This window comes from Winogradskyella haliclonae, from assembly GCF_014635865.1.
GTDB classification, from domain to species: Bacteria; Bacteroidota; Bacteroidia; order Flavobacteriales; family Flavobacteriaceae; genus Winogradskyella; species Winogradskyella haliclonae.
Genome location: NZ_BMDQ01000001.1, coordinates 749001 through 806671, shown reverse-complemented (window position 1 = coordinate 806671; position 57671 = coordinate 749001). Strand labels below are relative to the sequence as shown.

The 57671-nt window shown below is 34.6% G+C and carries 48 protein-coding genes, 1 tRNA gene and 1 pseudogene (2 of these 50 cut by a window edge); 30 read left to right on the top strand and 20 right to left on the bottom strand.

All coding sequences use genetic code 11. From position 1 onward, the window contains the following. From IEV10_RS03640 to IEV10_RS03560, 18 genes and pseudogenes are all read left to right on the top strand, one after another. On the top strand, nt 1-4796 hold the 3' portion of the coding sequence (locus IEV10_RS03640; RefSeq protein WP_188373331.1) for an HYR domain-containing protein. 1018 nt of this gene lie to the left of the window's left edge; 4796 of the gene's 5814 nt are visible here — the last part of the coding sequence; the start codon falls outside the window, past its left edge; its stop codon occupies nt 4794-4796. Nucleotides 4797-4824: 28 nt separating this feature from the next. Continuing rightward, entirely contained in the window at nt 4825-5604 is a 780-nt protein-coding gene (locus IEV10_RS03635; protein WP_188373330.1) for a T9SS type A sorting domain-containing protein, read from the top strand. 332 nt (nt 5605-5936) lie between these two features. Further along, on the top strand, nt 5937-6893 hold the full coding sequence (locus tag IEV10_RS03630) for a polysaccharide lyase family 7 protein (RefSeq protein ID WP_188373329.1): 957 nt from the start codon (nt 5937-5939) through the stop codon (nt 6891-6893). 13 nt (nt 6894-6906) lie between these two features. Then, the gene (locus IEV10_RS03625) at nt 6907-8847 is read left to right on the top strand and encodes a T9SS type A sorting domain-containing protein (protein ID WP_188373328.1); all 1941 of its coding nucleotides are present in this window, start codon (nt 6907-6909) and stop codon (nt 8845-8847) included. Between the two features lie 105 nt (nt 8848-8952). Then, a pseudogene (locus IEV10_RS14445) lies at nt 8953-9945 on the top strand (polysaccharide lyase family 7 protein); the annotation flags it as partial. Nucleotides 9946-9975: 30 nt separating this feature from the next. Further along, the gene (locus tag IEV10_RS14440; protein WP_371862931.1) at nt 9976-10965 is read left to right on the top strand and encodes a polysaccharide lyase family 7 protein; all 990 of its coding nucleotides are present in this window, start codon (nt 9976-9978) and stop codon (nt 10963-10965) included. Between the two features lie 45 nt (nt 10966-11010). Next, nucleotides 11011-11385 (top strand): cupin domain-containing protein, encoded by a 375-nt coding sequence (locus IEV10_RS03615; RefSeq protein ID WP_188373326.1) that lies wholly within the window; start codon nt 11011-11013, stop codon nt 11383-11385. A gap of 339 nt (nt 11386-11724) precedes the next feature. After that, nucleotides 11725-14940, top strand: coding sequence for a SusC/RagA family TonB-linked outer membrane protein (locus tag IEV10_RS03610; protein WP_188373325.1), 3216 nt, complete (start codon nt 11725-11727; stop codon nt 14938-14940). A gap of 6 nt (nt 14941-14946) precedes the next feature. Further along, on the top strand, nt 14947-16536 hold the full coding sequence (locus IEV10_RS03605) for a RagB/SusD family nutrient uptake outer membrane protein (RefSeq protein ID WP_188373324.1): 1590 nt from the start codon (nt 14947-14949) through the stop codon (nt 16534-16536). Nucleotides 16537-16548: 12 nt separating this feature from the next. Next, nucleotides 16549-17769, top strand: coding sequence for a PKD domain-containing protein (locus IEV10_RS03600; protein ID WP_188373323.1), 1221 nt, complete (start codon nt 16549-16551; stop codon nt 17767-17769). An 11-nt stretch (nt 17770-17780) separates the two neighbouring features. Continuing rightward, entirely contained in the window at nt 17781-19313 is a 1533-nt protein-coding gene (locus IEV10_RS03595; RefSeq protein ID WP_188373322.1) for a PKD domain-containing protein, read from the top strand. A 14-nt stretch (nt 19314-19327) separates the two neighbouring features. After that, nucleotides 19328-20269 carry a polysaccharide lyase family 7 protein gene (locus IEV10_RS03590; RefSeq protein ID WP_188373321.1) on the top strand — a complete coding sequence of 314 codons (942 nt, stop codon included), beginning with the start codon at nt 19328-19330 and terminating at the stop codon, nt 20267-20269. A 63-nt stretch (nt 20270-20332) separates the two neighbouring features. Beyond that, on the top strand, nt 20333-21034 hold the full coding sequence (locus IEV10_RS03585) for a FadR/GntR family transcriptional regulator (RefSeq protein WP_188373320.1): 702 nt from the start codon (nt 20333-20335) through the stop codon (nt 21032-21034). Nucleotides 21035-21065: 31 nt separating this feature from the next. Then, complete coding sequence (locus IEV10_RS03580) at nt 21066-22367, top strand: MFS transporter (protein WP_188373319.1); 1302 nt, start codon at nt 21066-21068, stop codon at nt 22365-22367. Nucleotides 22368-22405: 38 nt separating this feature from the next. Beyond that, complete coding sequence (locus IEV10_RS03575; protein WP_188373318.1) at nt 22406-23161, top strand: SDR family NAD(P)-dependent oxidoreductase; 756 nt, start codon at nt 22406-22408, stop codon at nt 23159-23161. Between the two features lie 5 nt (nt 23162-23166). Beyond that, nucleotides 23167-24189: a sugar kinase gene (locus IEV10_RS03570; RefSeq protein WP_188373317.1), complete on the top strand. Its 1023-nt coding sequence runs from the start codon at nt 23167-23169 to the stop codon at nt 24187-24189. Nucleotides 24190-24198: 9 nt separating this feature from the next. Beyond that, on the top strand, nt 24199-24867 hold the full coding sequence (locus IEV10_RS03565; RefSeq protein ID WP_188373316.1) for a bifunctional 4-hydroxy-2-oxoglutarate aldolase/2-dehydro-3-deoxy-phosphogluconate aldolase: 669 nt from the start codon (nt 24199-24201) through the stop codon (nt 24865-24867). Between the two features lie 68 nt (nt 24868-24935). Then, complete coding sequence (locus tag IEV10_RS03560; protein ID WP_229719579.1) at nt 24936-25769, top strand: DMT family transporter; 834 nt, start codon at nt 24936-24938, stop codon at nt 25767-25769. 78 nt (nt 25770-25847) lie between these two features. On the opposite strand, the gene IEV10_RS03555 is transcribed toward IEV10_RS03560, so the two are convergent. Then, a tRNA-Asn gene (locus IEV10_RS03555) sits at nt 25848-25921 on the bottom strand. A gap of 95 nt (nt 25922-26016) precedes the next feature. Next, nucleotides 26017-27357, bottom strand: coding sequence for an RIP metalloprotease RseP (gene rseP, locus IEV10_RS03550; protein WP_188373315.1), 1341 nt, complete (start codon nt 27355-27357; stop codon nt 26017-26019). A gap of 191 nt (nt 27358-27548) precedes the next feature. On the opposite strand from rseP, the gene IEV10_RS03545 reads away from it, so the two are divergent. The 5 genes from IEV10_RS03545 to IEV10_RS03525 all read left to right on the top strand — a co-directional run bounded on the left by IEV10_RS03545 (nt 27549) and on the right by IEV10_RS03525 (nt 30947). Further along, nucleotides 27549-28229 carry an SCO family protein gene (locus IEV10_RS03545; RefSeq protein WP_188373314.1) on the top strand — a complete coding sequence of 227 codons (681 nt, stop codon included), beginning with the start codon at nt 27549-27551 and terminating at the stop codon, nt 28227-28229. An 80-nt stretch (nt 28230-28309) separates the two neighbouring features. After that, on the top strand, nt 28310-28537 hold the full coding sequence (locus IEV10_RS03540) for a FeoA family protein (protein ID WP_188373313.1): 228 nt from the start codon (nt 28310-28312) through the stop codon (nt 28535-28537). After that, a complete protein-coding gene (gene feoB / locus IEV10_RS03535; RefSeq protein ID WP_188373312.1) occupies nt 28530-30644 on the top strand; it encodes a ferrous iron transport protein B in 2115 nt (704 codons plus the stop codon). Before IEV10_RS03540 ends, feoB begins: the two co-directional genes overlap by 8 nt. Nucleotides 30645-30652: 8 nt before the next feature. Further along, a complete protein-coding gene (locus IEV10_RS03530; protein ID WP_188373311.1) occupies nt 30653-30820 on the top strand; it encodes a hypothetical protein in 168 nt (55 codons plus the stop codon). Then, nucleotides 30810-30947 (top strand): FeoB-associated Cys-rich membrane protein, encoded by a 138-nt coding sequence (locus tag IEV10_RS03525; protein ID WP_188373310.1) that lies wholly within the window; start codon nt 30810-30812, stop codon nt 30945-30947. Before IEV10_RS03530 ends, IEV10_RS03525 begins: the two co-directional genes overlap by 11 nt. A gap of 180 nt (nt 30948-31127) precedes the next feature. Here the strand turns inward: IEV10_RS03525 and IEV10_RS03520 are convergent, their stop codons facing one another. From IEV10_RS03520 to IEV10_RS03500, 5 genes are all read right to left on the bottom strand, one after another. After that, nucleotides 31128-31388, bottom strand: coding sequence for a hypothetical protein (locus IEV10_RS03520; protein ID WP_188373309.1), 261 nt, complete (start codon nt 31386-31388; stop codon nt 31128-31130). A 91-nt stretch (nt 31389-31479) separates the two neighbouring features. Further along, on the bottom strand, nt 31480-32301 hold the full coding sequence (locus IEV10_RS03515; protein ID WP_188373308.1) for a ZIP family metal transporter: 822 nt from the start codon (nt 32299-32301) through the stop codon (nt 31480-31482). A gap of 3 nt (nt 32302-32304) precedes the next feature. Beyond that, nucleotides 32305-32964, bottom strand: coding sequence for a metal-dependent transcriptional regulator (locus IEV10_RS03510; protein WP_188373307.1), 660 nt, complete (start codon nt 32962-32964; stop codon nt 32305-32307). Continuing rightward, the gene (locus tag IEV10_RS03505; RefSeq protein WP_188373306.1) at nt 32964-33434 is read right to left on the bottom strand and encodes a thioredoxin family protein; all 471 of its coding nucleotides are present in this window, start codon (nt 33432-33434) and stop codon (nt 32964-32966) included. The genes IEV10_RS03510 and IEV10_RS03505 overlap by 1 nt, the downstream gene beginning before the upstream one ends. Further along, on the bottom strand, nt 33435-35780 hold the full coding sequence (locus IEV10_RS03500) for a TonB-dependent receptor (protein ID WP_188373305.1): 2346 nt from the start codon (nt 35778-35780) through the stop codon (nt 33435-33437). 131 nt (nt 35781-35911) lie between these two features. Between IEV10_RS03500 and IEV10_RS03495 the strand changes: the two genes are divergently transcribed. Beyond that, nucleotides 35912-36061: a hypothetical protein gene (locus tag IEV10_RS03495; protein WP_188373304.1), complete on the top strand. Its 150-nt coding sequence runs from the start codon at nt 35912-35914 to the stop codon at nt 36059-36061. 1 nt (nt 36062) lies between these two features. On the opposite strand, the gene IEV10_RS03490 is transcribed toward IEV10_RS03495, so the two are convergent. Continuing rightward, on the bottom strand, nt 36063-36854 hold the full coding sequence (locus IEV10_RS03490) for a TerB family tellurite resistance protein (protein WP_188373303.1): 792 nt from the start codon (nt 36852-36854) through the stop codon (nt 36063-36065). Between the two features lie 116 nt (nt 36855-36970). Between IEV10_RS03490 and IEV10_RS03485 the strand changes: the two genes are divergently transcribed. From IEV10_RS03485 to IEV10_RS03475, 3 genes are all read left to right on the top strand, one after another. Next, a complete protein-coding gene (locus tag IEV10_RS03485) occupies nt 36971-37381 on the top strand; it encodes a BrxA/BrxB family bacilliredoxin (protein WP_188373302.1) in 411 nt (136 codons plus the stop codon). A gap of 64 nt (nt 37382-37445) precedes the next feature. After that, complete coding sequence (locus IEV10_RS03480) at nt 37446-38177, top strand: lysophospholipid acyltransferase family protein (RefSeq protein ID WP_188373301.1); 732 nt, start codon at nt 37446-37448, stop codon at nt 38175-38177. Nucleotides 38178-38179: 2 nt separating this feature from the next. Next, nucleotides 38180-38830, top strand: coding sequence for an HD domain-containing protein (locus IEV10_RS03475; protein ID WP_188373300.1), 651 nt, complete (start codon nt 38180-38182; stop codon nt 38828-38830). A 2-nt stretch (nt 38831-38832) separates the two neighbouring features. Here IEV10_RS03475 and IEV10_RS03470 read toward each other — a convergent pair whose 3' ends face one another. Further along, nucleotides 38833-39006, bottom strand: coding sequence for a hypothetical protein (locus IEV10_RS03470; protein WP_188373299.1), 174 nt, complete (start codon nt 39004-39006; stop codon nt 38833-38835). Nucleotides 39007-39017: 11 nt separating this feature from the next. Continuing rightward, entirely contained in the window at nt 39018-39890 is an 873-nt protein-coding gene (locus IEV10_RS03465; RefSeq protein WP_188373298.1) for an AraC family transcriptional regulator, read from the bottom strand. 257 nt (nt 39891-40147) lie between these two features. Between IEV10_RS03465 and IEV10_RS14380 the strand changes: the two genes are divergently transcribed. Next, on the top strand, nt 40148-40279 hold the full coding sequence (locus IEV10_RS14380) for a hypothetical protein (protein WP_262890098.1): 132 nt from the start codon (nt 40148-40150) through the stop codon (nt 40277-40279). On the opposite strand, the gene IEV10_RS03460 is transcribed toward IEV10_RS14380, so the two are convergent. The 10 genes from IEV10_RS03460 to IEV10_RS03415 form a co-directional block, all read right to left on the bottom strand. Then, on the bottom strand, nt 40276-43644 hold the full coding sequence (locus tag IEV10_RS03460; RefSeq protein ID WP_188373297.1) for a VCBS repeat-containing protein: 3369 nt from the start codon (nt 43642-43644) through the stop codon (nt 40276-40278). The two genes, IEV10_RS14380 and IEV10_RS03460, sit on opposite strands and share 4 nt — an antisense overlap. 4 nt (nt 43645-43648) lie before the next feature. After that, nucleotides 43649-44959, bottom strand: a complete 1311-nt coding sequence (locus tag IEV10_RS03455; protein ID WP_188373296.1) for a vanadium-dependent haloperoxidase — start codon at nt 44957-44959, stop codon at nt 43649-43651. Between the two features lie 69 nt (nt 44960-45028). Beyond that, entirely contained in the window at nt 45029-46102 is a 1074-nt protein-coding gene (locus tag IEV10_RS03450; RefSeq protein WP_188373295.1) for a PA0069 family radical SAM protein, read from the bottom strand. Nucleotides 46103-46217: 115 nt separating this feature from the next. Next, nucleotides 46218-47000, bottom strand: coding sequence for an enoyl-CoA hydratase/isomerase family protein (locus IEV10_RS03445; protein WP_188373294.1), 783 nt, complete (start codon nt 46998-47000; stop codon nt 46218-46220). 9 nt (nt 47001-47009) lie between these two features. Further along, nucleotides 47010-48464, bottom strand: a complete 1455-nt coding sequence (locus IEV10_RS03440) for a sensor histidine kinase (RefSeq protein ID WP_188373293.1) — start codon at nt 48462-48464, stop codon at nt 47010-47012. A gap of 43 nt (nt 48465-48507) precedes the next feature. Further along, nucleotides 48508-49071, bottom strand: a complete 564-nt coding sequence (locus tag IEV10_RS03435) for a CopD family protein (RefSeq protein ID WP_188373292.1) — start codon at nt 49069-49071, stop codon at nt 48508-48510. Then, on the bottom strand, nt 49071-52157 hold the full coding sequence (locus IEV10_RS03430; protein ID WP_188373291.1) for a WD40/YVTN/BNR-like repeat-containing protein: 3087 nt from the start codon (nt 52155-52157) through the stop codon (nt 49071-49073). Before IEV10_RS03430 ends, IEV10_RS03435 begins: the two co-directional genes overlap by 1 nt. Nucleotides 52158-52214: 57 nt before the next feature. Continuing rightward, nucleotides 52215-53561 (bottom strand): MATE family efflux transporter, encoded by a 1347-nt coding sequence (locus IEV10_RS03425; RefSeq protein WP_188373290.1) that lies wholly within the window; start codon nt 53559-53561, stop codon nt 52215-52217. Then, nucleotides 53561-54601 carry a ferrochelatase gene (hemH, locus tag IEV10_RS03420; RefSeq protein ID WP_188373289.1) on the bottom strand — a complete coding sequence of 347 codons (1041 nt, stop codon included), beginning with the start codon at nt 54599-54601 and terminating at the stop codon, nt 53561-53563. The genes IEV10_RS03425 and hemH overlap by 1 nt, the downstream gene beginning before the upstream one ends. A gap of 97 nt (nt 54602-54698) precedes the next feature. Further along, nucleotides 54699-55598, bottom strand: a complete 900-nt coding sequence (locus IEV10_RS03415; protein WP_188373288.1) for a helix-turn-helix transcriptional regulator — start codon at nt 55596-55598, stop codon at nt 54699-54701. A 199-nt stretch (nt 55599-55797) separates the two neighbouring features. On the opposite strand from IEV10_RS03415, the gene hemA reads away from it, so the two are divergent. Both hemA and hemC read left to right on the top strand, forming a co-directional pair. Continuing rightward, nucleotides 55798-57045, top strand: a complete 1248-nt coding sequence (gene hemA / locus IEV10_RS03410) for a glutamyl-tRNA reductase (RefSeq protein ID WP_188374181.1) — start codon at nt 55798-55800, stop codon at nt 57043-57045. Next, nucleotides 57038-57671, top strand: the start of a protein-coding gene (gene hemC / locus IEV10_RS03405) for a hydroxymethylbilane synthase (RefSeq protein ID WP_188373287.1). It continues 944 nt past the right edge of the window; 634 of the gene's 1578 nt are visible here — the first part of the coding sequence; its start codon is at nt 57038-57040; the stop codon falls past the right edge of the window. The genes hemA and hemC overlap by 8 nt, the downstream gene beginning before the upstream one ends.

The following is a 57671-nucleotide window of genomic DNA, read 5'->3' as shown; positions in this document are numbered from 1 at the left end:
TGACCATTCTCGATATCGAGACCCTTGATGATTTACAATTAACGATCGCTAATGATGGCACTACACTTTCTGTTAGTGGTTTATTAAGTCCAAATGTCATAGGTGCTACTCTACTCCCTGATGGAACTACGGTAACCGTACCTATAGCTGATATCACTTCGGGTATTACCATTGCAGGTATTGATGGGCAGGATAACGATGTTTCTTTTGCCAATGCACTCACCTTAAACGGAGCGGGTAATGATATTAACATAGGTGATTTTCAAATTAATACACAAAACTTCCCAATCACTGTAGGAGGAACCTTTGAAGTTACTGAATCTGAAGGTGTTCTCACAGGAGATACGACCATTAATGGGGCGATAGATTTTGATATAAATGGAAATTTTGCACCCAATGTAACGGGAGATACCGAAGCCAACTTTGATCAATTGATAGTCAATGGTACCGTGAATATAAGTAACGGTAATTTTACACCACAAGGAGGATTTACAGCGATACCCAATGAAGCTGAAATCATACTCATCAATAATGATGGTACTGATGCTATAAATGGAACGTTTAATGGATTGCCTGAAGGGAGTACGGTGACATTTGGTGACTATGAGGGTGTCTTAAGTTATGTAGGAGGGGATGGAAATGACCTGTCGCTTTTTAGAGATGCTACCCCACCAGTAATTAGTTGTCCAGATGACGTAACCATTGATTGTGCCGATGGCGCTGTAAGTGTATTCTCTACGGCTAGTACCGACACACCTATTAACATTACAGATAATAATAGCTTCTCTAGTACATTAAATGTAAGTAATCTCATTGATGACGCAGATGTATTAGATATTACCGTTGATTTAGCGATTGATCATACATGGACAGGAGATTTAACGATTAATCTAATCGCTCCTGGAGGTGAATCTGTAAATTTAATAGCAGATGGCCTAGCAGAATCTAGTGACTTAAGTTCAAGTTCCCCGATCACTTTTAGTGATGCAGCTGCTGTAGATGGCAATCTAATGGGGGAAGATACTGTGGGTAATGATGGGGTGATTTGTCAGGATGATGGTATTTGTGAATATCGTCCGATGGCAGGAACAGAAAATGCACAAGAACAGGATGTTTTTAAAGATTTTATAGATGAAATCATTACCAATGGAAGTCCGTTTGAAGGAAATTGGATCCTACAAGTCGCAGATAACGCACAAGGAGATGACGGCTTCTTAGGTTCGTGGCAAATCAATATTCAAGCCACCGATTCTACGGTAGATGGTACCGTAGATACAAATCCTTCTGAAACGGGAACAGCAACGGCAACAGATAATGCAGGGGCAGTAACGGTCACCTTTGATGATGTGGTGGTAGATGGCTGTGGGGTTTCAGAAGTAATTACACGAACGTGGACCGCGACCGATGAAATAGGAAATGAAAGTACCTGTGTACAAACCATTACCGTTACAGATACCAGGGCACCAGAACTCATTTCATGCCCAGAAGATATTGTCTTTGAACTGGCAGATGGAGATACCGAAGCCATGATTACCTACAATCTTCCAGAGGCTGTCGATATTTGCGGGGATGCTACGATTACACAAACAGCAGGACTTGCTTCCGGAGAACTGTTCCCGGAAGGGGTAACGACAAACACCTTCTCGATAACAGATGCCTGTGGCAATGAAGTGATTTGTGAATTTACAGTAACAGTTGCCACCCAAGAAACTTTAGTAAGTCTGGATGCTGGTGTGTTGACTATTGAAGACGTGGGATCCAACTCTGACGATAACATTACCTTATCTGATGATGGGACTACCTTAACCATAAGCAATCTAACATCTCCAATAGATACATCGGGTGCTGTTACAGAAATTTCAGATACTTCCGTAACCATTGCTTTAGCCGATATAACGAATGGAATCGTAATAACTACCGATGGGGGCACCAATACTGTGACCGTTGCAGCCTCTACAGCGACTGCAATTGATATTCAAGGAGACAATACTGCAACCATAGCACTAGATGCCATTGACACAGGTAGTTTAACGATTTCAGGTTTTACAGAAATTACAGATGTAGGTAGCCAAATTATAGTAACTGGAACTACCTCACTTACAAGTTCGGGACAAATTGCTATCAATGATGGAGAAGGAAGCCATGAATTTGATGGTACTGTTACACTAAGTGCGACCAGAGTTACCCTTTCCGCAGGAGCAGACCTTACGATGGGTGAAGTGACTATTTCAGCTAATGATCCGTTACAAAATTTCTTAATTGCTAATCCAGGAACCCTAACACTAGACGGTAACATAACGATTACTGACATCAACACCAATCTCTTTTTAGCGGGGAGTGGCGGTATTGACCAACAGAGTGGTATTATCAATAAAGGATTTTTAATACTACAAGGAAATGGTACGCCAAGTGCCACACTAGATCAACCCAATACGGTAGATGCTATAGCCGTAAGAAATCCATTTGTTACTACTGCAAGTGCCTTAGCAAATCTTTCGTTTACCAATGCAACGGATACCTTTTTAGCCGACATTTACGTAGATGAGTTTACCCTAACAGCACCGAAATTTGATTTGGAGCCTGGTTTTACAGAGATTGTCAAAAATGGTACAGGAGAGAGTAACTTCAATGCAGATATGGAGGTCATTTCAAGTAGTAACGGAACGGTTCTTTTTAATCACAATGCAGGAACCATTAATTTTAATGGAGAAAACAATAATCTTAATGGGAGAATGACCTATAACGGTGCGACTGGTACCGTGACTAACTTCAACAGTGATGTCACTGATTTACCAGTAGGAGGACCTGGTAAAAGCTTCACTTTTGGATTCCTAAATAATACGACCGGTACTATAGATATTGGAGATTTATCGGTAGATATCTTAAATGAAGCCAATTTCTTTGGTGTCAACACACTTATGACCGGTTTTCCATTCCTAAACGGTGGCCCTACAACCATTTCTGATAATGCAACGATTACTCCGGGTGGAGGTACTTTTGGTCTGAGATATAATTTTGAAGATCTTATCATGAATACGGGAGCTACGTTTGCCCCTTATATCGTTGGAGATAGTACATTTGATTTTGACTCGTTAGAAGCAGAGAATGTAACGTTAAATGACGCCAATTTAGCACCCACAGGTGGGTTTATAGCACAAACAGCTGGCGAACTCATTATCGTTAATAATACAGGTGCAAATCCGGTATTGGGTATCTTTAATGGATTCCCAGAAGGAGCATCTATATCTTTTGGAAATTACAATGGAATTATCAGTTATGTAGGTGGGGATGGAAATGATATTACCCTCTCTCCTGATCCTGACAACCTGACAACAGTTTTAATTAGTGAATATCAACCACTATTCTCTCCTTCAAGTAATCCACAAACTATTGAGATTTTTGGGGCTGCTGGAAGCGTATTTGAAGGTACCTTTGTCGTGATAGAAGGTGATTTTGATAATGACCCAGGACCAGGTACTGTCGTAAGTGCTGACACCTTTTCAGGTACATTTGATGCCAATGGTTTATTAACCACTACCATTCCTAATATAAATAACCCTTCTCATACAGTAGTCTTAACTACTTCATTTACTGGTACTGTAGATTCTGGAAATGATGATGGAACTGATATTGATACGGATAATGACGGAGTAGCCGATGACCTATCTGCCTTTGGGTTAATTCTCGATGCGATAGGTGTAGGTGATGGAGGTATTTGTTGCCCAGTAGATAGATTATACGGAACTGATTTTGGAGGCATCGATCTACCAAGCATTGGTGGTATTCCTGGGTCTATCTTTAGAGATGCTAGTAATGGGGATTTCTTCCAAATATCTGATACATCTGGTAACATCTTTGATAATACAGGTGCTACAGTTGGCGCATCGATTTTTGATATAACCCCTACCTTAAATGGTACCTTTGGAAACATTAATCCTGCTACTATTATAGTTTTAGATATTCAAGTCTATTTACAAGGAGCAAGTTTAAATCCAAACATTGGTCAAGAAAGCTTGATGCGAGATGATTTAAGAGTAGCAGGATTATTACCAACGACAAGTCCTTATGGAGATGGATTAACTGCCACTTTTCCTAATGGAGAGCCTAATAATAACATAGTGGATTGGGTTTGGGTTGAGTTGAGAGATGCAACAGACAATACTTTAGTTGTTGATGCACAATCGGCTTTATTACAACGCGATGGTGATGTTGTAAAAACCGATGGGACAAATGGTTTAAATTTTGCTATACCATCTGATAATTACTATGTAGTTGTGAAACATCGTAATCATTTAGGAATAATGAGCACTACTCCAATAGCATTGAATAGTAGCCCAACAACAGTTGACTTCACAGATGCCGTTAACCCAATTACTTTTGGTACAGGTGCCCAGACAACAATAGGTATGCCAACTGGTGTCTTAGGCATGTGGGCTGGCGATACAGATGGTGATGGTGAGATTAGTTTTGCTAATGATGGTAATAGTATTCTTTTCGAAGTACTATTCGACCCAGCTAATACTTCCTTTAGTTCATTGTTTACAGGCGCAGATGATTATTATGATGGCGATATGGACCTTAATAGTAATGCCTCTTTTCAAGATGACTTAAACAATCTATTATTTAATGTATTGTTCCATCCATCTAATAGTTCATTTAGCTCATTGTTCACATTTAGTGAGCAACTACCTACAGTAAGCACTATCAGAATATTAGATACAGAGGTTCTTGAGCGCCGAGCTTATATGCAAGAGATGCTTCAGGAAGTACAAAAACTAATAGAAAACAACAATTAATAACCTACACTTTATAAAGACAATAATCATGAAACAATTATATAAATTACCAATAGTATTAAGCTTATTATTTACAGTGACAATAAGCTCACAAAATATTCAATACGATTTACGCTGTAGTGGCGATGGAAGTAGTTACGAGATTTATGTTAGCAGAGATGCCAATACAAGTTTTCCATTTGCTTTAGGAAGTTCAACAATTACTTTAATATTACCAACAGGTAGTTCACGAACTATAGCATTTACAAGTGAGTCAGTAGCTACATATAGTCAGCAACCAGCTATTATAGATGGTAATAGTTCAGGGAATGATTTTTATCCCTTTACTAGCTCAGGAGGTGCGCAAACAACATTAACAGCAGATACTCCGGTATTATGGTTGACTTTGACTCCATCAGATGGTACTAATCAAGATGCAAGATTGTTTATTAATGGTACAGACCCGAGTGATTTAGGAGGTGTAAATGCATCTAATACATTTACAACTATTTCAGCATCAGGAATAGTAAATGAGTATTCTAGTAATGTAAGTGATGTTGTGGTAAACTGTTCAAGTTTATCAACAGATGATTTTGATAAGATATCAAATGAGTTATCCATTTATCCAAATCCATTCACAGATACTCTTCTTATAGAATCGAATGTAGATATAGAAAACGTAGAAATATATGACGTAAAAGGGAAAAGAGTATTTAACAATAACAATGGAAAAAGAGAAATATCAGTAGGCCATTTACAAAAGGGCTTGTATTTAATGAAGGTATACTACCAAGGTGGAATAAAAACAAAACGAGTCATAAAAAAATAATAATTAACTCTTAATCGGTTTAGTTTATAGGCCACTAGATTTTAATTAAAATACAACTGTTGTACTAATCTTAGGGGGAATTATAGCAATAGTTAGATAGACTTCCATATTTTTTTCATAATTTATTATAGGAGTCATTGTAGTTAGAACCCATAGTCAAAACTATGGGTTCTGTTTTTTTGCTCCCCTTCATACCATAACCTCGAGCCAAATAAATGAATTAATAGATTCTCTAAAAGAGAACATCATCCTAAACTCTTAGTAATGCAAAATTTGTCTATTAAATAAATATTGCTATTTTTGGTAAACCAATCTGGTAAACCAATTTTAAAATGAAACAATATTATTACAACCTAAAATATTTGATATTGGCATTTATGTCAGTGATAATAGTAAGTTGTTCTGATAAAAATGAAGAAACCATAACCCCTAATGGTAGTGATACTAACCCTGAAAATCCTGATGGTAATGATGTTTCTTCAAATAATGATAACAATGAAGTGTATGCCGATATAGATTTTTCTAACTGGAAAGTTACATTACCAGTTGATGAAAACAATAATGGTAAGCCAGATGAATATCAGCCTGAAGCACTTAAAAATTATGGTTATCAGACTTTAGAGCCGGTTATGCCTTTTATGTATGATGATACTGATGACAGCTCCTTAATATTCTATACCTATCCAGAATCCTCTACAACAAATAGCTCTTATTCCAGAACCGAACTGAGAGAACTCATAAATCCTAGCAATTCAAAAGAAAATTGGACACTTTTAGAAGGTGGAGAAATGACTGGGCGTTTAAAAGTTAAAGAGGTCTCAGAAAATAATAGTTCAAATTATGATTATCATAGGATTATAGTCATGCAAATACATGGTATTATTTCTGAAGAAGATGTTAATACCAATAGCTTTAACAGCAATAACGGTCCACCACTTATAAAGATATACTGGGTAGACGGTTATGTCTGGTGCCATAAAAAGTCATTAGTAGATGAAAACACCACAGGCAATGACTTGATACAGCCATATTCTAGTTCTAATAATCTATGGACTGATGATAAAGATAATTTAGGATATGTAGGTTATGATGCTTTTGATTTTAGAATTACTGCTTCAGATGCAAAAATTGAGGTACAACTAAACGACGATATTCCTATCATATATCAAGATATTAGTTTAGATAAATGGCGATATGAAAACTATTTTAAAGCAGGAAACTATTTAATCACAACAGATGCTAATGCATTTTCTTATGTAAAATACTATAATTTAAGTCTAACTCATTAAAAAATAATTAACTATGGAAATTTCTACACAACGCCTTTTTATTACATTTATATTGATGGCGATAGGCCTTCAATTAACTGCTGCCACAGTTACATGGGATGGAGGTGGAGATGGCACCAGCTGGACAGATCCTTTAAACTGGGACACTGATGCCTTACCAACAGCAGCTGATGATGTTGACCTAAATGGAGCTACAGTTGTTTTATCTGCAAATACGACTGTGCAACGCGTATTGGTTGACGGAAACTTAACGATTAATATAGGTATCACTTTGACGATTAGTGGATTTTCTGGAGGCGATGATGGTTTAGAAGTTCAATCTTCAGCAACAGTTAATAATAACGGTACGATAGCAATTTCAAATATCGATATTACTAGTACAGATGCAGACGCGCTTTATAATAGAGGAACATTTACCAATAATGGCACTATTACAGTAGATGGGTCAGGTCAACATGGTATTTACCTTCAAGGTGGGACTTTTACCAATGCAGTAGGAGGCTCTATAACTGTTACAAATTATGGTCAATTTGATTCAGGAGGAGATGGTATCTATGCAGATGATACTGGAGGTACGATTTCTACATTAAATAATAATGGTACTATTACTGTCACTATGACTGGCGCCGATGACGGCATTTATATCAATGATGGTTCTGTAATTAATAATGCATCAATGATTACAATTGGTGGAGCATTAGGTGATAATGGAATTCGTATTGATGATGCTGGCACTTTTAATAATAACACTGGTGGTACATTAACCATTAATAGTACTCCTGATGATCAATTATTCCTCGATTTAACAGGGACATTTAGTAATACAGGATTAGTTAATTTGAACAATGCCGCTGATGTTGGATTATATGTTACAGACGATGGTGTATTCACAAATAATAATGCTGGAATAGTTAATGTTGACGGAGCTTCTAATTTTGCTATTCAAATTGATGCAAATGGAAATACTGCGAATATAGTTAATGTTGGCACTATCAATGTAATTGGCGGAAGTAATGATGGTGTTAGATTGCAAGAAAATGGCACATTTAATAATAATACAGGTGGTTTGTTAAGTATTACTAATGCTGGTGATGAAGGTATTCAAATAGATGACACAGCAACTCCCGTTAGTACATTTAACAATAGTGGATCAATTATTATTACAAGTTCTACAGACCATGCAATGGAAAACTTTGGAACATTTAATAATTTGACAGGGGGTTCATATCAAGCTTTAAATAGTACTGATGATGGCATAAGGATGAGAAATACTGCTGTTATTACTAATGATGGTGTAATTGACATAAGTGGTTCGGGTAGTGATGATATTGAAACTGAAGATCAAGTCTTTACAAATACGGCTAACGCTATTTATGCTATAGGGAATCCTATTGGTCAGATGGAAATAAGAGATAATTTCGATATGGGACCTGCAACGATTACGTTCGATATTACTGGTACAACTGCGGTTACCGAACATGACCAAATAGAAAATTTTTCATCACCTACAGCTTTAACTATTACTGGTGCAACTGCAAACTTAAACTGGGGCAGTTATATCCCGAGTGTTGGAGATACATTTAAGATAATAGATGGTTCTGGTCTTGTAACAGGCACATTTAGTACAGTTACAACTACAAATTCAGATATTGTAACAACTATAAATTATTCTGCTGATGAGGTAGAAGTTGAAGTTATTGATGTTTTGTCTATTAATCAAAATGTTTTAAATAATACGGTTGTGCATCCAAACCCAACTAAAGATATTTTAAATATCCAGACAAATTATGTCGCAATAAACTCGATTAGTATTTACGATATGTTAGGAAAAGAGGTGCTGTTTACTAAAGACGTTAATAACAGTATTGATATCTCTAATCTTAAAAGTGGTATTTATTTAATTAAAATAACAACAAACGAGGCTAGTGTCACTAAAAAAATAGTGAAAGAATAATATTCAAATACTTAAAAAGGCATCAACTTACAACTGTGAATTGATGCCTTTTTGTTTAGCTTTAAACTTTCAGTCAAAATCTATTTGATTAATAATTTATAGTCTATGAATTTTAAAAAATCTAAATCAATTTTTATCTATTGTTTTTTATTAGGTGCTATTTTATCCTTTAACAGTTGTGCTGAAAATAAAAAGCAAAAACCAAATGATATCATTCCTTTTTTTCAGCATTGGAATTTAATCTTGGGTGATGGCTCAAATGTAGGACAAGCAATAGACTATAATAATAAAGATTTCTTTTACACTAAGCATGATGAGAATCAAGACTGGGTGGTTTTTAAGACACCCAATGCAGGAAATACCCATGGCACATCTAATAATACCCGAACGGAATTAGCACAATTAAAAAAGTGGTCTCCAATGACTAAGGCCTCAATGGATGCTACCCTTAAGGTAATGAACGTAGCTACTACTGGCGATGCACGTGTTGCTTCGACTTTTTCAGTGGTTGTTGGTCAAATCCATAGTGCAGACGGACATGAGAACGAGCCTCTAAAGATATTTTATAAAAAATTTCCAGGTCATACTAAAGGTTCTGTTTTTTGGAATTACGAAATCAATACAAAAGGTAATGATAATTCCGGACGGTGGGATTACTCCTATCCTATTTGGGGCTATGATTTTTCTGTTGTTGGTAACGATAAAAACAACTACCCACCAGAACCAGAAGATGGGATTGCTCTAGGTGAAGAATTCAGTTATAAAGTTGAAGTAAATAAAGGAATAATGACACTAACATTTACTAGTGAAGGTCATCAAACAAAAACATTTACTAAAAACCTCATATCCTCAGAATATGCAGAACGTTCAAATATGCCAGAACAAGTTGAAAATTTATTTGTTCCAATAGGACAAGATGGTATTGAACGTGAAAAAGCCTACTTGGGTGAAGGCCTATTTTTTAAGCTGGGTTCTTACAATCAAACCAACGGAAAAGATCCTAAAGTTAATAAAGTTTGGTGTTCAGGTGCTGAAACTCATGATGGCGATATCCAAAAACAATATGCTGATGGCAACTATGCGGAGGTTTGGTTTAAATCAGCAGGTATTACTATTAGTGATGATGCCATCTCTAATGAAGGTTACTTTCGAGCCAATGACGGTTTAAGTACAAAAACAGTATACCCAAGTGAAGTAATTCCTTTTATGGATAAATTTAAAATGTTAATGGGTGATGGAACCAATGTTGATAATCTAGTTGAGTTTGAAGATAAAGATTTTTTCTACACCGTCATTGATGGCACAAGGCGTTGGGTAGTTTATAAAACACCTAACTCCGGTGTGACTTCAAAAAATTCTAGTAACACAAGAACAGAGTTACATGAAAAAAGAGAATGGACACCTGAAGAAGGTGGAAAACTAACCGGTACGTGTAAGGTTATGCAAGTCTCCGTTTCCGGTAATGCCAGAGTTGCTGCATCTTACTCTGTAGTTGTTGGGCAGATTCATAGTGGAGCAGGTCATGAAAATGAGCCTTTAAAAATATTCTATAAGAAATTCCCAGGTCAAACAAAAGGATCTGTTTTTTGGAATTATGAAATTAATACTGAAGGCGAAGACAATTCTGGAAGGTGGGATTATTCAAGTGCTGTATGGGGTCATGATATGTCTGTTGTTGGAAAAGGTAAAAATGATTTTCCTTCAGAACCTGAAGATGGTATCGAGCTTGGTGAAGAATTTAGTTACGAAGTAAATGTGTATAAAGGTATTATGTATTTAACGTTTAAAAGTGAAGGTCATGAAACTAAAACATTTACTAAAAACTTGATTAAATCAGAATATGTAAATGAGTCAGATATACCTAATCAAACTAAAAAATTGTTTGTACCAATTGGTCAAGACGGAACAGAAAGGACAATAGCTTACAGTGGTGAACTTGGTTATTTTAAGCAAGGTGCTTACAACCAAACGAATGGTAAAGATCCTGAAAAGAACATGGTTTGGTGTGCAGGTGCAGAAACTTATGGAGGTGACATTATTAAGCAATATAAAAATGGTTGTTACGCAGAAGTTTGGTTTAGAGAAGCAACTGTAGGGCCTGGAACACCTCAAAAATAGTTAATAGACAAGAGTTATAATTTATAAAGAAGAGAATATATAATTATGAAACGATTTAGCGAAAAGTATATCATAACAAAAGACATAGAATGGGAAAACCTTGGTGGAGGTGTGTCAAGAAAGTTTTTGGGTTACGATAACCAAATCATGATGGTAAGAGTCAAGTTTAACAAAGGGGCATTGGGTGCACCTCATCAACATTTTCATACACAAGCAACCTTTTGCGTTTCAGGCAAGTTTGAATTTGAAATTGATGGCCAAAAAAAGATTGTAGAAGCAGGAGATGGTGTATATATAGAACCTAACTTAATACATAGTGCAGTTTGTCTAGAAGAGGGTGAGTTAATTGACACTTTTAGTCCAGTAAGAGAGGACTTTTTAAGTGGCGACAAGGTCTCTTATTTTGGAGATAAAGACTGATAGTAACAATCTGAAATATCTGTTAAAGTAGAATTTTACATCCTATTTTGAAGAATAATCATTATTTCTTAATTTTTTTAACAGAATAATATTTATAAACACTTGTTTTTAACAAAAGATTACATATATTTGGTTTACCAGATTGGTAAACCAATTTTAATATAACAAAAAAGATAAGCAAAAGCCTATCTTTTTAATCATACTTCTTTTGGAAGGGAAGTTAACTACTTTAAAAGCAATTATACTTAAAAATACAAAATCTTAAATTTCTAGTATAATAAGGTTTTTAAAAAATTGGTTAAAAGTGAATAATTTAAGATTAACTAAAAAAATCAATTTATGAGATTGAAAATCAAATGTATAGCAGTACTATTGCTACTATTCAACTCAGTAATCTACGCACAAAACACTTATGAAATTAAAGGTAAGGTTACTTCTGCAGTAGATAAAATGCCAATACCTGGCGTAAACATTCTTATTTTAAATACAACTAGAGGAACTTCAACAGATTTTGATGGAAACTTCTCTATTAAAGTAAGTAATGACGAGATATTACAGTTTTCTTTTCTTGGATATAAAACCCAAACACTTATAGTAAATGGTCAAAAACAACTATCAATTGTTTTAGAAGAAGACAGCAATGCTCTAGATGAGATTGTACTTATAGGTTATGGTGATCAAAAAGAAAAAAATGTAACAAGTGCCCTAACTAAAGTCTCTAGTAAAGATATAAAAGACCTTTCGGTTTCTCGTGTTGAAGATGCACTTCGAGGTAAAGTAGCTGGCTTAAGGATACAAACCGTAGCGTCCGAAGCTGGTGGTGATCCAAAAATAACATTGAGAGGTGTTGGCTCAATAACAGGCTCTTCTGCACCTTTAATAGTCATAGACGGAATAGTCATAGGTACAGATCCAGATATATTAGGCTCAATAGATAATAATAATGTTGAATCTATTAGTGTATTAAAAGATGCCTCGTCAGTATCTATATATGGTTCCCGAGGTGCAAACGGTGTAATTTTAATTACCTTAAAAGAAGGTGTGTCAGGTAAAACATCATTTTCGTTTAATACGTTTACAGGCTTCAGATATACTAAAAATAATGACAATTTTAATACATCCATTTCTGACGAAAGAACAAGGTTAAATGGCTTACAAAGCGTTGTTGACCAAATTTCGCCTAGCAGCCCCAATTTTACTAGAGTTACAAACGATTATAATGTAGCTTATGCAGAGCTTGAGGCAATGGAATTTATTGCATCTCTTGGTGATGGTGAAAAAAATTGGCAAGATGAAATTTTTACAGGAGGTATTATACAAAATCATTCTTTTTTAGCAACAGGAGGTACTGAGTTAACAAAATACTCTGCATCCGTTGGATATCTTAATGATGAGGGTGTCGCACTAAAGGATAATTTTCAAAAGATTAACGCTAGAATTAAGATAGATAGTAAGTCAAAAAATAGAAAAATAAAGTTTGGAGGTAACTTACGTGCTAATTTTAATGACCAAGTTAGATTACCTTCTAGGTTTACAGATCCTCTAAGACAATACGGACATATACCTCTTTTTTTAAATGCAAATCATCTTAATTACATTACTCAGGGAAGTCCAGGTGATGCTGGTTCGCAATTTGAAAATATAGGTGTTGGTAGTTATGGATTTTCTAGAGCTTTTGATCATGTTTTTTTAGTCGACCCTGATAATCCACGGTCTATATTAAGAGATCCAGCTACTGGGTTACCTGTAGCAAGCCCACTCCAATCTGGAGGTTTGACCCTATCAACTACAAGAAACGTTCATCCACTAGTACATTTCTTAGAACGATCTAGAGTGAAAAAGCAATTTACCCTAAACGCAGCCGCTTATATCGATTTTAAATTAGCAAAAGGACTTACATTCAGACAGACATTATCGGGTGTTTTTAGACATACCAAAAATAACGATGCAGATTTCTTTTTTGGACAAGAAAATAGAGAGCAAGAAGCATTTAGAAACGAAAGACGAAGTGAAAGAAATCAATTTATTGTTGAGTCCCTTTTGAGATATAATAAATCCTTTGGAAAACACAATGTCAATTCATTACTTGGTTTTGAGTTTACCCAACGAGATTTTTTCTATCAAGAATCTGAAGCAGTAGGATTTACAGACGACTTTAACACCAATATTGCACTTGCTGATAACGGAACCACATTTACGGATAATGCCAGTGAAAAATTAGTATCTTATTTTGCAAGATTGGAGTACAATTACGATGAAAAATATCTTTTGCAGGTTACTGCACGTACAGATGGTAGTACCAGATTTGGGCCAAATAATAGATTTGGTTTTTTCCCTTCAGCATCAGCAGGGTGGATTTTATCTAACGAAGAGTTTTTATCATCAAGCGACTTTATATCGTTCTTAAAATTAAGAGCCAGTTACGGTATTTCAGGAGCTAATGAAATATCCAATAATATATTTGAATCTTTATACAGGTTTGAACAAACATTTAATACAATTGGTTACAACGGGGAGCCTGGTGTTAAACCAGTAGCTTTAGGTAATTCAAATCTTGGTTGGGAAAAATTAATAGAATTTAATCCAGGCGTAGATGTGACATTTGGTAGGGGTCTTTTAAGTTTATCTTTAGACTATTACAGAAGAACTAGTGAAGATTTAATTTTATTTGCACCAATAGCAGGAGTTTATGGGGTTGACAATTTATTGCAAAATCTTGGTAAAGTAAAAAATGAAGGTTTTGAAATTGAATTAAATTCTAGACTATATTCAAGTGAAAAAGTTAGATGGTCAGCTTCTGGACAATTCTCTTTAAATAGAAATGAAGTTCTTAGTTTAGGTAGCAATGAGCAAATCATCTCACGTATAGACCAAGACACTAGACCTACAGAGTTTATAGCAAGAGTAGGGCAACCAATAACATCTTTTTATGGTTGGGTATATGATAGAGAAGTACCTTTAGAATGGGTTGATAATCCTTTTAATAGATTTAACAATGATTTTGCAAGAGTATATGTTAAAGACTTAAACGGAGATGGAATTATTGATGATGAAGATAGAACAGAATTAGGTAATCCTTACCCAGATTTTACTTGGGGATTCAATTCAAATTTAACATTTCATAACTTTGATTTTTCTGTTCAGTTAGAAGGGTCTCATGGTGCTGAAGTAAGGGTTGCAGACCTAGATCAATTGTTTTACGCAAGTGAATCTGCTGCAAATCCAGTTTCTAACTTCCCAGATTTTGATTTAACTGTGCATAGAAGATTTACCGATGATCATATTCAAGATGCTTCTTATGTGACAGTAAGGAATATGATTTTAGGCTACACATTCCCAGAATCATTAACAAATAGCTTAAATATTGATAAGCTAAGAGTCTATGCTACTGGAGAAAATTTATTTTATTTTACTGCATCAGATTATGAAGGTTTTAATCCGGAAGCAGCAGGACAAACGTCTAATAATGCAAATACTGCTCTAACAGCAGGTTATCAAAGAGGTGATGGCCCAATAGTACGAACAATTTCACTAGGACTTAACTTACAATTCTAATTAATTATGAAAAGGATATATATAAATTTAATAGTAGTTTGTTTTTCTATTTCAGCTTTATTTACAAGTTGTGAAGAAGAACTAGATCTTACCAATCCAACTGCACTATCTTTAGAAGAGTTGTTGCAAACACAGAATGGTTTCGAATTATTAGCTAACGGTATTCTAGATTCTTATCAAAAAGTTCCTGCAAATGAGTTTTTATTAATTGAGTTAAGATCAGACAATTCAAGAGCAAATACAGAAAACGGAAATTTTCCAGAAATTGCCAGATATAATGTTGATCCAAATAATGGTGACGTAGCAACGTATTATTCAAACAATATGGCTACAATTTTTAGAGCTAATACAATTATAGATAATCGTTTTTTAGCTCCTGATGATTTACAATATACTGTTGGAGAAGCTTATTTCATGAGAGCATTATGCCACTTTAATTTAGTAAGGGCATATCAAAATGTACCTTATATAGACAAGGTTTTGGACCCTAATACTGATGAGGCTAGAGATTATCCTCAATTGCCAGAAGCTGAAGTATACGAAAAAATCATTGATGATTTCAGGACTTCAATTGCCTTTTTAAATGGCGCAGAACAAAATAGATATAGACCAACTGAAGGTGCTGCAATATGTCTAGCCGCTAAAGCTTATTTGAGTCAGCCAAATCCAAATTACGGTGAGGCAGAATTACTTTTGGCATCTGTAGTTGAAAATAATGGTTCTTTTGGTTATGATTTACTTTTTACAGAAAGAGATAATGCAGAGGACTTAACAGGAGATAATATAGTTACTGATAGAGAATACTTTGCTAATTTGGCTTTAGATTTTGGTAACATATTTGGTAACGACATACCTATAGAATTTAATGAAACCGACGGCGAAACTGTTTTAGTTGGCGAATGGTCAAATAATCCAGGACTTGAAATAAATGACGAAATTATTTTCTCTATCGCTTACGATTTAGTTAGTAGTGATAATTACTCGACAAGCGATAGTGGTTTAGATGATCAGGTAGAGACAGATTCTGAATCTTTTAGTTTTGCTATGACGCTTCAAGGGCCTTCAAACGGTGTTAATATAGCTACACTAGACCTTTTAAGTATCATGACTCCAGAATTGCAACCAGTTAGGTTTCCAGTTACTTTTAGATCAATTACCTATAACCCAGCTGAGATAACAAATGATACTTACACTTCAAAATTCCCAACTGATGGAGAAATCGGAGATAACGATTGGATTATTTTAAGATATGCAGACGTACTATTACTATACGCCGAAGCAATTTTAGCAGGAGGTGAGACTACCACAGACCAAAGAGCTATTGATGCTTATAATCAGGTAAGAGCTAGAGCTGGATTAGAAGAAGCATTTGGTATTTTATCTAAACAAGAACTTCTTGACGAACGCAGAGTTGAGCTAGTTTACGAAAACCAACGTCTATATGATTTAATTCGATTTGGAGAAGCAGATAATGTATTACAACAATTTTCAAATGAAAATAGTCTAAGTTATACAGCTGATAGAAAATACCTTCCTTTTCCACAAAGAGAAATAGATAATTTACCTGGTTTTTATACTCAAAATAACGGCTATTAAAATAAAATAATTATGAAAAAAAATATATCACACCTTAAACTATCTTTATTAGGCGTTATAATTATGCTGGTATCTTGTGTAAGTGACGACTTAGCAGATGTAGGAGATTTACAAGATATTACTGGTCCAACGCCTTTTTATAATTTCTCCGAGATTACTTTTGCTGAATTTGATTGTGAAGAAAATGAGTTGTCGGCAAACTATCAATTTAACTTTCAAGCAGGATCTAATTTGGCCGTTAATGGAACTCAATATCTATGGAATGTAACTGATAGCAATGGTAATAGTGTTAATGGATTACTGTTAATTAATAAAGACCTACCTATTTTAGAAGCTTTAATAGATGCTCAATTAGCCAATATAAGGGTAATTGAGGATGATATTGCTGAGCTTGAATTTAAAATTCCATGTGAAGATGATCCAGCTCGACTTGTTGTATTACAGGCAGAATTAGCCAATTTACAGCAAGTACTAATAGATGCCCAAAATGCTTTATCTGATGAGGTATTACAAAACGTTGCAAACTTAGAAGCCCAGATTACGGACTTACCACCTGCAACATTAGAAGACCAAGAATTAATTTTTGAATTTCCTGGACCAGGGACTTATAACGTAGGTCTTACAGTTACAGATAATCTTAATAAATCCAATTATACAGAAAGAACTATAACAGTTAATCAAGCTGTGCCAACAATCCCAGTACCTGAAATAGCAGAAGCTAGCTTTGAAGATAATAGCTTATTTGACGGAACAGGTGACGGTCGAGATTCATGGAGAGTTCCTAGTAATTCAGCCTGGAGTCCTTTAGGTGGAGGAACTACTGTAATACAAATTAATACAGATTCAAATCCTGATGAAGCTCCTAACCTACCTGATGGCAGACAAGCAGCTAAATTTCCTGCTGGAGGCGATAGAGTTGCTTATCAAGAAATTGAAGTAACTCCAGGCGCGGAATATGTTTTAACCTATTTTAGTGCATTTGAGTTGGATGCTGAAAATGGTCAAATGAAAGTTTCGATTTTAACACCTAATACTTCAAACTTTGCTGAAGCCCAATTAGAAGAAAATATCATTGCATCTAGGGTAGATACAAATGCTGGTAGAGTTGTAAATGTATTTAAGCAACATTCATTAACATTTGCAGCTGGAGAAAACGAATCTGTTATAATTTTTGCAAATAACTCAGGAGATGAAGCAAGATTAGATGCTTTTAATATCGTAGTTAGACAATAAAACCTAATATCATGAATAATTCATTTATAAAAAAGTATTTACTAAGAAGTTTAGTCTTAGTTACAGCATTATTATTAAACTCATGTTTTGATGATGGTTTTGAGGAATTTGTTCCTCCTTCTGGGAATATTAATAATATTCAGCCAAACACATTATTTACAACAAGTACGTCAGCAAATAATAGTCTAACTATAATATTTAGAAGTTTTTCTACTGATGCTGTTTCGTATTTGTGGGACTTTGGTGATGGAAATACTTCGACTGAGGCCAATCCAGATTACACTTATGCTTCTGGTGGTTTATATACCGTAGAATTAACTACGATTAGTTCTGATGGTTTAGAAGCTACAGCTACCCAACAAGTGTCACCGGTTTTCTTAGATTTTAATTTCACAACATTAGATACTCAAGTCACTTTTAATAATTTAACAACAGGGGCAAGTAGTTTAGTATGGGATTTTGGCGATGGTAATTCGGTAGCATGGAATAGTGAAGAAGATGACCTTGATGATCCAGATTTTAGCCCAGTATATTCTTATTTAACAGAAGATTCTGTACAAGTAACACTTACAGTCACTAATTTTTTAGGAGTTCAATCTTCAGTTTCTCAAAGTATTACAGGTTTAATTCTGTCAACTGTACCTAATTTTACATTTACGACTTCATCATTAACCGTTCAATTTACAGACGATTCACTATTAGCGGTGTCACATAGTTGGGACTTTGGTGATGGTAATAGTTCTACTGAGATAAACCCAACACACACCTATGCTGCAGCCGGTGCTTATAGCGTAACATTAACAACTACTAACTCAGCTGGTGTAGAAAGAGATATTACCATACAGGTGCCTGTAGGTGGCGTTCCAGCTACATTTGCTGCAGTCATTCAAAATGCAGATATGCAAACTTATCCCACATCGCAGAATAATAACAATGATCTTGTAGATGCGTGGACTGTTGATCCAGACAACTCTTTTAATGATGGTTCTCCAACACCTTTTAACTTTTGGAGGAATGACCCTCTAGAAGCTTGGGTCTCTAATCCGTCAAATAATGGTGGTTCAGGAACGACAGATAAAGCAAGCTCATCTGGCACTGATGCACAGTCGGCAGGTGGTACTTCAGGTAGATCTCTTAAATTTGATAGTTCTGGTGAAAGAGCATACCAGCCTTTTGAGATTGAGATAGGCGTAGAAGGCTATTCAATTTCTGCATTTGTGAAATCAGAAACTACTCCTGTAGGACAAGTCGAAGGTACATTTTATATTTTATCAGATGAACCATCAGGTGATGACGAATTAGGACCAATAACATTAGCTAGTCTTCCAGTAGTATCAGATGCAATTAACAATTGGCAGCAAGTATCTTTTAGCTTCAATGCAGATGCAGCTTTTAGCTTTCCGCAGAGCCGAGTAGATGAGAACACAAACGACATATTAGTATCAACAGACCAGAAATTTGTAATATTCTATTTTGTGCCAACCAATACAGTAACGGGTAGTAACGAAGTATTCCTTACGGATATAGTTATTACTACGCCTTAATCTTAATATATTTAATGAAATTTAGTTTAGTAAACATATATAAATTCAGAGGAGTTCTATTGATTCTAGTAGTCCTAGTTTTTAATACACCCTATGCTCTGTCTCAGTCGCAACAAAATGATGAGTCTAAGCAAACTGAAGCTAAAAAAGAAAGGGGAAAACGGAAAAAACGGAAAAAGAAAGTTAGGCTGCCAGAAATAGATTTAAGCCATTGGAAGGTTACACTTCCTGTAACCAACGACAAAGGTAAACCCTATGAAATATCGCCTCCCGAAATTTTAGATTTTGCATCAAACGAAGTGGCTAAACCTTATATGTATATAGATTCTACAAAAGGAGCTATAGTTTTTCACGCTATGCCAACTGAATCAAAAACAAAAAATACTAAGTACACAAGGTCTGAGCTTAGAGAGCAAATGGTTCCCGGTGAAAATAATGTCAACTGGACATTTAAGGACGGTGGGTACATGAAGGGTAAAATACAAATGGATGAAGTCTCTAGAGATAGTGACGGTAAATACCATAGAGTTATTATCATGCAAATTCATGGTAGATTAACAAATGAGCAACGTGACTTAATTGGTGAGGATGATAATAATGCGCCTCCTATATTAAAAATTTATTGGGATAAGGGTAAAATAAGAGTCAAAACTAAATTACTTAAAAATTTAAATGCTCAAATTCCTGAAATATTACATGAAGACGCTTGGGATAATGATGAAGGATTTAACTTTGAGCAAGAAGTAGGTTTTAGAAAGTTTACTTTAGAAGTTAAAGTTTCAGATGGTAAAATGGTAATTATACTTAATGGAAATGAATATAAAGTTTATGAGAATATTCACATGCGCAAATGGGGTGTTTTTGAAAATTATTTCAAAGCAGGTAATTATTTCCAAACAAGAGATAAAGGCGCATATGCAAAAGTTCGTTTTTACGAACTAGAAGTAAGTCATTGAATAATCAAATTTAATTGAATAGATGTATTTTTACATACATATCTAGTAATCAAAGTTTAAAGTATGAAGTTAGAGACATTAGCAAAAAAAGATAGTTTAAATTCACAGAATGCGATTATTGCTAAAATTAGAGATTTAATAAATCTTAAAAACCTAGAGCCCGGTGATAAATTACCCTCAGAGCGTATGTTATCAGAAAAGTTTGGTGTTTCTAGAAGCAATGTCAGAGAAGCAATACAAAAACTAGAATTTTATGGACTGTTAAATTCTATTCCACAAAGCGGAACTTTTGTCGCAAATATTGGAGTCATAGCAATGAATGGTATGATTGAGGATATTTTAAGATTGGAAGACCCAGACTTTAAGTCCTTAGTTGAAACACGAATTCTTTTAGAACTGAAAACTGTACGTTTAGCGGCCTTAAGAAGAACAGAAGAGGATCTACAAAAAATGAAAAGTGCATTAGATGCATATACTGAAAAGGTATTAAATGGTGAAGACGCTGTTCAAGAAGATTTACTGTTTCATCTTGCAATTGCCAAGGCAAGTGGAAATAGTACTATGAATACATTTATGTTAATCATTACGCCAGAAATAATCACAAATTTTGAAAAATATCACGTTTGTGATAAGAGTTTAGCGCAAAAAGGTATCGCAGAACACCAGGCTATTTATGAGGCTATAAAAAATCAAAAAGCGCAATTGGCTAAGCAAAAAATGAAAGAGCATTTTAGCGAACTCTACAAGTACTGTTATAATGTATAGCTAACATAGCGCTAACTATCAAAATAAATAAATGAAAATAAAAGGACTAAGATGGTGGGTTATAGGATTAATTGCCTTAGCCGCTATAATAAATTATATCGATAGGCAAGCATTTTCTGTCTTATGGGAAGCTGGCATCGCTGAAGAATTATACCCTGACTTAGATCAAGAAGGCAGAAAGAAGGTATATGGTAAAATAGGGTTTTACTTTATTATTGCCTATGCTATTGGTCAAGCACTTTTTGGTAGAATTTTTGATAAATTAGGAACCAGAATAGGCTTTATTTTATCCATTGGTTTTTGGTCATTAGCAACAGCATTACATGCGTTGGTTAAAGGATTTGCAGGCTTCACTTTTGTAAGAGCCCTACTAGGTTTATCTGAAGCAGGCAACTGGCCAGGAGCCGCAAAAGCAAACGCAGAATGGTTTCCTACAAATGAGCGTGCTGTAGCACAAGGAATATTTAATTTTGGTGCGTCTTTTGGCGCCATGATTTCTATACCTGTTATTGGTTTATTAGCCCAAAATTTACATTGGCAATTCGTCTTTTTAATAATAGCATTACTAGGTTTTTTATGGTTAATACCTTGGATGATTTATGTGAAATCTGCACCAAAAAAGCATCCTTGGATTACTAAGGATGAAAAAGAATTTATTCTTAGTGGTCAAAAAAATGAAGGTGCAATAAAAGACAATCATGAGGCGCAAAAAAGCTTAAGCTACAGTAAAATTCTAAGCAAAAAACAAAGCTGGGGTGTTATACTTGCTTCAGCTGCAATAGACCCTATCTGGTGGATTTTTGTGATTTGGATACCAAATTATCTTGTAAATGTTTTCGATATGGATATTTCAGGTATAACGACATATGGCTGGGTTCCTTTTTTAGGCGCAATGATTGGTGCTCCATTTGGTGGTATCCTCGCTAAAGTCTTTTTCAAAAAAGGTTGGAGTGTAAATAAAGTAAGAAAAATGACTATCGGTATTGGTTGTCTTATAATGCTTCCTGCCCTATTAGCACTAAGCGCACCAGGAAATGCCTTGTTTGCAGTATTAATTATGGCCGTTATTCTTTTTGGTTTTCAAACAGCAATCGGAAACATACAAACTTTACCAAGTGATTTATTTAATGGTAAATCTGTAGGTACATTATCAGGTCTTGCGGGCATGTCTGCAAAATTTGCTGCAGCTGGCTTAACTTGGTACATCGCAGATAAGCTTCCTGTAGAAAACTATTCCTATGTTTTTCTCATAGGTGCAGCCTTAGTCGCTATAGTCTTTCTATCTATTTGGTTGCTAATTCCAAAAATTCAATTATTACAAAATAATAGTTAATACAACGAGAATATAAAAACTTAAAATTAAGATATACAATGAGTAAAAAAATAGCAATAATAACTGGCGCAACAGGTGGTATTGGTTTTTCAGTAGCTAAAAGATTAGGTGAAGACGGGTATACTGTAATACTTAATGGTATTGATGAAGAAGCTGGAACAAAAAGAATAGAAGAACTTACTGCTCAAGGAATTAATGCCGAATATTATAATTTCGATGTAACAAAGGAAGACTTAGTTAAGTCAAACATCGAAGCCATAGGAAAGAAATACGGACAAATAGATGTGCTAGTTAATAATGCCGGTGGTTTAGGAGGTAGATCTCGTTTTGAAGAAATGACAACGGAGTTTTACCGACATGTCATGGCTCTTAATCTTGACTCTGTATTTTTTGCATCAAGAGCCGCAATACCTTTTCTTAAAAAAGGCGAACACCCTTCAATAATTAACTATACGTCTAACGCCGGATGGACTGCTGGTGGACCTGGAGCAGGAATATACGGTACGTCTAAAGCTGGTGTTCATGCTATTACAAGGGCATTAGCTAAAGACTTAGCAGAATATGGTATCAGGGCAAATGCTGTTTCTCCAGGTACTATAGACACACCATTTCATGCGCAAATAAAATCAACAAAACCTGAGGTTTTTGCTTCCTGGGCAAATAATATAATGTTAGGTCGTTTAGGACAACCAGAAGATGTTGCAGGTGTTGTTTCTTTTTTAGCGAGTAAGGATGCTTCATTTATAACAGCCGAAACTATTCAAATTGGAGGTGGTCAGGCCTTGGGTATATAACTAAGATGAATAAAGTAGCTACTTTTGGTGAGATTATGTTACGCTTATCTACAGAGCGTCATTTACGTTTTATACAAGCTAAGTCATTTGCAGCTTCATATGGTGGAGGAGAATTTAATGTAGCAGTATCTTTAGCTAACTATGGTATTAAAACCGATTTTATTACTAAAGTTCCTGAAAATGACATAGGCGCTTGTGCAGTCAAAGAAATGCGGAAGTTAAAGGTAGGTTTGAGTAATATTGTTTATGGTGGAGATAGACTAGGCATTTATTATCTCGAAACTGGTGCTGGAACAAGAGGCAGTAAAGTGATTTATGATAGAGCAAATAGTGCTTTAGCAACAACTAAATCTGGAGACTTTGATTGGAATGACATATTAAAAGACGCCACATGGTTTCATTGGAGCGGTATAACACCCGCAATTTCTGACAATGCTGCTGAACAATGTTTATTGGCCGTTCAGACAGCTCACAAGTTAGGACTTAAAATATCTTGTGATTTAAATTATCGCTCGAAGCTATGGAAATATGGAAAAGCGCCACATGAAGTAATGCCAAAATTATTAGAATACAGCCATATTATATTGGGAGATATTGATACAGCTTATCTTATGTTGGGTGAAAATAAAGTAAATCCTAATTATGAGGATGAAAAATCCTTACCTAAGCTTTATGAAAGAATATTTAACGCCTGCCCTAATCTACAACTCATAGCTACTACATTAAGATATTCGATAAGTGCATCTCATCAGAGAATTGGTGGTCTCCTTTTTAATGGAAAAAAGATTTACAATGCTGCAGTGAAAGAAGTTACTCCTGTGGTAGACAGAGTTGGTAGTGGAGATGCCTTTATGGGTGGTTTAATTTATGGGCTATTAAAATATGATAAAGATTTTCAAAAAGCTTTAGATTTTGCTGTTGCAGCCTGTTGTTTGAAACACACTATTTCAGGAGATTATAATCTAGCTACTATTGAAGAAATTGAAAAAATGATACAAGGAGATGCTTCTGGAAAAGTCTCTAGATAAAGTAATAATATGGCACAATATTCAAGAATAGAAGTCGCAAATGTTATGAAACAAACTGGCTTAGTTCCATTGTTTTATAGCTCAGATATAGAGGTCAGTAAAAAAGTAATCAAAGCCATTTATGATGGCGGTGCACGTTTACTTGAGTTTACTGCAAGAGGCGATTTTGCCCATGAAGTTTTCGGAGAACTCAATAAGTATGTTTTAGAAGAATTACCTGGAATGATTTTAGGAGTTGGGTCAGTGACTGACGCATCTTCTGCCTCTCAATTCATGAACTTAGGCGCAAACTTTGTTGTAACACCGGTATTAAGAGAAGATGTTGCACTAGTATGTAATAGACGTAAAGTATTATGGTCGCCCGGTTGCGGATCATTAACTGAAATATGCCGTGCAGAAGAGTTAGGCTGTGAAATTGTAAAATTATTCCCAGGCGATGTCTATGGTCCAGACTTTATAAAAGCAATACGAGGTCCTCAACCATGGACAAGCATAATGCCTACAGGCGGGGTTTCTCCAACTAGAGAAAACTTAGAAGGCTGGTTTAATGCTGGAGTTACATGTGTTGGAATGGGCTCTAAATTGGTTAAAAAAGACGCTAATGGTAAGTACAATCTAGAGCAAATAAAATCAGATACTCGATTGACTTTAGAAATTATTAAATCGGTTCGACAGTAATTTGAGAATAGTTAGAACCCAAAAGCCTTTCTAAATAAACTAGGAAGGCTTTTGTAATTAATAGTAAAATGAGAAAGGCTATAATTTTTATGTGCATAAGTGCGATGGCTTTTGCATTGCTAAATATCTTTGTAAAACGTCTAGAGGATTTCAATGTTTATCAAATCGTATTCTTCAGGTCTATAGGCACTCTATTTTTTACGATACCTCTTATTTTAAAACTTAAGCTAAATCTTTTAGGTAATAAAAGAAAACTGCTTGTTGCTAGAGGGCTTATTGGTTTTGTTGCAATGACTCTATTCTTTATGTCTCTCAAATATTTAACTACTGGTACCGCAGTTTCCATACGCTACATATCCCCTATTTTTGCTGCATTTTTTGCTTTATTCATTTTAAAAGAAAAGATAAAATCTATACAATGGTTTTATTTTGGGATTGCATTTATCGGGGTTTTTATTCTTAAGGGATTTGATGGAGAAATTTTAAATATTGGACTCTTATACATAGTTGTTTCTGCAATTTTTACAGGACTTGTTTTTATTATAATTAGAAAAATAGGTTCTAAAGACCACCCTTTAATCATAGTCACCTATTTCATGGTTATTTCTACGCTAATTTCAAGTCTATTTACTTATTATAATTGGACCAATCCTAGTGGTATTGAGTGGCTAATTTTATTAAGCTTAGGGGTTTTTGGGTATTTTGGGCAATATTACATGACAAAGGCACTACAAGAATCTGAAATAAACAGAATAGCTCCACTAAAATATATTGAAGTTATCTTTACTATGCTTATTGGATTAATCTGGTTAGATGAAACTTATACTTTATTGAGCGTATTAGGAATAATACTTATACTTATTGGGCTTACACTAAACACAGCTATAAAGGGACTAAAATAAGTCCCCATGTGATAATTGTAATAGCCTCAGTCTTTTTATTAAACAAAAAAGTCCAACATTTCTGTTGAACTTTATTTGCTCCTCTTCTTGGGCTCGAACCAAGGACCCTCTGATTAACAGTCAGATGCTCTAACCAACTGAGCTAAAGAGGAAGGTGTTTTTCGCTTTTAGCGAGCGCAAATATAAATTAAATTTTTATTTACAACAAAGCGAAACATTGTTTTTTAAAGAAAAATCTAAATATTTTTTATTGGGTTATGGCTTTAAAGATATCGTTACCATTAGCAAATAACACTAAGGCTATTAAAATAAAGAAACCTATAACCTGTGCACGCTCTAAAAACTTTTCGCTAGGTTTACGGCCAGAAATCATTTCGTACAACAAAAACATAACATGACCACCATCTAAAGCAGGTATTGGCAATAAGTTAAGTATAGCCAACATAATAGATAAAAACGCTGTAAGCTTCCAAAAAGAATACCAACTCCAAACCTCTGGAAACACATCATAAATAGCTTTAAATCCTCCTAGTCCCTTATAAGCGCCTGTACTTGGGCTAAATATCGCTTTTAGTTGACTAAAGTAATTGGTGATGGTTTTAGTAAACTTTTTACCACCAGCTGCAAAACTTTCTCCAAAAGTATATTCCTTTCTAAATACTTCGTAGTAACCTAAATCTTCAAAGTCTGGATGTATTCTATATGGATTAAATCCAAATTTACCATCCTTATCTAATGTTAATTGTGTTTTGATTAGTTTTCCGTCTCTCATCAATTCCACGTCAACACTTGTATCTTTTATTCCATTAAGATTATCTTTTAATTGATCGTAGTAAACAAGCTCTTTTCCATTTATAGACTTAATGATATCTCCCTTTTTAATGTCCTTAGACTTATTTGCAGAGCTATCAGCAATATTTGCAACCATAAAAGGCACACGGTATTCAAATAAATCCTTACTTCCACTTGAAGATAATTGACCTAAGAAATCTTCAGGTAAATCAAAGGTTTTAGTTTGCCCATCTCTTTCTATAGTTATTGATTGAGCTTCAATAAGGTATTGCCCGATATCAGAGTCGTTAACAATAGCGTTGTCATTTATTTTTAAAACTTTATCTCCAGTTTTAAATCCAGCTTCTTTTAAAATTGGATGCTCTATCCAATAACCATCTTTTAAACTATCTACCTTTACATCTGCATCTCCATAACCAAAAGAAATAAACACATAAATTATATAGGCTAGTATAAAGTTTACCGTAACACCACCAAGCATAATGATTAAGCGTTGCCAAGCTGGCTTAGAACGAAATTCCCATGGTTTTGGTGGCAATGCCATTTGCTCTTTATCCATGCTTTCATCAATCATTCCAGCAATTTTTACATAACCGCCTAGCGGTAACCAACCAATACCATAAACGGTTTCTCCTATTTTCTTTTTAAATAAAGAAAACTTCACATCAAAAAATAGGTAGAATTTCTCAACCTTCGTTTTAAATAATTTAGCTGGTATAAAGTGTCCAAGCTCATGTAATACAATAAGCAAGGATAAACTGAGTAAAAATTGAGATATCTTTATTACAAATTCCATGTAGTCGTTTTCAAAAATTCGATTGACAAAAGTAATGCTTTAAAGGGATTTAGAAAATTATTGACTTTCTATTCAACATTTTTTTAACAGCAAATGCCCTAAGTTTAAATTTAAACGTTAAATGCTGATAAAAATCATGAATAAAATTTTGTTGAGCTGTATCTTTGCAACGCTTAATATAATATAGCTATATGCCTTTAGCCTCATTTTTTAATGGTTACAAAAAGTTTGGAATCTTCTTTTCGATACTTTGCCTAGTTATTATCGGAATTATTTACAGCGTTCTCAACCAAAAACAACCATTACCCATTTGGAATCCCGAGAGTGTTAACATGGAAATGGTGGACGAAAGTATTCGTCATGTGTCTAAATACCATACTATAGCAGACTTTAGTTTAACCAATCAAAACGGTAAAACCATTACACAAGACGATTACAAGGATAAAATTTACGTGGCCGATTTCTTTTTTACAACATGTCAAACCATCTGTCCAATAATGACGGATCACATGTACAAAATACAAAGTGCAACCTTTAAAGATGATGAGGTTTTATTATTATCACATTCTGTAACACCAGTTAAGGACAGCGTTCCTGTATTAAAAGCTTATGCTAAAGAAAAAGGTGTTGTGGACCGAAAATGGAACCTAGTTACTGGCGACAAAAAACAAATATACAAGTTAGCACGAAAAAGTTATTTGGCCGTTAAAGAAGATGGAAATGGCGATATCTATGATATGATTCATACCGAAAACTTCTTACTAATAGACAAAAAACGTCAAATTAGAGGTTTTTATGACGGCACCAAACCAGAAGATATTGAACAACTTCTCGAAGATATTGAAACACTTAAATATTTTGGAGGTTCTTAAAAATGTGTGAAGCTTATAACTTACACTGAATATTTTCTATTACTTTTGCTTCTTTAAAATTATTCTAAATAAGAGACTCGTTGACATTAGCTGAACTAAAACCTGGACAACAAGGCATCATCAAAGATGTGTCTTCAAAAAGTATTCCTCTAAAACTCCTAGAAATGGGTTGTTTACCAGGCAATTCTGTTGAGTTGGTTCTAGTAGCGCCGTTTTCTGACCCTATGTATCTTAATATTAATGGTACACATTTAGCCATAAGAAGAGACACTGCCAATCACATTTTAATAGACACCAACAATGAGTAAACAGATTAATGTTGCTTTAATTGGAAATCCAAATACTGGTAAAACATCTGTATTTAATGCATTAACTGGTTTAAATCAAAAAGTAGGTAATTACCCAGGGATTACTGTTGATAAAAAACAAGGGGTTTGTAAACTCGAAAGAGGTGTAAAAGCTCATATTATTGATTTACCTGGAACTTATAGTCTTAATGCATCGTCTTTAGATGAAAGTGTGGTTATTGAATTACTTCTAAATAAGAAAGATAAAGATTATCCTGATGTTGCTGTAGTTATTACTGATGTTGAAAATTTAAAGAGAAACCTTTTAATCTATACTCAGATTAAAGATTTAGAAATTCCAACAATATTGGTCATTAACATGTCCGATCGAATGGTATACAAAGGTATCTCCTTGGATATTGAATACCTAGAACAACAACTTGACACCAAAATTGCACTTGTTAGCACAAGAAAGAATAACGGAATAGACGAATTAAAACAGTTAATTTCTAACTACAAAACACTATCTAATAAGCCTTGTCTACATACACAAGATATAGATAAAACGTATTTTGAAGGGCTAAAAAAAGCGTTTCCAAATCAATCATTGTACAAACTATGGTTAGTGATAACGCAAGATGTCAACTTTGGTAAAATTGACAGGAACTTAATAGAAGATACTTCAAATTTTAAAACAAAATCTGAATCAGATTTAAAGCGTCTTCAGCAAAAAGAAACCATTAAGCGTTATCAGTTTATAAACAACGTTCTTAAAAAAGGACAAACTATTGACCTTAAGAGTGCAAAAGATTTGCGCATCAAATTAGATAGAATTTTAACTCATAAAATATGGGGTTATCTTATCTTTTTTGGCATTCTACTGTTAATGTTTCAAGCCGTATATGATTGGGCAACATATCCAACAGATTTAATTGATGCAGGATTTTCAAGTTTAGCCGATTGGGTAAAAAACACACTCCCTGAAGGAGCATTTACAAATTTATTAGCTGAAGGTATTATTGCTGGTCTTGGGGGAATCATGGTATTCATTCCTCCAATAGCATTTTTATTTTTATTCATTGCTTTATTAGAAGAAAGTGGTTATATGAGTCGTGTTGTTTTTTTAATGGACAACATTATGAAACGTTTTGGGTTAAGCGGTAAAAGTGTTGTACCGTTAATTTCGGGAAATGCTTGTGCAATTCCAGCTGTAATGGCTGCTAGAAATATTGAAAGCTGGAAGGAACGTCTTATAACAATCCTTGTCACACCTTTTACGACGTGTTCAGCACGACTACCTGTCTATGTTATTATTATTGCTCTAGTCATTCCTGATGGTTCATTTTTAGGTATCAGTTATCAAGCACTAACATTAATGTGTTTATATATTATTGGGTTTTTAACTGCTATTTTTTCTGCATACATCTTAAATAAAATTCTAAAAATTAAAAGCAAGTCCTATTTCGTGGTAGAAATGCCAAGCTATAAAATTCCTCTGTTTAAAAATGTTGTTTTAACTGTTGTTGAAAAAACAAAAACCTTTGTTTTTGAAGCTGGCAAAATAATATTGGCCATATCTATAGTCCTTTGGTTTTTGGCATCCTATGGCCCAGGTGAACAATTTAATGATGCAGAAAATATTATTCAAAACACTTATCCAAATCTTTCTTTAGAGGCTCAAAATGATTTGATTGCAGAACATAAATTAGAACACTCTTATATAGGCATAATCGGTAAAACTATAGAGCCTGCGATAAAACCTCTAGGGTACGACTGGAAAATAGGAATAGGTCTTGTTACCTCTTTTGCGGCAAGAGAAGTTTTTGTAGGAACTTTAGCAACGATTTACAGTATTGGTAGCGCCAATGATATTGACGATGAAGATGAAGCCATGTCGACTATAAAGAATAGAATGGCAGAAGAAGTTTACAGTGATGGAAGCAAGGTCTTTACATTAGCATCAGGGATTTCATTACTCCTTTTTTATGCCTTTGCTATGCAGTGCATGAGTACACTAGCTATTGTAAAGCGTGAGACAAATAGTTGGAAATGGCCAATGCTACAATTGGTATTCATGAGTGGTTTTGCTTATATTGTAGCAATGATTGCTTTTCAAATACTAAAGTAAATATAATTATGAATCGCACTAGAACTATCGGATTACTACTTGTAGCAACTGGTATAATTTTAAATCAATTAGAACTTAATAACGATTTAGCTGATTTTCTTATGGGACTGTTTGTTGCTTTAGGAGCTGTGCTTTTAATCAAAAGTTTTTTTAATCGAAAAGTAAATGAGCGATAGTATTCAAAACATATTAGTTTATATCACCTTAGGATTAGCATTGACGTTCTTAGTGCGAAAGTTTATATGGAAACCTAAGAAAAAAGTTGCGAAAGCTTGTGGTAAAGACGATTGTGGTTGTCATTAACCAATCCACCTCATCTTAAATCTGATGAAGTACTAGTTCTAGTTTGTATTGTTCTGGTTTTATCGCCTCTGCTTTAATGGGGTAAGGCATTAAAGAAAAGCCATAGACTTTAAAACTCTTAGATTTAAATGCCAGATTATTTTGCTCTATAACCATACCACTTGCATCTACGATAAGCTTTTAGTCTTTAATATGTGTTCCATTTCTAAAAACAGATACTAAAACCTCAGCTTCTCCGGCTCTAACACACATAACGGATTTTGGACAACGCGAATCTTTAATTACTTTTTTAAACTGAATTTCAATACCATCAAAATCTAAAACCTGATTAATACCTATAATACCCGAAATACTGGTGGAATCCTTTACAATTATTGATTGACTATAGGAAAAATTAAACGTTGCTATAAGAAAGAAACTTAGAAGAAATCGTTTTTTCATTTTTAAATCTATGTTTGATTTAAAAACTCCTATTTTTATTTGATGTGACAAATAACTTTTACTCAAAAGCTATTTTCTTTTCAGCTTTAGATCATCCAAGGGCCACATCCAAAGTCATCATCACTATAAAACCACCGATAAAACCAAGTGTAGCTATGTCTGTATATTTATCCCGCTGCGTTTCAGGAATAACTTCTTCAACGACCACAAAAATCATCGCACCCGCTGCAAATGCTAATGCATAGGGTAAAATTGGTGTGAAAAAGGTTACAGCAACAGCACCAATTACGGCTGCAACCGGCTCTACAATAGCAGAAAGTTGACCGTACCAAAAGCTTTTAAACTTACTTACGCCATGACGTCGAAGCGGCATAGAAACTGCAATCCCTTCAGGGAAATTTTGTATTCCAATACCTAAGGCTAAAGCTACAGCGCCACCTATAGTCGCTTCTGGAATTCCAGCTGCCACACCACCAAATAATACACCTACAGCTAAGCCTTCAGGAATATTGTGTAAAGTGATGGCCAACACCAATAATGTGGTACGATGCCAAGGCGTTTTTACACCTTCTTTTTCACTTTCTTTAAAATTTATATGTAAATGTGGCAATACCTTGTCCAACCCAAATAAAAACAAAGCTCCAAGTGCAAAACCAACCACTGCAGGTATCACCTTTACAAAACCTTCGCCTTCACTCATTTCTATTCCTGGAGCTAGCAGACTCCAAAAACTAGCAGCTACCATTACACCTCCTGTAAAGCCCAACATGCCATCGAGCAGGGCACGGTTCATTCCCTTAAAAAAGAATACTAAGGCAGCACCACAGGCCGTTAAAACCCAGGTAAACAACGACGCATATAATGCGCCTAAAATAGGGTCTATACTTTCAAAATAGGAAATAATATTCTCCATAAATTATTGTTCTTTTATATAAATGTTTGTCGTTATAGCTTTTGACATCGCTACAGTTTTGGATGCAATTTTAATAAGCATTGATTGGTCAAAGGCTTCTTTTTCTACAACTACTAATTTGGTCCCAATACCAATATGATGCTTGTCTAAGTACTTTAAAAATTCAGAAGACGAATCAATTACACCCACACAAGTATAGGTTTTTCCTACCTCCGCATGTGAAAGCATAATTTTATTTGTACGATGTATATAACCATCTGCATTAGGTATAGGATCTCCATGTGGGTCGTGTTTAGGGAATCCTAAAAAAGCATCAAGTTCTTTAGTGAGTTTTGGTGATTTAATGTGTTCTAGTTGTTCTGCCACTTCATGCACTTCATCCCAAGAAAATTTAAGCTTTTCTACCAAAAACACCTCCCAAAGACGATGTTTTCTAATAATGTCTATTGCTGTTTTTCTTCCTTTTTCAGTCAGACTTGCACCTTTATATTTTATATAATCAAGCAGTTGTTTATCCGCTAGTTTTTTTAGCATATCTGTTACCGAAGATGCTTTTGCATCTACCTTTTCGGCAATAGCATTAGTGCTCACCACATCACCATAGGTATGGCTAATGTGGTAAATGGCTTTTAGGTAGTTTTCTTCGGTTAGTGTTGTTGCCATTAGTTATTTTTTAAGATTGAAAGCATTTTCTTTGGTGGAATATATTCGAAATACCTTTGAGTAATATTGAAATTTTTATCAAAAAACACAATAGCGGGTAAGGTCATGGGCTGGTTAGGTTGTGCTGCCAGCAATTCAGTAATTTCATGAAAAGCACGACGCTTTTTTCCCAAATTACGATTTTTGAAGATTTTGCCTCCAAATTGAACTTGCACTCTAGATTCTGCATTAAATTTTACCGCATAATAATTGGCATTTAAAAGTGCTATAACTTCAGGTTTTGAGTATACAGCTTGGTCCATTTTTTTACAATATGCGCACCAATCTGCATAAAAATCAATGATAACTGGCTTTGGATTATGAGTTAAAGCGACTTCTAATTCTTCAAAAGACAGCCAATTAATTGTAGCCGTTTGTGCTGAACAAACATTCAGTAAAGCTATAAATCCTATGGTTGCTAAAAATTTCATTTAGTGAAATTTACCAATTTTTACACCTATAAACACACTCCTCGGAAAAGCTGGTCCGTACACATAATCCGAGTCTCTTGTAGGCCCTACCTGAAAATCGTCTTGTATGCTATTAAATAGATTTTTTACACCTGCGTTAAGTGTTATTTGAAAATCGTCAGATAGGTCAAAATGCGTTTCTGTAGTAATATTCATATCAAAAAAAGAAGGACTTTCATTAAGGCTTAAAAACCCTGTATCGCTTACCACTAAAGGCACTGTCATTTTCCCTGTGTATGTTCCTGTTACTGATGCTTGAAATCTATCGACCGGATTCCAATTCACATTTAAATACCCATAAACATTTGGGTTACGCACAAATTCCGATACCAGAACATCCGTCTCATTAGGAACAGTACCATCACTTTCAAACAACACTTGATCTTCATTGTATTGTGAGCGCTGCAATGTCCCTCCTAATTGAAATAACCATTTTTTTGATGGTGACACACCAAACTCTAAATTTGCACCATATACTCGCGCACCCTGACCATTGCGGACTTCTTCAACAATAGAACCATTAGACAGTTGCACTCCTGTACTTACAAGGGTAAATGGGTCTTCTAAACTTGTATAAAAGCCTTCTAATAAAAAATTGGTTTGCATCGTATCAAACTCTTTTGTGAAATTTAGAGACCCCGTAAATGCATTAGAAAATTCAGCCTCCAAATCGTTAGACAATATTACAAATTGTGGCTCACCACCAACGGATGAGATATGCAAATCTTCATTAAAGGCCTGCGGCGCACGAAAACCACGTGCATAACCTCCTCTAAATTTAATGTCATCAGTAATGTTATAGGCTATAGTTAATCTTGGATTTAGGGTTGTTTGCGAAATATCGACATTTCTATTTATACTACCTATAGTATACGAGCCATCTACGGTGATATGGTCTAAACGACTACCTAATAATGCTGAAAATTTTTCGGTTGGTTTCCACTCAAATTGAGCATAAGCCCCAAATGTATTAACGTTTTGGTCAATCAATCGATTGTATCCAAGGATATTATCTTCTGTACGGCTGTAATTGTATTCTACACCAGTTGTGAGTATATCGCGTTTCCAATTTTTAGTAAACTGAAGCCCATTTGCTATAGCCAAATCTTTAGTATTCCCATAGGCATTAAGCGCCAATAAACTATCCTGTGCAGTACGCTCACCTCCAAGTCCACCATAGTAACTATCTCTATCTGTATGTTGCACAGAACTGTAAAGTGAATAATTTTTATCCCCTTTTTTATTGCTAAAATCATAGGCTAAGCCGCCTAATATGGTTTTATGATCAAGCTCTTCGGTAATATCTGTAAGATGTGGTGCCAAGTCAAGACGGTTGCCTCCACGACGATATTCGTCAATTACAGTAGCATCCAAACTCAATCGGCTAAGATCTGTGGGTTTGTAATATAGTTTTGTTCCAAAAGTGGTGTTATTGAGCTCTACCACTTCAGTGAAGCCATCTCCATTAGCATCCCATGCATCTCTGTCACGTAAAAAACCAAAAAAGGTAGCACCACTTTTTAAATCGTCAGCTACAATAGAGGTATTAAAACTCAATGTGCGGTCTGGTGTATCACCATCAAGCAAACCGAGATAACCACCTACTTCCCAAGTGTTAAGTACTGGGTCTTTGGTAATTATGTTTATTGTACCTGCAATGGCGTTAGAGCCAAATAAGGCCGAGCCACCACTACGAACAATCTCTACTCTGTCTATAATCTGAGTAGGTATTTGCTCCAAACCATATACGCTAGTAAGCGCACTATATACCGCACGACTATTTACTAAAATCTGAGAATAACTCCCGTCTAATCCATTAAGTCGTACTTGAGTAAACCCACAATTTTGGCAATTGGTTTCTACTCTAACGCCAGGCGAATAATTCAAACTTTCTGAAACAGCTAGAGCCTGAGTAGCATTGATAAGTTTATTACCAAGTGTATTAACAATTATAGGGGCTTCCTTTTTATTCACACGGTTTCGTGTGGCACTCACTACAATCTCATCGAGCCCCAAAAGGTCTTCTTCTAGAGTGATGTCTAAGCGTTGTGTACGTTCTGAAATGGAAATGGTTTGCGTTTTGGCTTTTTGCCCTAAAAATTCAGCTTTTAGGATGTAATCACCTACTGGTAATTGAACTTCGAAACTTCCTTCTGAATTGGTATATGTAGAATATGTTTTTTTTGAAGATGAAAAGTAGAGCACCGCTGCAGACACCGTTTCATTTTCAAAATATACTTTACCATAAATCGTTTGCTTTTGAGCAAATGCAAAAGTTGATAACAATAAAAAAACTACAATTCTCATTCAATAATTTTTATGCAAATATAATTATATTTTTAGATTAGTCTAAAAATATAATTTAAACAATCGAAAACCAATGAGTTTGTGAAAGGTTTTATTACATTGCCGACTACTTGCGTAACGCAATGCTATTTATGAAATTCTACGACTTTATCACAGGAAAAGGCGGCCTAATGCTTCTAGCACTAGTAGCCGTAATTTTACTATTAGTAAGAAAATATAGAGAGAAACGCTATTTTAAGTATATAGAGAAAAAAGAAAAGGAGCGTAAATCAAACATATAATTTACTTAAATCCTCGCTCTTTTTGGATATGCTCATAAGCTTCCTGTACTTGTCTAAACTTTTCTTCAGCTCCCTCACGATGTTCTTCACCTAAATGGCTTAAGCGGTCAGGATGGTATTTTTTAGCCATTTTACGATACGCACGTTTCACCTCATCATCAGACACAGTCTTTTCTATCTCTAAAATCTTATACGCATTGTTTGTACTGTTGTAAAACATGGCTTTGATACTCTCGTAATCGCGACTACTAATACCCAAATAACCAGCAATGGTATAAATTTGTTTGATTTCGTCTTTGGTTACTAAACCATCAGCTTTTGCTATACCAAATAAAAAATGAAGTAATTGTAATCGCGACGCATGATCCATCATTTGCTTAATCTGTAAGCAAACTTGACGTGTAGAAATATTTTGTTTTGTAATGCCTTTAAATAATCTAAACGCTTTATTAGCGCGCTCCTTACCATACATGTTAGTAAACTGCTGGCGTACAAAGTCAAGCTCGCGTTGATCTTGTTTGCCATCAGCTTTAATAACTACAGATGCTAGGATAAGTAAACTCACTTCAAAATCTCCAGATTGAGTTTGCCCACGTTGTTGACGTTGTCTTTGGTAAGTTGGCTGCCTATATGGATCTCGTCTTCGTTTTTTACCAGCTTGACGCTCACCAAGCAGTGGGCTAGAATCTGTAGCATTATCTACAATACTACCTAAAGCCATACCAATTATTGCGCCTATTGGACCTCCAAAAGACCATCCAATTGCAGCGCCTATCCATTTTGAAAAACTCATTCTATCATAGATTTTATGAATGCGTAAATATACTATTTGTTAGTGTATTGCAACTTTATTTTGTTACACATTTGGTATCTTTGCATTTCAAACTTGTTAAATAAAAAAAGAAAAATATGTATCCAGCAGAATTAGTAAAACCAATGCGTGAAGATTTAACTAATATTGGTTTTGAAGAATTACATACAACAGAGGCCGTAGATAATGCTATTGCAAAAGAAGGTACAACTTTAGTAGTTGTAAACTCGGTTTGTGGCTGTGCTGCAGCAAATGCTAGACCTGGTGCTCGTATGAGCTTAGAGAATGCAAAGCGCCCGACAAATTTGGTTACCGTTTTTGCAGGTGTAGATAGAGAAGCTACACAACAAGCAAGAGCACATATGGTACCGTTTCCTCCTAGCTCACCAAGTATGGCTTTATTTAAAGATGGAGAATTAGTCCATATGCTAGAGCGTCACCATATTGAAGGTCGTCCAGCAGAATTAATAGCAGAAAACTTAATGGATGCTTACAATGAGCATTGCTAAATTCTGATTAAGATTTTAAATTTAAACCACGATTTTCATCGTGGTTTTTTATTTTTACAGCACTATGAGATTACTCGCATATCCTATTACTATTATCTACTTTTTATGTTTTGGATTGACCCTTATTATTTTTCATCCTATACAATGGTTTTGTTTCAATGTATTTGGATATAAAGCGCATAAAATTAGTGTGGATTGGTTACAATTTTTTCTCCTGCGTTGTCTTAATGTTTTAGGCACTCGTTTTAGTTTTAATAACCCTCATAAGATTCCTCTTGGAAGGCCTCTTATCATTGTTGCCAATCATCAAAGTATGTATGACATCCCGCCATTGATTTGGTATTTACGTAAGCATCATGTAAAGTTTGTAAGTAAGAAAGAATTGGGAAAAGGCATCCCTAGTGTATCTTATAATTTAAGACATGGCGGCTCGGTTTTAATAGATAGAAAAGAACCTTTAAAATCTATAACTGCTATACAAAATTTTGCAAAACGGATTGTCAAAAATAATTGGGCTGCTGTCATTTTTCCTGAAGGCACAAGAAGTAGAACTAGTCAACCCAAACCATTTAAAACTAAAGGCCTTTTAACCATGTTTGAGCATGCTCCTGATGCTGTTATCGCACCTGTGAGTATCAATAATTCATGGAAAACCTTAAAATATGGAAAATTCCCGATGGGATTAGGTGCTCATATAAAGTTTACCGTTCATAAACCTTTAGAGCTTAGTAATTTTGAAGATAAAGATGCTTTGATAAAACAGATTGAAGCGACAATAATTAAAGCTGTAATTTAGTCATGAATCAATTAATTGAAACCACAATATCATTTGTAAAGTCCGAACTTGAAAACGCAGAAGGTGGGCATGATTGGTTTCATATAGAACGTGTTTATAAAAACACCTTACTTATTTCTAAAAAAGAAGACGTAGATCTTCTTGTTGTTTCGTTAGCAGCTCTTCTTCATGATATCGCAGACCCAAAGTTTTATGATGGTGACGAAACTATTGGCCCAAAGATTGCTCGTGAGTTTTTATTTAAACAAAATGTAGATAGTAAAATTATAGAACATGTTGTAGCAATCATTGAAAATATATCTTTTAAAAACACGCTTGAAAACGGTAAAAAATTTACTTCAAAAGAATTAGAGGTTGTTCAAGATGCCGACCGTCTAGATGCTATCGGTGCTATAGGCATTGCCCGCTGTTTTAATTATGGTGGTTTTAAAAATAGAGCACTATATAATCCTGAAATTGTACCAAATCTCAATATGTCTAAAGAAGACTATAAAAATTCTGATGCTCCAACACTAAATCATTTTTACGAGAAATTATTATTGCTAAAAGACAAAATGAATACCGCTACCGGGAAGCGAATAGCTTCTGAACGACATAACTATATGGAAGGTTTTTTGAAACAGTTTTATGCCGAATGGCTAGGTAAATTATAACGTTAATTTTCCTTAGCAACTTCTAAAGCTGTTATTTTATTTTCTAAAACAGATAGTTCTTCTCCATAACGTATAATATCTTCAATCGAAAGAGAAAAACTATTATTAACAAGTTCCAAAATCTCCTTCTGTTTTATTAAGTAATACTCTATAGCTGTATTGATTTTATCTCCCATGTTATTAAAATTTATTGCACTATACGTTTTAATTCTTTCCTATATTTTGAAGCGCTTTTTCCAGTAAACTCATTAAATAGCTTGTTAAAATGAGAAAAGTTATTAAATCCGCATTCGTAACTGATGTCAGTAATACTTAATTGACTTTCAGAAAGTAATTTAGTAGCATGCACAATCCTATATTCATTGACTAGTTTGGTAAATGTTTTACCTGTAACTTTTTTAAAGTATCTACAAAATGCAGGTATTGACATGCTTACTTTTTCAGCAATTTCTTCTAAACTTATATGCTGTTGAAAATTTTCGTTTATGTACTTATATATAATATTGATTTTTGCATTGTCTTGCGGTTCTGTTTCAAATAGAAATCCATCTGCATTCAAAATTTTATAATCTTCTGAATTTGCTAATGATTGAAGAATATTTAACAATGCAACTATTTTATCAAATCCCTTCTTGTCTGCTAACGCTTCTATATCAATGCCTAGTTCCTTTTTAGTGTTTGCGCCAAAAAGTACTCCCATTTTGGATCGTTCTAAAAGTTGATTAATCGATTTCATTTCTGGAATATCAAAAAAATCATCACCTAAAAAATCGGGTTTGAATTGAACGACAGTTTCAGAACCATTCAAAGTCAATCGATCTACAAAACCATAATGTGGTAAATTAGAGCCTAAGAGTAATAATTGACTATTATTATAGTAAGACAAATGATTCCCGATGTGTCGTTTACCTTTTCCTTTATTAATGTATACGAGTTCTATTTCTGGGTGGAAATGCCAAAAAGGGTTACTCTCACCAACATAAGCGTCATGTTTATGAACATGAATAGAACTCCCAAATGCAGGAGTTATTTTCTCTAAAACTGGTTTTTGCTTTTTCACAACATTAACAAAGTTATCGTTCTATGCAACAAGAAATGTGTTCAAAATTATTAAAAAAATATACTATATTAACATATTTGGTGTTTCTAAATATGCTTAATGTTAATATAGCACACAACAAGAAGTTACTTTAATAAAATAGTATAGGTATATTTTATATAAAAATCGATAATATCACATAACAATAAGTTAATCCTGTAATCTTTTTACATGTTGTTGTCAGCGATATTTGTAATCGTAAAACAAAAACTAATGCTATGAAAAAGATTATTTTGTTATTACTGTTAGGCCCTATACTATTAGTTACATTTGCTTTAGTAGGTCCTTTATTTTTATTACATAATATCGTAGATGTAAGGCACAGAAAAGATTTTCTAACAGGAAACTAATCGCTAGTTATCTTTATTAAACTCGCAGGCTCATTATTTCTTATGACCAAAAGATGCGGTTGGCCAGCAACAGAAACTTCTTTAATGTGCTGTACATTTCCTGAAATTTCTAAACCGCTCTCAGTTGCAGATATTGCTTCGAAATTTGAGTTGCCTTTATTAATAAGTGTAGTGCCTATGGAAGCATCATATCTTCCATATTCGGCATCTGTACCATAAAAATTTCCACCAGTAATTACATCTACATTTCCATCTTTATTCAAGTCTTTTATTACGGCATCATTAAGTACAGAAATTTGCGTTTCACTTGGTAGGTTTTGGGCTTTAAATCCTTTTCCGTTGTCATTTACAAATAAGGTATGCTGAAAATGATTGGCTTTTAATACATTAACATTCTGCAGCTCTTGAGGTGTAAAAATATCCGTAATTGTAGCATTAGAATAAGGTGCGTAACGCGTAAAACGCTTTTTAAGCATCACCATATGATTAAGCATTCTGTCACGATTATGCAGCGGATAACTAACCCCTTCTATATAAGTTGTAATTACAGGATCAATACTTCCGTTGTTGTCAAAATCTTTAAAATAGAGCTCTGTTGGTTCGGAATCCGAAGCTTTGAATATAGAATTTAAGCCTAAATTTCCAGCCACAATATCTTTAAAACCATCACCATTAATATCCGCAACAGTTACAGAATTCCACCAACCTACTTTTTTATCTAAGCCAAATTCTATTGTTCGGTTCTGGTAAGTGCCGTTTTCAAATTTAAATACTGAAACTGGTATCCATTCACCAGAGATAATTAGTTCTTTTGTACCATCATTATCTAAATCGGCAAACTCAGCGTCAGTAACCATCCCAATTGAAGCTAAGCCTTTTGCCCATTGCAAAGTGACGTCTTTGAATATTCCATTATCATTATTAAGTATATAGCTTCTAGGTGCTTGTGGATAACGTCCTGGTGTTACCCTAGAACCAATAAATATATCTTGGTCTCCATCTCCATCTATATCATGGATTTTAACGACTGACCCACTTGTAAATAGTTCTGGCAACACATTACGTACTCTATTAAAATTGCCTTTACCGTCGCCAAAATATAGCCTATCTAAATAGGTTTGAGCATTAGCTTTATTCTCATTTCCACCACTGACCACATATAAATCAAGTCGACCATCTCCATTAGCATCAAAGAACACAGCATCTGTGTCTTCATGGGTTTTATCTATTTCAAAACCTACTAAAAACTTGTAATCAAATTTTCCAGATTGTGTTTGCAAAAATAATTTACCTGTAAAGTCTTTTGCACCACCTAGATAAACATCTTCTAAACCATCTCCGTTAACATCTGCAATTGCAACTGCAGGACCTTCTTCACTATACTTATGATGCAATAAGGCTTCGCGTTTAAAGTCTATAAATTCATTTTCTGTATGCGAAAATCCTTTTCCAAGTAAATCTGTTTTTTCTTCAAAATAGGGTTTCGCATCTTTAGTTGAAGTGTACGTTGATGTAGGATTATATCTTATTGAACTAATTTGATTTAAGTTTAAATCTTCAATAGTTTGCATTTTTTGATTAGGCCAAATTATCTCTAATTTATTAACAGCTAATCCTTTTTTTACTCCAAAATGAAGTCTATGCTGAGACGATGATAAAAAGCCTCTTGTTGGGTTATATTGTTCCGTTAAAACTGAGCCATCAGACAAGGTAAGTTTAGCTATTGTGCCTTCTAATGGTCTTCCTTTGGTGTAGTCAAACTTTAGAGAAACAAAACCATTCTCTAGTTGCTGTTTACCATTGTTTTTCATTATGAATGGCACCTCATTAATATTATTTACCACAACATCTAAGAAGCCATCATTATCTAAATCTGAATATGCCGCTCCATTTGAAAATGCTGGTTTTCCACTATTCCATTTTTCTGAAACATCTTCAAAATTGTTGAATGCTTTATTTTGAAATAAAAAGGATGATACTGGAATGCTTGGGATTTCTTCTATCCACTGTTTTAAAGTGATTTGTTTTTGATTAAGCTTTTTTTGAAGCTCATCCATTTTGTACCTGGAATAATCGTTATTTGTTACATCTCTATTATAGCCATTTGTTATATGTATATCTTTAAGCCCATCATTGTCAAAGTCAGCTAAAAGCACATTCCAACTCCATTCAGTTTGTGCCAAATTATCTAAAAATCCAATATTAGAAAAGGAACCAATTCCAGTATTAATTTGCATAGCATTAGCCGTATATTGGGCACCAAATCCATACTTTACCATTTTCTCATACTTATCGTAATTCTGCGGCATTAGCATCATTTTGCGCCTATCATTTTTTTTTGGCGCCATATCTAAAGTCATTAAATCAAAAAATCCATCATTGTTAACATCTGCATAATCAGACCCCATTGAAGAGAATGATGTATTTTTAAAATATTTATCTAATTCATCTTTAAAATTATTATTCCCTTGATTTACAAATAGCTTATCAGGCATCGAATAATCATTACAAACATAAATATCTGGTCTAAAATCATTGTTAAAATCCCCAATAATAGCACTTAATCCAAAAGCATCTCCTAATACACCTGCCTCTTTAGAGTAATCAATAAACCTACCTTCTTTATTAACATAAAAACGATCTGTTCTACCCGTATAATCATCTAACTCAGCTATCCCTAATGTACCATCATTATTTTTAGAAACCTTAATCATATTGGCTTCTAACATATTACTCGTATGATTTAGAACATACACATCTAAATCATTATCGCCATCAGAGTCAAAAAAATAGGCCTGCACAGAATATCCTGAATCATCCAAACCATATTGTTCAGCTTTTTCAATAAAGGTGGAATCACCATTATTAATATATAAGACATTCTTTCTTAAATCTTCATTACTTTGAGCAGATTTACATACATAAATGTCTAAATATCCATCATTGTTGATATCAGCCATAGTAACTCCTGTTTTAAAACCTTTACCGCCTCCTACTTTAGCAGATGCAGTAATATCTTTAAATCTGAAATTACCTTGATTAAGATAAAGTTTATTACTAACCGTGTTTCCTGAAAAATAGATATCATCAAGGCCATCGTTATTTATATCTCCAATAGCAACTCCTCCTCCATTGTATAGGTATGCATATAATATAAAATTAAAAGCCTCCGTTTCACTTATATCGTTTCTGAAGGTTATATTAGTTTCTGAAGGTTCTAAATACGTAAATAACGAAGGTTCATTTGATTTCTTAGTTTTTTCTGTTTTTGTATTTGTTTCAACAGTAGTTTTTTTCTCTTCATCATTACAACTAAAAACCAGAAAAATAAAAAATAGAATACTTAAACGCTTCAAAAATATCATAGTCTTACCGTAGTTTTTTTAAAATTAGATTTGCAATTTCTCTACCTTGTCTGCCTCCTTCTTCAACGCCTTGTATATAGTGTATTCCCCCATAAAAGCGACTTAAGTTTACTTGATTTGCGGCTTCTCTAAACGATTTAAATGTACGTTGCTCTAATCCAAAACGCAGTTGAGTATTGTCTGAAAAAGCGTAGTTATCTCCAAAAATATAAGTTAACATTTCTGCAGCTGAAGCTGATGTTGCACTATGACCACTTGTATATTCTGGAAACGGTGGTGTTTGCAAAACAGGTGTCCATTCAGAGTCTATATTCTCTTGAATAAAAGTAACTGGCCTTACTAAATCTGTTTTGTATTTTACATGCCATGCCCCAATAATAGCATCAAACATTGCCATAGACGTCAATGAATATGCTTTAGTTGTTGTAAAATAATTAGATTGTTCTCTCTCTGTGATTTGGTTCACAATGTTTAACCAATGTCCTGGTGGCGTAAACTTATGAATGGTAGTTGTCATATGTCCTTTATGAACCGTCATTATTGGATTACAATCCCAAAACCATGCAATTTTCACTTTTTCTTCTGTCTTATTTTTAGATTCTTGGTAAACCTCATCTACCATTTTGTAAAATTCAGAATCTTTGTCAGTGCTATATTCTGGTAACGGTTTAAAAGCAAAAACGTTGGCACTATCAATTACCATAGGTCTAATCTTATCCCAATGTGGCTCTAAACCTGATAAATAATCTGGTGGTGTCTCTCTCCAGTTTTCTGGTTTTTTAGTACTTGTGAAGCGCGGAAAAGTTCGAGTTTCGATATACATGTCTTTATCAATCCAACTACTCAACTGTTTTGATATTTCTAAAGCATAATCCTCAGAATTCTTTACTGTACTTTCTGAAAGCCCTAATTGGATTGCTTTTACCTTAAGAGAATCTGCTAAGTCCTCAAAAAAATGCTCCGAATATATTAGCTTTTTTCCTGTTTTAGAAAAGGCTAAAAGGGCTGATAATTCTGGGTTAACATTATCACTTTCAGGTATTTTTAATTGCCTTAGTCCATTTATTTTGTTTGTGATGTCGCTTAAACTATCCTTTCGTAAACTTTGAAGTGTTACATAATGTGCCAAATGCGCGTATGCATACATACGGCTTGCCACTGGTGGCGTAAAGGCATCTTCCATTACTGCTTCTAACAGTACTGTATTTGCTTTATTTAAATCTGTAGTATTAAATACCTGAACATTTGGTTTTATTTCTTCTTTACATGATGCAAAGAACACTAGGATTACCAGAGCGAAAAGTCTTGATTTCATGAGTAATTTATTAATCGAATAAATATAGGTAATTATTAATACTAATCAATATTGTAGCAACGTTGAGATTTAAAAAAGTTTAAGTTGTCCATCTTTATATTGCTCATGTAAATCAGTATTAAGTCTGGGCATTGATTTTTCTTTAAAGTACTTAAATCTTGCCAACTTAATTGTATCATTAATTTGTTGTGCAATATGTCCTTCGCCGCGCTTGCGCTTTCCGTATCTGCTTTCGTTGAGAGTTCCGCCATGACAATCTTGGATTTGATGCAGTACTTTATCCGCTCTATCAGGCATGGTTTTTCTTATCCAATCTGTAAATATTTCTCCTATGGCTCCGTTGAGTCTTACGATAGTATGAGCAATACTTAAAGCTCCCAATTCTGATACTTTTTTAGCCATAGGTAAAATTTCATGACTATTTATAGATGGAATTATTGGTGCTAACATGACATTTACAGGAATCCCATTTTCACTTAAGGTCCTTACAGTTTCTAAGCGTTTTTTAATGGTTGCGGTTCTAGGCTCTAAAATTCGTCTTGTTTCCTCTGATAATGATGTAATAGATATATTAACACCTATTAGATTATACTTTGCCAATACTTTTAGTATATCTAAATCACGAAGAATTAAGCTGTTTTTTGTAATAATGCCAACAGGGTGCTTGTACTTTAAAAAAACTTCTAGGCATTGTCTGGTTAATTGAAATTGCTTTTCTGCTGGCTGATAACAGTCTGTGTTGCCAGACATGACAATAGTATGTGCTTTCCAACTTTTCTTTTTTAGAAGAGTTTCTAGCAATTTTGGAGCATCTTTTTTGACTAAAATCCGACGTTCAAAATCTAATCCCGCACTGTAGCCCCAATACTCATGGCTATTACGTGCATAACAATAAATACAACCATGCTCACAACCTTGGTACATGTTCATAGAATACGCCATACCTACATCTGGGCTCGTCACCTTATTAACTATTGTCTTTGGAAATACGTTAAGGTATTGGGTCTTGTTTTTATCTACGGTTTCTCCTTCTTTATGGCAATACTCTAAAAAATCATCACGCATGTCGTAAGACAACTCAAAAAAACGGTTGTGAATATTGCGTTGTGCGCCGCGACCCTTTATGACTGATTTATGACTCATACTAATTTTAGAAACCCTAGAAATGGACTTCTAAAATTAGATGTAATTCTGTCTTAAGATTGTTAATTACTCAAAAGGTTTTGAACAAATTTTGTAGGAAGAATTATGTTATTTTTTATCTCCCTGGAAAATCAGCTTTACGCTTTTCTAAAAAGGCTGTTGTACCTTCTTTAAAATCTTCGGTACCAAAGCAATTTCCAAACGCTTCTATTTCTGTTTGGTAACCATCAACACCATCTTTGTAATTAGCGTTAACGGCAGAAATAGCTTCAGCAATAGCAACAGATGAGTTTCTCATGATTTTACTGGCGATTTTTTCAGCTAAAGGTAGCAATTCATCAGTTTCAACCACATGGTTTACTAAACCATAATTTAAGGCTTGATTAGCATCAATCATACCTGCAGTCATCACCATTTCCATAGCACGTCCTTTACCTACTAATTGCGGTAAACGCTGTGTACCACCATAACCCGGGATAACACCAAGAGAGACTTCTGGTAAGCCCATTTTTGCATTACTGCTTGCTAATCTAAAATGGCACGCCATAGCTAATTCTAATCCACCACCTAAAGCAAAACCATTAACAGCTGCAATAACTGGTGTACTTAAATTCTCAACAAAATCAAACAATAATTCTTGTCCTTTTGCTGCTAATCTTCCGCCTTCTTCAACATTGAAATCGGCAAATTCACTAATATCTGCACCGGCAACAAAAGCTTTCTCACCGCTTCCTGTCACAATGATTACTTTAGTCTCTTTAGATTGGTTTGCATCATCAAGCGCATGATGCAATTCCTCAATAGTAGCTTTGTTTAATGCATTGAGTTTGCTTGGTCTATTAATCGTAATAGTGGTGATACCATTTGAGAAATCTGAGCGTATATTTTCGTAAGCCATAATTTAGTTTTATTGTTTCGGAAAAGCCACTGTAAAGATAGTGCCTTTTTCATATTCTGAGGTAAAAGTAATACTTCCGTCGTAGGTTTCTACTATATTTTTTACCATCGCTAAGCCTAAACCCATTCCGCTAGTTTTGGTCGTAAATTTAGGCTCAAAAACTTTGAGTTTATTTTCATCGGTAATCCCCGAACCATTATCCTCAACTGTAATGTTAACGTTATCATCATCAGTAAAAACTCGGACTTCAATTTTAGGATTTTCTGAATCTTCTGGGATAGCCTGAATGCCATTTTTAACCAAGTTAGTCACTACTCTTATGAGTTGGGTTCTATCAAAATTTGCTATGATTTCTTCAGCTTCTGGCTCAAACCTGATATAGTTTTCATTAAAAATATCTAAGGCTAATTTTACCACATGTACCACATTAAGCTCTTCGCTTTGCTGCGCAGGCATCTTTGCAAAATTTGAAAACGCAGAGGCAATAGAACTCATGGTGTCTATTTGCTGAATCAATGTATTACTATATTCTGATACTTTCTGATTAATATTCTCATCTTCTGGGTCGAACTTACGCTGAAAACTCTGAACGCTTAATCGCATTGGCGTTAATGGATTTTTAATCTCATGCGCCACTTGTTTTGCCATTTCGCGCCATGCTTGTTCACGCTCACTAGTTGCTAATTGTACTGCAGATTCTTCAAGCTCATCAATCATACCATTATATGATTTTACAAGGGTTTCAATTTCTACTGATGATGATGTTATTTCAATCTTTTTATTTCGCTTTTCTAGACGAAATTCATTCATCTTATCACTTATAGTTTTCAATGAACGTGTTATATATTTTGATATGAAATATGCCAATACAATTGCCGCTAAAATCATAATGAGATATGCGAATCCTAATCGCAGCAAAAACTCATTTAGCTCCCTATCAAAAATATCATCATCTTGCAAGTAAGGCACATTAAGAATTGCTATGTTTTTAAACTTATCGTCTGTTATAAATGAGTAAGACGATTGAAAAACCTTACCATTGGTTTCGTTCTTAATCACGTAACGATGTTCGGCTGTATTTGTTATTTGGTTTAGTACCTCAGCACTTAAACATTGGTTTAATGTATCTCTTTGAAGCGTGGCTTTAGAAGATTTTAATAATTGCCCTTCTAAATCATACAAATTAATCTGAAGTCCATGAATATTGGCAATACTGTATATCTCGTCTTTAAAAATAAAGGGGATTTTTTCTGTAATCACCTCAAAAGAAGTTTCATCCAAAACATGATTAATACTGCGCCTTATTGCGGATTCTTTACGTTCTAATCTATCTGCATGGTACTCTCTTGCCTCTTCATGATACTGGTATATCGTAACCGCAGCAATTAAAATTGAAGCCAGTAATACCAAAAGTATCATGGCTATAAATATGCGCGAACGAAGAGATATTTTTTTTAACGCCATAGAGGTTTTTATAGTCTTCTAAATATAACAATAATCACGCCAACTAAGCTTCAGGATTTTTGGTTCTAATCTTCTTGTAAATTTTAAAACCTAACATTAATAAGATTCCCAATACAATAATGCCGACTATTCCAAAAATCCAGTTGAGTGCATTTTTTAAAACAACTAAAAAAACCACAGCAAAAAGAATAAAAGTGGCACCTTCGTTCCAAATACGCATAAAACTTGATGATTTCTTTACGATATCTTTTTGCAGTTGCTTGTAATACACATGTGTTTGGAATTGGTATATGATTAATAGTAAAACAAAGCCTAATTTAATCTGCATCCAAGAATCTGTAAGGTAAAACAGTCTTGGAATAATTAATAAAACTCCAAAGCTTATTGCCAATATACTCGATGGCCAGGTAATTATAAACCAAAGACGTTTGGCCATGAGTTTTAATTGCTTTCCTAAAATTTCTTTTTCTGGAGGAGGCTTATAAAATGCTTCTATTTGATATACAAATAATCGAGGAATGTAAAATAATCCTGCAAACCATGTCACCACAAAGATGATGTGTAGCGCTTTGATGTAGGAATAATATTCTGCTAAAAAATCTGTCATTAATCTTCTACAAATAAATAGTTTAACTGTTTTGAATTGAATGCTGCATTAAACGCTTTTACCTCATCACTTAAAATGGTATTGAATGCAGACAGCTGAGTTTCTATTTTGCCAGTCAATTCATTTTTTACGGCAATATCTTGTGCTGTTGGTGCAAAATCTCCCATACGTACCAATGAGTTTAAATGCCCTAATTTATTAGTTAATCGAATAGGGAAATTTAATGGATCTTGACCACTTCTATTTTTAGTTTGGTATAAGGCTTTTTCAATATCACCTAGTTTTTCTTGTAATCTTTTTGCTTTTTCTACTAAGTCTTTTACATTTTCATCGTCTTTATATTGCTTCTGGAAAGCTCCCAATTGCTTATTAACTGCTCTTATTTTTTTGATAGACTTATGCGCTTCGTCCATAGTCTTATTGACATCTTTAATAAATGCAAATTGCTGTTCCATATCAGCTAAGGTGCTTTCTGCTCTTGGATCAGCTAAAATTTTAAAGTCTTGTGATTGCGTTTCATCATTAATATTTAAACTCACTTTATAAGTGCCAGGAGTTGCTCTTGGACCATCTAAACTTGCCCACCACAAAATCATACCCTTTAAACGTTCTGCACCATCGTAGGTCATATTCCAAACAAATTGATTGGCGCCTTTCTTTACATTTAGTTTATTCTTTTTATCCTTGTTAGAATAGGTTTTTATCGTATCACCTTTTTTATCAAAATAGGTTAATGAAACTTTGTCTTCATCTTTTAAATCCTTTAAGTTGAAATAGGTGATTACACCATTTGGATGATTCGTTCCTGTTATCTTACTTCCTTTTCGACTTCCGCCTCGCATACGATATGTATCTTTTGGTTTGAATAAGATATTCTTACTTAAATCGGTATTATAGAGCTGGTGAATTACTGATAAATCATCAATTATCCAAAGACTTCTTCCTTGAGTAGCAACAATTAAATTATTGTCTTTTAGGGCCAAATCGGTGATTGGTACAATTGGTAAATTTAATTGAAAAGGTTTCCAATTTTTACCATCATTAAAGGAAATGTACATTCCTGTCTCTGTACCTGCATACAACAAGCCTTTCTTTTTTGGGTCTTCGCGCAATACTCTTGTAAAATGTTCGCTATTAATTCCATTTGTGATTTTAGTCCAGCTTTTTCCGTAATCCGTTGTTTTGTATAAGTAGGGGGCAAAATCCCCAGTCTTATATTTTGTGCCAGCTACGTAGCAAGTGCCTTCATCAAAAGCACTTGGCTCAATACTGTTAATCATCATCCAATCTGGCATGCCTTTAGGTGTAACGTTCTCCCAATTTTTACCGCCATCTTTAGACACATGGATTAAACCATCATCACTACCAACCCAAAGTAAACCCTCTTTTAATGGTGATTCTTGTGCCGCAAAAATGGTGCAATAGTATTCTACTGAGGTATTATCTTGTGTAATCGGACCACCTGATGATTTTAATTTTTCTGGATCATTTCGTGTTAAATCTGGACTTATAATTTCCCACGATTGGCCTTCATTTTCAGTGACATGTACATGTTGTGAAAATGTGTACATTCTATCTGGATTATGTTTTGAAAAGATAATAGGGAAATTCCACTGAAAACGATATTTCATACCTTCTGCACCGTGTCCCATTGGATTATCTGGCCAAACATTTATGGCTCTTACTGTTCCCGTTTTATGATTGACACGAGTTAAAAATCCATCGTAACTTCCACCATATACAATATCATTATCTTCTGGATCAATAGCGATGTGAGCAGACTCACCACCTGCTGTACTTTCCCAATCGTCTTCACTAATTGAAAAACCATCTGTTCTGTGTGGGATTCGTATGGTAGAGTTGTCTTGTTGCGCCGCATAAATACGATATGGAAACGCATTATCAGTAGTTACTCGGTAAAATTGAGATGTTGGTTGGTTACGATACGTACTCCAAGTTTCTCCACCATCATATGTCACTTGTGCGCCACCATCATCTCCAATAATCATTCTATTTGGATTTTCTGGAGCTATCCATAAATCATGATGATCTCCATGCGGTGCTCTATAATTTCCAAATGTTTTTCCGCCATCAGTACTCTTATGATAACTTACATTTAAAACATAAACTGTATTAATATCTTTAGTATCTGCATATAAACGCGTGTAGTACCATGCGCGTTGTCTCAGCTTTCTTTCGCTATTAACTTGTATCCATGTTTCGCCACCGTTATCACTTCGATATAAACCGCCTTTATCTTTATTTTCAACAATCGCCCATACACGTTGATGATTTATTGGAGATACTGTTACGCCTATAATTCCTAATGTGCCCTCAGGAAATCCTTTCATCTTAGAAATTTCTGTCCATGTCTCGCCGCTATCGGTACTCTTCCACAGCGCAGAACCTTCCCCTCCAGAATTTAAACTGTAAGGTGTTCTATTAATTCGCCATGTAGATGCATATAAAATACGAGGATTGGTTGGGTCAATTATTAAATCTACTACGCCAGCATTAGAATTTGCAAACAAGGTTTTTTTCCATGTTTTTCCGCCATCAATACTTTTATAAACACCTCGCTCTTCTGTTGGTTTATATAGATTACCCATAACTCCGGCATATACGATATCATGGTTTGTAGGATGAATAGCAATACGAGGAATATGGCGTGATTTTGGTAAGCCTGAGGCTATCCATGTTTTTCCAGCGTCGACACTTTTCCACATCCCATATCCTGATGACACATTACCTCTTACTGTTTTTTCTCCACCACCAACATAAATGACATTAGGGTCGCTTTTTGAAACTGAAATAGAACCAATACTTCCTCCAAAGTAACCATCCGAAATGTTTTCCCATTGGCGACCACCATTTGTAGTTCTCCATATCCCACCACCGGTTGCTCCAAAATAATAGAGATTTGGCTGATTTGGAACACCAGTTACAGCAGCACTTCGACCACCTCTAAATGGGCCTACAAGTCGATATTCTAATCCCGAATAATGAGATTCGTCAAAATTTTGGGCGTTGAGATTTAAGCTAAGAAACGATAGCAGTACAACTGCCAGAATGGTTGATAATCGCATGAGTAATTATTAAGTTAGTTTTCGGAATCTAAAAATAAAGAATAAAAGTCAGAAGATTTAAGCTGTTTCTAACTTTAACTTAACCTCACGCTTTAAGAAGTAATAGGTTACAATTGTAGACAATACATCAGATATTGGAAACGCAATCCAAATGCCCAATTCTCCATAGAAAATCGGTAAAATAAATAGCAACGGAATAAAGAAAATGGCTTGTCGAGTTAATGTTAAAATCAAAGCAGGAATTGCTTTCCCTACAGCCTGAAAATATGCCGCACCAACCAACTGAACGGCTAATATAGGTACAGCAGCAAATGCTAATCTCATATTGTTTGGTGTGATTCTTATGACATCTGCATCGTCAGTAAACCATTTGGTAATAACTTCTGGAAAAACCATTAATCCTAGAAACACAATTGTTCCCAAAATAGTGGCATATTTTATGGCTGTATAAATTACCTCTTTTACTCTTGCAAATTGTTCAGCACCATAATTATATCCTGCAATAGGAATAAATCCTTGAGTTATTCCAAAAACTGGAAACAAGACAAACATCATCATACGGCCAACAATAGCATAAGCTGTAATCGAAGTCTCTTCTCCATAATTAAAAAGTGCATTATTTACCAATAAAAAAGTAACACTTACTACAGCTTGTCGTGCTAAGGTCACAAAACCTAGAGACCCTATTTCTGAAACAATCTCCTTATGTAATGCAAAATGTGAAAAATCGATTTTTAATTCTGAATTCTTTGAAAGAAAGAACCATAGAATGTATATAAATGATACGATATATGAGCCTGTGGTTGCCCATGCCGCTCCGGCCATTCCCCAATCCAAAATATTTATAAAAATATAATCAAAAAGAAGATTCCCAACAGAGGGAATCATCATAGCATACATAGCAAATTTTGGTTTGCCTTCTGCTCGAATCACATTATTACCCATCATTACAAAACCTAAAATAGGTACGCCATAAAGAATGATTTCGTAATAAATTTTAGCAGGTGCAAATATGTTGCCTTTTCCCCCAAAAGCAGGAATTAACGTATCTACATATATTAAACCAAAAACAGCAAATGTAATGGTAAATAAAAAGGTAAGTGTCAACTGATTTCCAAAAGTCCTTAAAGCTTTAGGCGTATTCCCAGCACCTAAAGCTCTTGAAATAATTGAAGAACCTCCAACACCAATGGCCATACCTAATGCTGCAATAAAAAACGAAACAGGCAATACAACGTTAATCGCAGCTATGGCATTTGCGCCAATCCAATTTCCAACAAAAATAGTATCTATAAGGATGTTAAGTGACATCACCAGAATACCAATTGAGGCCGGTACCGCTTGCTTTACCAGTAACTTCCCAATAGGTTCTTGACCTAAATCTTGTGCTGTTACCTTAGCCATTAAACGGTTAAAGCTTTTTCTTTAGAAGCCCATTCTTCAATAATATTAGTAAGTACTTGAGCAAAGTCTTCGCGGTCGTTTAAACATGGAATTACGGTAAACTCTTTGCCGCCTACTTCATGAAAAATTTCTTCGCCTTCCATCGCAATTTCTTCCAAAGTCTCTAAACAGTCACTAACAAAAGCTGGTGTTACGATCGCCATTTTTTTAGTTCCAGCTTTTCCCATTCGTTCAATAGTACGATCTGTGTAAGGTTTTAACCACGGGTCAAATCCAAGTCTGGATTGGAAGGTAGTTGAATACGTCCCATTTTTTAAGCCTAAAGCTTTGGCCACATTAACCGTCGTAATTTCGCATTGGTGACGGTAACAAAACTCGTGCTGTTCACTTCCTTTTTTGAAGCAGCATCTACCATCCATTTTACAATTTCCATTAGTCACATCACTCTTACGGATATGACGTTCAGGGACACCGTGATAACTAAACAAAATATGCTCGTAATCTATACCATCAAGCTTTTCAGCAATACTTTTTGAAAGTACACTAATGTAATCTTTACGATGGTAAAAGGCAGGTGTTCTGGTAATTTTTATGTCAGGAAAATACTCAGCTACCAATTCGTCTACTTTTACATCGATAGTTTCGGTTGTAGCCATGGCGAATTGTGGATATAGAGGAACTGTTTTAATTTCAGTACAGCCTTTATCTACTAACTCTTGAAGTCCTTTTTTAATGGTCATACTTCCATAACGCATAGCTAAAGCAACTGGATAATCGACGTTATTTTGGACTTTTTCTTGCAGTCTTTCTGATAGTACAATTAATGGCGAACCTTCGTCCCACCAAATTTTTTGATACGCTTTGGCAGACGCTTTTGGTCGTGTGTTTAGTATTATCCCTTTTACCAAAAGATTGCGCGCCCAAAGCGGCACATCAATCACGCGCTCATCCATTAAGAATTCTCCTAAATAACGTTTCACATCTTTAGGGTTTGGCGTATCTGGTGAGCCTAAATTAACTAGTAATATTCCTTTTTTCATCTTTCAATTTTTCAAATGTAAAAATACAATGCAATTTGTTTATCAATTAAGCTTGTAGTATTGAATTTTGTAATATTAGTATAGTTTTAAAACTTCATTAATTAGTTTCAGTAATATATTTCTTAGGCGTAGTACCATATTTTTTTTTAAACGCTGCAATAAAATGACTGGCAGTGCTGTAACCCACTTTTAAGCCAACTTCATTAACGTTGTAGTCTCCAGATTCTAATAGTTTTCTTGCGACTTCCATCTTATAATCAAAGAGAAAACTAAAAACCGAATCGCCATAAATTTGTTTAAAACCTTCTTTGAGTTTTTTAAGACTTAAGCCTATAGTATCTGCCAATTCTTGTAATGTTGGTGGCTCTGCCATTTGTGCTATTATAATGTCTTTTGCCTTTTTTAATTTAGCGACATTTTCTTCGTCTACTAAAAATGGGCACTGCTCAATATTGGCGTCTTCACTTCTATTAAAAAAGAGACTTAACATTTCATAAGCTTTTCCTCTAAAGTATAATGATTTGATTGAGGCATTAAGATTAAAACTTAGCAACTGATTTAAAACAACTGCCATTGATGGTGATATAACACCATCTTTATAATATTTTTTATCACGATTATCGTCTGATAAAAACGTAACATAGGACGCATCTTGCGAAAACAACCCATGAAATTTCTCTAAAGAAATCACAAGAGACACCAGCCAACAATTAGGTTGCACTTCTAAGTGAATGGGTAAATCACGTTGTGGATTATAAAGTAATAGCGACGTATCTTGATGAATAGGTAAGCGATATGTCCCTTGATTAAAGACAAAAGTGGCCTCGCCTTTTGTACAAAAGTGAAACTGTATATAACTGCTATCTATACGGCGTTCTACGACCTCAACAGCCTCATTATCATTCTTATAGCTCAATACAAAAAAACCATCTTCTAGAAAGGTCTCATTAAAAGAACCTACAGCGACACTTTTTAAGCTAGATTTTTCAATTTTCATTTAACTGTTATTTAGATTCATTCTAAACAAAGATCTTGTAAACCCTTGGATTCACTACAAAAGTATGACAAATATCATATTTTAATAAAAATTAAACTCAAAAAACCCGAAACGACACTTTAAGTTCTTTGAGCGTTATTTTTATGCAATTAACAAATATATTTTTGTGCTGTTAATTCCTAGAGCAGTAAAGCAGCGAATGCAACAAAAGAATACACATTTTTATGCTATTGGGCTCAGCTACAAAAAAGCTGATGCTGAGGTTCGTGGTCACTTTAGTTTAAGTGATGCTGCCAAGAATGCTGTTTTGGAACAAGCCAAAACAAATGGTATAGAAAGTCTCTTGCTTGTTTCTACCTGTAATCGTACAGAAATTTATGGATTTGCTGAGCACCCTTATCAACTTATCCATCTATTGTGCGAAAATACAAAAGGGACTGTTGAAGAGTTTCAAAAAGTTGCCTACGTACATAAAAATAACGATGCCATCTCTCATATGTTTAGAGTAGGTTCTGGTTTGGATAGTCAAATCCTTGGTGATTTTGAAATTATCGGTCAACTAAAAGCTGGTGCACGACAATCAAAAGCCGCCGGATTACTTAATTCTTACATAGAACGTTTACTAAATGCAGTTATTCAAGCTAGTAAACGAATTAAAACAGAGACAGAATTATCCTCTGGTGCTACATCTGTATCATTTGCTTCTGTTCAGTATATTATGAATAATGTCAAGAATATTTCGGACAAGAATATTCTACTTTTTGGTACTGGTAAAATAGGACGTAACACTTGTGAAAATCTAGTTAAGCATACTAAAAATTCTCATATTACGCTTATCAATAGAACCAAAGATAAGGCTGAAGCTGTTGCAGGTAAATTCAATGTGTTAGTTAAAGATTATAGCAATCTACAAGAAGAAGTAAATACTTCTGATATTGTAATTGTGGCTACTGGTGCACAAGACCCAACAATTTACAAGTCACTAATACAAACTGATAAGCCTTTATTGATTTTGGATTTATCAATTCCAAAAAATGTTAATGAAGATGTTAGAGATTTAGATAATATTACATTAGTTCATTTGGATGACTTAGCAAAGATTACTGATGAAACTTTAGAAAAGCGCAAAGCATTTATTCCTGCTGCTGAAGCTATTATTTCAGAAATAATGGCAGAATTTAATTCCTGGTTAGACACTTTAAAATTTGTCCCTACAATACAAGCCATTAAACACAAGCTTACGGATTTAAAAAATTCTGAAGTCTCTACGCAACGTAAAAAGCTTAACGATTTTAACGAAGAGCAAGCCGAATTGATTACAAATAACTTAATTCAGAAAATTACCAATCAATTTGCACATCACTTAAGAGAAGATAATAACTCTTCAGATGAGAGTTTGGAACTCATCAAAAAAATATTTCAGTTAGAAACTACAGATAATGTCTAGAATAATTCGCATTGGCACACGCGACAGCCAGCTCGCTATGTGGCAAGCAAAAACTGTTCAATCTCTACTCGAACAGTTAGGTCATAAAACCGTATTAGTCCCTGTAAAATCCACAGGAGATATTGTTTTAGACAAACCTTTATACGAACTTGGGATTACAGGAATCTTCACTAAAACACTTGATATTGCTATGCTTAATGGTGATATTGATATTGCTGTACATTCTTTAAAAGACGTCCCAACCATTTTACCAAAAGGCATTGTACAAGCTGCTGTTTTAAAGCGAGGAAATATAAACGATACCCTAGTTTTTAAAAAGAATGAGGAATTCCTATCCGCTAAAGATGCTGTTATTGCTACTGGTAGTTTACGACGCCGTGCACAATGGCTTAACCGCTACCCTACGCATACTATTGTTGGGTTAAGAGGAAATGTAAATTCTAGACTCGAAAAATTAGAAAATAATGATTGGAATGGTGCCATATTTGCTGGTGCCGGTTTGGGTCGATTAGGTATTAAACCTGAAAATTCTATTAATCTTCATTGGATGATTCCTGCACCTGCTCAAGGTGCCGTAATGGTTGCTGCATTAGAAGATGATGATGAAGTAAGAGACATCTGCAAAG

Coding starts and splice junctions, on each gene's coding strand:
- IEV10_RS03635 (WP_188373330.1), top strand. CDS start 4,825: ATGAAACAATTATATAAATTACCAATAGTATTAAGCTTATTATTTACA.
- IEV10_RS03630 (WP_188373329.1), top strand. CDS start 5,937: ATGAAACAATATTATTACAACCTAAAATATTTGATATTGGCATTTATG.
- IEV10_RS03625 (WP_188373328.1), top strand. CDS start 6,907: ATGGAAATTTCTACACAACGCCTTTTTATTACATTTATATTGATGGCG.
- IEV10_RS03615 (WP_188373326.1), top strand. CDS start 11,011: ATGAAACGATTTAGCGAAAAGTATATCATAACAAAAGACATAGAATGG.
- IEV10_RS03610 (WP_188373325.1), top strand. CDS start 11,725: ATGAGATTGAAAATCAAATGTATAGCAGTACTATTGCTACTATTCAAC.
- IEV10_RS03605 (WP_188373324.1), top strand. CDS start 14,947: ATGAAAAGGATATATATAAATTTAATAGTAGTTTGTTTTTCTATTTCA.
- IEV10_RS03600 (WP_188373323.1), top strand. CDS start 16,549: ATGAAAAAAAATATATCACACCTTAAACTATCTTTATTAGGCGTTATA.
- IEV10_RS03595 (WP_188373322.1), top strand. CDS start 17,781: ATGAATAATTCATTTATAAAAAAGTATTTACTAAGAAGTTTAGTCTTA.
- IEV10_RS03590 (WP_188373321.1), top strand. CDS start 19,328: ATGAAATTTAGTTTAGTAAACATATATAAATTCAGAGGAGTTCTATTG.
- IEV10_RS03585 (WP_188373320.1), top strand. CDS start 20,333: ATGAAGTTAGAGACATTAGCAAAAAAAGATAGTTTAAATTCACAGAAT.
- IEV10_RS03580 (WP_188373319.1), top strand. CDS start 21,066: ATGAAAATAAAAGGACTAAGATGGTGGGTTATAGGATTAATTGCCTTA.
- IEV10_RS03575 (WP_188373318.1), top strand. CDS start 22,406: ATGAGTAAAAAAATAGCAATAATAACTGGCGCAACAGGTGGTATTGGT.
- IEV10_RS03570 (WP_188373317.1), top strand. CDS start 23,167: ATGAATAAAGTAGCTACTTTTGGTGAGATTATGTTACGCTTATCTACA.
- IEV10_RS03565 (WP_188373316.1), top strand. CDS start 24,199: ATGGCACAATATTCAAGAATAGAAGTCGCAAATGTTATGAAACAAACT.
- IEV10_RS03560 (WP_229719579.1), top strand. CDS start 24,936: ATGAGAAAGGCTATAATTTTTATGTGCATAAGTGCGATGGCTTTTGCA.
- rseP (WP_188373315.1), bottom strand. CDS start 27,357: ATGGAATTTGTAATAAAGATATCTCAATTTTTACTCAGTTTATCCTTG.
- IEV10_RS03545 (WP_188373314.1), top strand. CDS start 27,549: ATGCCTTTAGCCTCATTTTTTAATGGTTACAAAAAGTTTGGAATCTTC.
- feoB (WP_188373312.1), top strand. CDS start 28,530: ATGAGTAAACAGATTAATGTTGCTTTAATTGGAAATCCAAATACTGGT.
- IEV10_RS03530 (WP_188373311.1), top strand. CDS start 30,653: ATGAATCGCACTAGAACTATCGGATTACTACTTGTAGCAACTGGTATA.
- IEV10_RS03525 (WP_188373310.1), top strand. CDS start 30,810: ATGAGCGATAGTATTCAAAACATATTAGTTTATATCACCTTAGGATTA.
- IEV10_RS03520 (WP_188373309.1), bottom strand. CDS start 31,388: ATGAAAAAACGATTTCTTCTAAGTTTCTTTCTTATAGCAACGTTTAAT.
- IEV10_RS03515 (WP_188373308.1), bottom strand. CDS start 32,301: ATGGAGAATATTATTTCCTATTTTGAAAGTATAGACCCTATTTTAGGC.
- IEV10_RS03510 (WP_188373307.1), bottom strand. CDS start 32,964: ATGGCAACAACACTAACCGAAGAAAACTACCTAAAAGCCATTTACCAC.
- IEV10_RS03505 (WP_188373306.1), bottom strand. CDS start 33,434: ATGAAATTTTTAGCAACCATAGGATTTATAGCTTTACTGAATGTTTGT.
- IEV10_RS03500 (WP_188373305.1), bottom strand. CDS start 35,780: ATGAGAATTGTAGTTTTTTTATTGTTATCAACTTTTGCATTTGCTCAA.
- IEV10_RS03495 (WP_188373304.1), top strand. CDS start 35,912: ATGAAATTCTACGACTTTATCACAGGAAAAGGCGGCCTAATGCTTCTA.
- IEV10_RS03490 (WP_188373303.1), bottom strand. CDS start 36,854: ATGAGTTTTTCAAAATGGATAGGCGCTGCAATTGGATGGTCTTTTGGA.
- IEV10_RS03485 (WP_188373302.1), top strand. CDS start 36,971: ATGTATCCAGCAGAATTAGTAAAACCAATGCGTGAAGATTTAACTAAT.
- IEV10_RS03480 (WP_188373301.1), top strand. CDS start 37,446: ATGAGATTACTCGCATATCCTATTACTATTATCTACTTTTTATGTTTT.
- IEV10_RS03475 (WP_188373300.1), top strand. CDS start 38,180: ATGAATCAATTAATTGAAACCACAATATCATTTGTAAAGTCCGAACTT.
- IEV10_RS03470 (WP_188373299.1), bottom strand. CDS start 39,006: ATGGGAGATAAAATCAATACAGCTATAGAGTATTACTTAATAAAACAG.
- IEV10_RS14380 (WP_262890098.1), top strand. CDS start 40,148: ATGAAAAAGATTATTTTGTTATTACTGTTAGGCCCTATACTATTAGTT.
- IEV10_RS03460 (WP_188373297.1), bottom strand. CDS start 43,644: ATGATATTTTTGAAGCGTTTAAGTATTCTATTTTTTATTTTTCTGGTT.
- IEV10_RS03455 (WP_188373296.1), bottom strand. CDS start 44,959: ATGAAATCAAGACTTTTCGCTCTGGTAATCCTAGTGTTCTTTGCATCA.
- IEV10_RS03450 (WP_188373295.1), bottom strand. CDS start 46,102: ATGAGTCATAAATCAGTCATAAAGGGTCGCGGCGCACAACGCAATATT.
- IEV10_RS03445 (WP_188373294.1), bottom strand. CDS start 47,000: ATGGCTTACGAAAATATACGCTCAGATTTCTCAAATGGTATCACCACT.
- IEV10_RS03440 (WP_188373293.1), bottom strand. CDS start 48,464: ATGGCGTTAAAAAAAATATCTCTTCGTTCGCGCATATTTATAGCCATG.
- IEV10_RS03435 (WP_188373292.1), bottom strand. CDS start 49,071: ATGACAGATTTTTTAGCAGAATATTATTCCTACATCAAAGCGCTACAC.
- IEV10_RS03430 (WP_188373291.1), bottom strand. CDS start 52,157: ATGCGATTATCAACCATTCTGGCAGTTGTACTGCTATCGTTTCTTAGC.
- IEV10_RS03425 (WP_188373290.1), bottom strand. CDS start 53,561: ATGGCTAAGGTAACAGCACAAGATTTAGGTCAAGAACCTATTGGGAAG.
- hemH (WP_188373289.1), bottom strand. CDS start 54,601: ATGAAAAAAGGAATATTACTAGTTAATTTAGGCTCACCAGATACGCCA.
- IEV10_RS03415 (WP_188373288.1), bottom strand. CDS start 55,598: ATGAAAATTGAAAAATCTAGCTTAAAAAGTGTCGCTGTAGGTTCTTTT.
- hemA (WP_188374181.1), top strand. CDS start 55,798: ATGCAACAAAAGAATACACATTTTTATGCTATTGGGCTCAGCTACAAA.